This is a genomic window from Polaromonas sp. AER18D-145 (assembly GCF_002379095.1).
Lineage (GTDB): Bacteria > Pseudomonadota > Gammaproteobacteria > Burkholderiales > Burkholderiaceae_C > Polaromonas.
Genome location: NZ_NBZV01000007.1, coordinates 1 through 57,671 on the forward strand (window position 1 = coordinate 1; position 57,671 = coordinate 57,671).

At 63.9% G+C, this 57,671-nt stretch carries 47 protein-coding genes (1 of these 47 running past the window's edge); 16 read left to right on the plus strand and 31 right to left on the minus strand.

The annotated features are described in order from the left end of the window. Positions 1-67: 67 nt before the first annotated feature. A complete protein-coding gene (locus tag B7G52_RS05670; protein ID WP_371328996.1) occupies positions 68-8,854 on the plus strand; it encodes a tandem-95 repeat protein in 8,787 nt (2,928 codons plus the stop codon). An 81-nt stretch (positions 8,855-8,935) separates the two neighbouring features. On the opposite strand, the gene B7G52_RS05675 is transcribed toward B7G52_RS05670, so the two are convergent. Together B7G52_RS05675 and B7G52_RS05680 are read right to left on the minus strand one after the other, a co-directional pair. Beyond that, positions 8,936-10,843: a LapD/MoxY N-terminal periplasmic domain-containing protein gene (locus B7G52_RS05675; RefSeq protein ID WP_096696675.1), complete on the minus strand. Its 1,908-nt coding sequence runs from the start codon at positions 10,841-10,843 to the stop codon at positions 8,936-8,938. 47 nt (positions 10,844-10,890) lie between these two features. After that, on the minus strand, positions 10,891-11,553 hold the full coding sequence (locus B7G52_RS05680; protein ID WP_240523335.1) for a transglutaminase-like cysteine peptidase: 663 nt from the start codon (positions 11,551-11,553) through the stop codon (positions 10,891-10,893). A 308-nt stretch (positions 11,554-11,861) separates the two neighbouring features. On the opposite strand from B7G52_RS05680, the gene B7G52_RS23765 reads away from it, so the two are divergent. Further along, on the plus strand, positions 11,862-14,105 hold the full coding sequence (locus B7G52_RS23765; protein WP_096696676.1) for a TolC family outer membrane protein: 2,244 nt from the start codon (positions 11,862-11,864) through the stop codon (positions 14,103-14,105). A 134-nt stretch (positions 14,106-14,239) separates the two neighbouring features. Here the strand turns inward: B7G52_RS23765 and B7G52_RS05690 are convergent, their stop codons facing one another. The 9 genes from B7G52_RS05690 to B7G52_RS05730 all read right to left on the minus strand — a co-directional run bounded on the left by B7G52_RS05690 (position 14,240) and on the right by B7G52_RS05730 (position 23,794). Next, positions 14,240-15,211: a response regulator gene (locus B7G52_RS05690; RefSeq protein WP_141397393.1), complete on the minus strand. Its 972-nt coding sequence runs from the start codon at positions 15,209-15,211 to the stop codon at positions 14,240-14,242. A 169-nt stretch (positions 15,212-15,380) separates the two neighbouring features. Beyond that, on the minus strand, positions 15,381-15,776 hold the full coding sequence (locus tag B7G52_RS05695) for a RidA family protein (protein ID WP_096696678.1): 396 nt from the start codon (positions 15,774-15,776) through the stop codon (positions 15,381-15,383). Beyond that, positions 15,773-16,216 carry a thioesterase family protein gene (locus B7G52_RS05700; RefSeq protein WP_096696679.1) on the minus strand — a complete coding sequence of 148 codons (444 nt, stop codon included), beginning with the start codon at positions 16,214-16,216 and terminating at the stop codon, positions 15,773-15,775. Before B7G52_RS05700 ends, B7G52_RS05695 begins: the two co-directional genes overlap by 4 nt. 7 nt (positions 16,217-16,223) lie before the next feature. Next, positions 16,224-17,849, minus strand: coding sequence for an AMP-binding protein (locus B7G52_RS05705; protein ID WP_096696680.1), 1,626 nt, complete (start codon positions 17,847-17,849; stop codon positions 16,224-16,226). Then, entirely contained in the window at positions 17,846-19,045 is a 1,200-nt protein-coding gene (locus B7G52_RS05710) for an acyl-CoA dehydrogenase family protein (protein WP_096696681.1), read from the minus strand. The genes B7G52_RS05705 and B7G52_RS05710 overlap by 4 nt, the downstream gene beginning before the upstream one ends. Position 19,046: 1 nt before the next feature. Beyond that, positions 19,047-19,901, minus strand: coding sequence for an enoyl-CoA hydratase family protein (locus B7G52_RS05715; protein WP_096696682.1), 855 nt, complete (start codon positions 19,899-19,901; stop codon positions 19,047-19,049). Then, on the minus strand, positions 19,898-20,380 hold the full coding sequence (locus B7G52_RS05720; protein ID WP_096668966.1) for a MarR family winged helix-turn-helix transcriptional regulator: 483 nt from the start codon (positions 20,378-20,380) through the stop codon (positions 19,898-19,900). The genes B7G52_RS05715 and B7G52_RS05720 overlap by 4 nt, the downstream gene beginning before the upstream one ends. Positions 20,381-20,438: 58 nt before the next feature. After that, positions 20,439-22,739 carry a bifunctional salicylyl-CoA 5-hydroxylase/oxidoreductase gene (locus B7G52_RS05725; protein WP_096696683.1) on the minus strand — a complete coding sequence of 767 codons (2,301 nt, stop codon included), beginning with the start codon at positions 22,737-22,739 and terminating at the stop codon, positions 20,439-20,441. Between the two features lie 305 nt (positions 22,740-23,044). Further along, a complete protein-coding gene (locus B7G52_RS05730) occupies positions 23,045-23,794 on the minus strand; it encodes a 2OG-Fe dioxygenase family protein (RefSeq protein WP_096696684.1) in 750 nt (249 codons plus the stop codon). Between the two features lie 112 nt (positions 23,795-23,906). Here B7G52_RS05730 and B7G52_RS05735 point away from each other — a divergent pair, with 112 nt between their 5' ends. Next, positions 23,907-24,206 (plus strand): DUF1840 domain-containing protein, encoded by a 300-nt coding sequence (locus B7G52_RS05735; protein WP_096696685.1) that lies wholly within the window; start codon positions 23,907-23,909, stop codon positions 24,204-24,206. 145 nt (positions 24,207-24,351) lie between these two features. On the opposite strand, the gene B7G52_RS05740 is transcribed toward B7G52_RS05735, so the two are convergent. The 11 genes from B7G52_RS05740 to B7G52_RS05790 form a co-directional block, all read right to left on the minus strand. After that, a complete protein-coding gene (locus tag B7G52_RS05740; RefSeq protein ID WP_096696686.1) occupies positions 24,352-25,362 on the minus strand; it encodes a tripartite tricarboxylate transporter substrate binding protein in 1,011 nt (336 codons plus the stop codon). Next, positions 25,359-25,739 carry a hypothetical protein gene (locus tag B7G52_RS05745; RefSeq protein WP_096696687.1) on the minus strand — a complete coding sequence of 127 codons (381 nt, stop codon included), beginning with the start codon at positions 25,737-25,739 and terminating at the stop codon, positions 25,359-25,361. Before B7G52_RS05745 ends, B7G52_RS05740 begins: the two co-directional genes overlap by 4 nt. A 122-nt stretch (positions 25,740-25,861) precedes the next feature. Then, entirely contained in the window at positions 25,862-26,845 is a 984-nt protein-coding gene (locus tag B7G52_RS05750) for a tripartite tricarboxylate transporter substrate-binding protein (RefSeq protein ID WP_096696688.1), read from the minus strand. A gap of 323 nt (positions 26,846-27,168) precedes the next feature. Further along, entirely contained in the window at positions 27,169-28,416 is a 1,248-nt protein-coding gene (locus tag B7G52_RS05755; protein ID WP_096696689.1) for a phenylacetate--CoA ligase family protein, read from the minus strand. Positions 28,417-28,426: 10 nt separating this feature from the next. Then, the gene (locus B7G52_RS05760; protein WP_096696690.1) at positions 28,427-29,248 is read right to left on the minus strand and encodes an ABC transporter ATP-binding protein; all 822 of its coding nucleotides are present in this window, start codon (positions 29,246-29,248) and stop codon (positions 28,427-28,429) included. 126 nt (positions 29,249-29,374) lie between these two features. Then, a complete protein-coding gene (locus tag B7G52_RS05765) occupies positions 29,375-30,703 on the minus strand; it encodes an ABC transporter substrate-binding protein (RefSeq protein ID WP_096696691.1) in 1,329 nt (442 codons plus the stop codon). 112 nt (positions 30,704-30,815) lie between these two features. Beyond that, positions 30,816-31,892 (minus strand): branched-chain amino acid ABC transporter permease, encoded by a 1,077-nt coding sequence (locus tag B7G52_RS05770; RefSeq protein ID WP_096668946.1) that lies wholly within the window; start codon positions 31,890-31,892, stop codon positions 30,816-30,818. A 182-nt stretch (positions 31,893-32,074) separates the two neighbouring features. After that, the gene (locus B7G52_RS05775) at positions 32,075-33,004 is read right to left on the minus strand and encodes a branched-chain amino acid ABC transporter permease (protein WP_096696692.1); all 930 of its coding nucleotides are present in this window, start codon (positions 33,002-33,004) and stop codon (positions 32,075-32,077) included. Between the two features lie 126 nt (positions 33,005-33,130). Beyond that, a complete protein-coding gene (locus B7G52_RS05780) occupies positions 33,131-33,910 on the minus strand; it encodes an ABC transporter ATP-binding protein (protein WP_096696693.1) in 780 nt (259 codons plus the stop codon). Beyond that, on the minus strand, positions 33,907-35,853 hold the full coding sequence (locus tag B7G52_RS05785; protein ID WP_096696694.1) for a long-chain fatty acid--CoA ligase: 1,947 nt from the start codon (positions 35,851-35,853) through the stop codon (positions 33,907-33,909). The genes B7G52_RS05780 and B7G52_RS05785 overlap by 4 nt, the downstream gene beginning before the upstream one ends. Positions 35,854-36,005: 152 nt before the next feature. Further along, a complete protein-coding gene (locus B7G52_RS05790; protein ID WP_096696695.1) occupies positions 36,006-37,205 on the minus strand; it encodes an ABC transporter substrate-binding protein in 1,200 nt (399 codons plus the stop codon). Between the two features lie 143 nt (positions 37,206-37,348). On the opposite strand from B7G52_RS05790, the gene B7G52_RS05795 reads away from it, so the two are divergent. From B7G52_RS05795 to B7G52_RS05850, 12 genes are all read left to right on the plus strand, one after another. Next, positions 37,349-38,089: a Crp/Fnr family transcriptional regulator gene (locus tag B7G52_RS05795; RefSeq protein ID WP_096696696.1), complete on the plus strand. Its 741-nt coding sequence runs from the start codon at positions 37,349-37,351 to the stop codon at positions 38,087-38,089. A 180-nt stretch (positions 38,090-38,269) separates the two neighbouring features. Further along, positions 38,270-39,502, plus strand: a complete 1,233-nt coding sequence (locus B7G52_RS05800; protein ID WP_170954687.1) for a sorbosone dehydrogenase family protein — start codon at positions 38,270-38,272, stop codon at positions 39,500-39,502. Positions 39,503-39,560: 58 nt separating this feature from the next. Further along, entirely contained in the window at positions 39,561-40,085 is a 525-nt protein-coding gene (locus tag B7G52_RS05805) for a c-type cytochrome (RefSeq protein ID WP_240523336.1), read from the plus strand. 56 nt (positions 40,086-40,141) lie between these two features. Then, on the plus strand, positions 40,142-40,975 hold the full coding sequence (locus B7G52_RS05810) for a pseudouridine synthase (RefSeq protein WP_240523337.1): 834 nt from the start codon (positions 40,142-40,144) through the stop codon (positions 40,973-40,975). A 128-nt stretch (positions 40,976-41,103) separates the two neighbouring features. After that, a complete protein-coding gene (locus tag B7G52_RS05815) occupies positions 41,104-42,432 on the plus strand; it encodes a permease (RefSeq protein WP_096696774.1) in 1,329 nt (442 codons plus the stop codon). Positions 42,433-42,543: 111 nt separating this feature from the next. Then, positions 42,544-42,933 (plus strand): hypothetical protein, encoded by a 390-nt coding sequence (locus tag B7G52_RS05820; protein ID WP_096696697.1) that lies wholly within the window; start codon positions 42,544-42,546, stop codon positions 42,931-42,933. After that, positions 42,933-43,646, plus strand: coding sequence for a response regulator transcription factor (locus B7G52_RS05825; protein ID WP_096696775.1), 714 nt, complete (start codon positions 42,933-42,935; stop codon positions 43,644-43,646). The genes B7G52_RS05820 and B7G52_RS05825 overlap by 1 nt, the downstream gene beginning before the upstream one ends. Beyond that, positions 43,643-45,001: an ATP-binding protein gene (locus B7G52_RS05830; protein WP_096696698.1), complete on the plus strand. Its 1,359-nt coding sequence runs from the start codon at positions 43,643-43,645 to the stop codon at positions 44,999-45,001. Before B7G52_RS05825 ends, B7G52_RS05830 begins: the two co-directional genes overlap by 4 nt. Before the next feature lie 146 nt (positions 45,002-45,147). Beyond that, complete coding sequence (locus B7G52_RS05835) at positions 45,148-45,453, plus strand: DUF4148 domain-containing protein (protein WP_096696699.1); 306 nt, start codon at positions 45,148-45,150, stop codon at positions 45,451-45,453. 127 nt (positions 45,454-45,580) lie between these two features. Further along, the gene (gene htpG / locus B7G52_RS05840) at positions 45,581-47,461 is read left to right on the plus strand and encodes a molecular chaperone HtpG (protein WP_096696700.1); all 1,881 of its coding nucleotides are present in this window, start codon (positions 45,581-45,583) and stop codon (positions 47,459-47,461) included. 431 nt (positions 47,462-47,892) lie between these two features. Beyond that, complete coding sequence (locus B7G52_RS05845) at positions 47,893-48,165, plus strand: helix-turn-helix domain-containing protein (RefSeq protein WP_096696701.1); 273 nt, start codon at positions 47,893-47,895, stop codon at positions 48,163-48,165. Beyond that, a complete protein-coding gene (locus B7G52_RS05850) occupies positions 48,162-49,412 on the plus strand; it encodes a HipA domain-containing protein (protein ID WP_096696702.1) in 1,251 nt (416 codons plus the stop codon). The genes B7G52_RS05845 and B7G52_RS05850 overlap by 4 nt, the downstream gene beginning before the upstream one ends. 32 nt (positions 49,413-49,444) lie before the next feature. On the opposite strand, the gene B7G52_RS05855 is transcribed toward B7G52_RS05850, so the two are convergent. From B7G52_RS05855 to B7G52_RS05865, 3 genes are read right to left on the minus strand one after another with little or no spacing between them, the layout of a single operon-like run. Then, complete coding sequence (locus B7G52_RS05855; RefSeq protein WP_096696703.1) at positions 49,445-50,152, minus strand: substrate-binding domain-containing protein; 708 nt, start codon at positions 50,150-50,152, stop codon at positions 49,445-49,447. 21 nt (positions 50,153-50,173) lie between these two features. Next, the gene (locus B7G52_RS05860) at positions 50,174-51,145 is read right to left on the minus strand and encodes a tripartite tricarboxylate transporter substrate binding protein (RefSeq protein WP_096696704.1); all 972 of its coding nucleotides are present in this window, start codon (positions 51,143-51,145) and stop codon (positions 50,174-50,176) included. Positions 51,146-51,183: 38 nt separating this feature from the next. Then, complete coding sequence (locus B7G52_RS05865; protein ID WP_096696776.1) at positions 51,184-52,152, minus strand: tripartite tricarboxylate transporter substrate binding protein; 969 nt, start codon at positions 52,150-52,152, stop codon at positions 51,184-51,186. A gap of 182 nt (positions 52,153-52,334) precedes the next feature. Between B7G52_RS05865 and B7G52_RS05870 the strand changes: the two genes are divergently transcribed. Next, positions 52,335-53,207, plus strand: coding sequence for a fumarylacetoacetate hydrolase family protein (locus B7G52_RS05870; protein ID WP_096696705.1), 873 nt, complete (start codon positions 52,335-52,337; stop codon positions 53,205-53,207). Between the two features lie 21 nt (positions 53,208-53,228). On the opposite strand, the gene B7G52_RS05875 is transcribed toward B7G52_RS05870, so the two are convergent. The 6 genes from B7G52_RS05875 to B7G52_RS05900 form a co-directional block, all read right to left on the minus strand. Next, on the minus strand, positions 53,229-53,858 hold the full coding sequence (locus tag B7G52_RS05875) for an alternative oxidase (protein ID WP_096696706.1): 630 nt from the start codon (positions 53,856-53,858) through the stop codon (positions 53,229-53,231). 91 nt (positions 53,859-53,949) lie between these two features. Then, the gene (locus B7G52_RS05880) at positions 53,950-54,795 is read right to left on the minus strand and encodes a PA4780 family RIO1-like protein kinase (RefSeq protein ID WP_096696707.1); all 846 of its coding nucleotides are present in this window, start codon (positions 54,793-54,795) and stop codon (positions 53,950-53,952) included. A gap of 37 nt (positions 54,796-54,832) precedes the next feature. Then, positions 54,833-56,023, minus strand: coding sequence for an NnrS family protein (locus tag B7G52_RS05885; protein ID WP_096696708.1), 1,191 nt, complete (start codon positions 56,021-56,023; stop codon positions 54,833-54,835). Continuing rightward, positions 56,020-57,144, minus strand: coding sequence for a hypothetical protein (locus B7G52_RS05890; protein ID WP_240523338.1), 1,125 nt, complete (start codon positions 57,142-57,144; stop codon positions 56,020-56,022). The genes B7G52_RS05885 and B7G52_RS05890 overlap by 4 nt, the downstream gene beginning before the upstream one ends. Before the next feature lie 38 nt (positions 57,145-57,182). Further along, complete coding sequence (locus B7G52_RS05895; protein ID WP_096696709.1) at positions 57,183-57,521, minus strand: metal-sulfur cluster assembly factor; 339 nt, start codon at positions 57,519-57,521, stop codon at positions 57,183-57,185. Between the two features lie 20 nt (positions 57,522-57,541). Further along, on the minus strand, positions 57,542-57,671 hold the final stretch of the coding sequence (locus B7G52_RS05900) for an Rrf2 family transcriptional regulator (protein ID WP_096696710.1). The gene runs 341 nt beyond the window's last position; only the last 130 of its 471 coding nucleotides appear in the window; its start codon lies off the right edge, out of view; the stop codon is at positions 57,542-57,544.

Consider the following 57,671-nt stretch of genomic DNA (forward strand, 5'->3'; position numbering starts at 1 on the left):
GAGCTACACCACCGCCAGCGCGCTGAACAACCTCAACGCCGGGCAGGCGGTCAGCGAGACCTTCACGGTGGCGACCAGCGACGGCGGCAGCGCCACGGTGACGGTCAACCTGACCGGCAGCAACGACGGCCCGGTGGCTGTGGCTGACACGGGCACGGCAGTCGAAGCGGGCACGGCGGCGGGCAGCAACGCCACGGGCAACGTGCTCACCAACGATACGGATGTGGACAGCGGCGACACCAAGACGGTGTCGGCGATCACGGGCGGCACGGTGGGCAGCGTGCTGGCGGGAACCTACGGCAGCGTCACGCTCAACGCCGACGGCAGCTACAGCTACGCCGTGAACAACGCCAACGCCGCGGTCAACGCACTGAGGACCAGCGCCAACACCCTGACGGACACCTTCACCTACACGATGAGGGATACGGTCGGGGCGACAAGCACGGCCAACCTGGTGATCACCATCCAGGGCGCCAACGATGCGCCGGTGGCCTCGGGCGCGATCGCCGCTGCGGTGACGGACACGGCGGCAGCCGACACTTTCACCAGCCTGACGGGCAGCTTCACGGCGACCGATGTGGACACGGGTGATGGCAAGACCTGGAGCGTTGCAGGCGGCACTGTGCAGGTGGGCAGCTACGGCACGCTGACGCTCAACGCATCAACGGGCGCTTACACCTACGTGGTCAACGCAGCGGCGGTCAACGCCCTGCCGGCGGGCAGCACGCCGACGGACGTGTTCACGGCGACGGTGACGGATACGGCCGGGGCGACCTCGACACAGACCCTGACGGTGACGATGACAGGGGTTAACGACCGGCCCATCGGTACGGTAAGTGGTGGTGCGACGGCCTTTACTGAAGGCAATAACGCCGTTTCCACCCCTGTCGTGATCGACAGTGGCATCACGGTCAGCGATGTGGATAACACCAACCTGACGGGTGCAACGGTTTCCATTGGAAGTGGTTTTTCCACCGGTCAGGATGTGTTGGGTTTTACGACGATGGGCGGCATCACCGGCAGCTACAACGCGACAACCGGCGTGTTGACTCTTAGCGGCACGGCAACGGTTGCGCAATACCAGTCGGCCCTGCGCAGTGTGACCTATACCAATACCAGCGAAACCCCTTCCACGGCAGCCAGGACGATCAACTACGTTGTCAACGACGGGCAGGCGCTGAACAACCTGAGCACGGTAGCCAGCAAAACGGTCAATGTGGTTTCGGTTGACGACGCACCGCTTAACACGGTCCCCGCAGGGCAGACCATGGCCGAGGACGCCAGCAAGGTGTTCAGCACGGCCAACGGCAATGCGATCACGGTGTCTGACGTGGATAGCGGTACCCTGACGACGACAGTCAGCGTGACCAACGGGACGTTGACGGCGCTTGCCTTTGCAGGGGCCATCATCACCAACAACGGCAGCGGCAGCGTGACCATCAGCGGAACAGCCGCGGCGATCAACGGGGCCCTGAATGGGCTGAGTTATACCAGCACAGCCGACTACCAGGGTGCCGCCACCTTGACGGTGCTAACCAGCGACGGAACATCGACGGACAGCGACAGCGTCACCGTCACGGTGACGCCGGTGATCGATATCGTGGTCGACACGGTGACCACGCTGGAAGACGCAGCAGTAGCCATCAACGTGCTGGGCAACGATACGTTCGAGAATGCCGGAAAAATCATCACGGCAATCAATGGAAGCGCGATCACGGACGGCGGTCCTTCGGTTGCGGTGAGCAATGGCAGCGTTGCCCTGGTAGGAGGCCAGTTGGTGTTTACACCGGCGTCCAACTTCAACGGTGCGGTCCCGACCTTCACGTACACCGTCACCTCCGGCGGGGTGACAGAGACGGCCAACGTGAATGTCACGGTTACGCCAGTCAATGACGCGCCCACCCTGACCGTTTCCGCGGCCAGCCCGAACTTCACAGAAGGCTCTGGCCTGGCTCAGGCTGCGCCTGTCTCAGTGTTCAGTGGCGCGACGGTGAGTGCGATAGAAGCGGGCCAGAACATCACCGGATTGAGATTCACGGTCAGCGGCTTGCTCGATGGCGCCAATGAATCGATTGTTGTAGACGGCAGGACCATCACTCTGGCAGCCAGCAGCTCCGGAACTACGGTGACCAACGGGCTGGGCTATATCGTTACTGTCAGTGGAGGCATGGCGACGGTGGTGCTGCTCGGCGGCTCGATGTCAGCCGCGGCCGCGCAGACCCTGGTCAACGGCATTTCCTACCAGAACACCAATGTGAACGAGCCCACTGCCGGCAGCCGCACGTTCACCCTGACCCAGATCAAGGACAGCGGTGGCACCACCGACGGGGGCGTGGACACCACGGCGCTGTCGGCTTCTTCTACCGTCAATGTGGTGCCGCTCAACGATGCCCCCACCCTGACGGCGACGGCACGCAATCCGGCGGTGACTGAGACGGCTACGGCGGGTGACCAGGCGCCGGCGGACCTGGTGTTCAGTGGCGCGGCGGTGAACACCGTTGAAAGCGGGCAAACCATCACGAGCCTGACTTTCACGGTCAGCGGCTTGCAGGACGGGGCCAATGAAACCATTCTGGTTGATGGGCGTACTATCAATTTGGGAGCTAGTGTTGCAGGGTGGACAACGACCAACGGCCTGGTTTTTACCTCAACGGTGAGTGGTGGTACCGCGACCGTGACCTTGAGCGGCGCTTCACTGAACGCGGCACAGGCGCAGACACTGGTCAATGCCATCAGTTACAACAATACGGCGGTTGATAACCCGACCGCCGGCGTGCGGACCTTCACCCTGACCCAGATTCAGGACAGTGGCGGCACCTTGAATGGCGGCGTGGATACCTCTGCAACGTCTGTGGCATCGACCGTCACCGTTGTGGCAACCAACGACGCCCCCGTTCTGGATCTGGATGCCAGCGCCACAGGGACAGGTTACTCAACCACTTTCATTTATGCCGGAGGTGAAGCTGCAGTGAAAATTGTTGACTCAGATGTGCTCATCACTGACGTTGACAGCCAGAATATTGCGAGCGTAACGATCGATATCAGCACCAACTTCAATGACAGGGGAACAGATTCCCTCGCATTCAACAACATCAATCCAGCCAAATTCACCAGCACCTACAACGCGACGACAGGGACGCTGGTCATCAGCACCATTGGTGGTCAGACGGCCACCTTGGCGGAATACCAGGCCGCACTGAGAGAGGTGACCTTCGACAACATCAATGCAAACCGTGCACGTACACGCAGCGTGGACATCACCGTGACGGATGCGCAAGGTGCTACAAGCAATACCGCAACGACATCCATCGTATTTGCAACTTCTACGACCCCGGTGGCGTTCGGCGCAACCGGGTCGGGAAATGAAGATGCCGCCTCCACTCCCATAGAACTTGGCGGGCGTGACGATACCTCGGTGATCCGATTTCAGTTGAGCAGCCTACCTGCGAATGGCACGCTGTATACCAGCGCTGCCCTGACGACACTGGCCGCCATCAATACCGATTACGCCGCCACGGGAAACAGTGTCACCTTGTACTTTGTGCCAAACGCCAATTACAACGGTACGGCGAGTTTCACCTACAGAGCCGATGACGCAGCCACGGGAACCATGAGCAGCGCCATCGCCACGGCAACCATCACGGTCAATCCAGTAAACGATGCACCAGTGTTGGCCGACACCGTCCTCACCCTGGGTGCAGTCAATCAGAATGCGGCGATTCCGACCGGCGCCGTCGGCAGCCTGGTCTCGACGCTGGTGGGTGGCGTGACCGATGTGGATGCGGGCGCTATCCAAGGCGTCGCCATCACCGGCAGCAACGCCACCAACGGCACCTGGTACTTCACGACCGACGGTGGCACGACCTGGCGAGCCATGGGCTCCGTGAGTGACACGGGTGCGCTGTTGCTGGCTGCCGACGGAAACACGCGGGTGTATTTCCAGCCTGCGACGGGTTTTTCGGGCACGGTTGCCGATGGCCTCACCATCCGGGCCTGGGACACCACCTCCGGCGAAGCCGCCACCAAGGTGAATACCAGCAGCAACGGTGGAACCACCGCTTTTTCGAGCGCGACGGATACGGTGTCCATCAGCGTGATCGATATCAACGATGCACCAACCCTGACTGCGACGGCGTTGAGCCCGACGTTCACCGAAGGGGTCGGCGCTGTTCAATCCGCGGCAGTGGCTGTGTTCAGCAGTGCGGCCGCCAGCACGATTGAAGCGGGGCAAAACATCACGGGCCTGACATTCCAGATAACCGGCCTGGTTGATGGCGCCAGTGAATCGATTGTTGTCGACGGCAGAACCATCACGCTGGGTGCCAACAGCTCGGGTACCACCGTCACCAATGGCCTGGGTTATGCGGTGACGGTGACAGGCGGCATCGCCACCGTGGTGCTGACGGGCGGTACGCTGTCCACTGCTGTCACGCAGGCGCTGGTCAATGGCATCACTTACCAGAACACCAATGTCAACGACCCGGGTGCCGGTGACCGGACGTTCACGCTCACCCAGGTCACGGACAGCGGTGGAACGGTCAGCGGCGGCGTGGACACCTCGACGCTCTCGATTTCATCAACGGTCACCGTGGTATCGGTCAACGACGTTGCTCCTACCCTGGATCTTGATGGCGGCACGGGAGGGACCGGCTACGTCACTTCCTACACCGAAAACGGTGCGGGCGTGCCGATCACGGCGGCCGGCCAGGTTCTGGCTGACGACAATACGAGCCTTTCGGGCGCTGTCATCACGCTGACCAACTGGCAGGCCGGTGACAGCCTCTCGATTGGTTCCATTGCGGCCGGAATCACCTATACGTTCTCCGGGCCCAATAACAACATCCTGACCCTGTCCGGCTCGGCGCCCGTCGCCAGTTATGCCGCGGCCTTGCGGGCGATCACTTACGTCAATACATCGGAAAACCCGAACACCACCCCGCGCAGCATCACGGTGACCGTGAGTGACGGAACCTTCAGCAGCGCGGTCGCGACGACAACGGTGAATGTGGTGTCCGTCAACGATGCGCCGGTCCTTGACCTGGACGCCAGTGCCGCTGGCACCGGCTTTTCGACCTACTTCATACGGAGCACCGGTCCTGCGCCCACACCGGTCAAGATCACCGACACCGATGTCCTGATCAGCGACGTGGACAATGCCAACCTGACAGGCGCGACCCTCACGTTGACCAACTGGCAGATTGGTGATGTGCTGTCAACGGCCGGCATTCCAGGCGGTCTTGGCATCACTGCCGTCATCAGCGGCGCGAACAGCAATATCGTGACCTTGTCAGGGGCGTCGAGTCCGGCGAACTACCAGACGGCGCTCAATGCCATCACCTTCACCAACGCCAGCACCACGGCCAGCCTGACGGCACGCAACTTCACGGTCAGTGTGACCGACGGGGCGTTGACCAGCAACGTGGCCAACACGACCATCAACATGGCGACCTCGGGCAATCCGATTGCGACCGCCGCCAGCGCGACGGGCAATGAGGACGCGGCCGGCGGGATCGCGGTGGCTCTGACTGCAGTGGACCCCAACGGCACGGTGGCCAGTTTCACGCTGAGCAGCACGCCTTCCAACGGCGTGTTGTATACCGATCCGGCCATGACAATGGCGGTATCGACGGGCGTGGCTTACGCCGCCAGCGCGGGCGGTTTGACACTTTATTTCAAGCCGGCTGCCAACTGGGCGGGAACCACCAATTTCAACTTCTTTGCGACCGACAATTCGAGCGCCACCAGCGCCAGCACGGTAGCCACCATCAATGTCACGGCGGTTGCCGATGCGCCCAACCTCAGCGTGGTCAATTCGTTCACGGAGGTGTTCAGCACCAACTGGGAGTCCGTCGGGCCGCTGGCGGGTTCCGCCGACGATACGAACAATGCCACCCATGCCCTGGGGACAGCGGCCATCGAAGGCTGGTCGCTGGTCACGACGCTGACTGGGGATACGGCCGGCGCTTCTGCCGGGCGCCAGGTGAACCAGTTCTACTTCAATGCCGATGGTGATGCGATCACGACATCGGGTGGTACGCCCTACATCGCGAGCGGGATGACGGGAAGCGCCACCGGTGGCGACTCGCAAAAAGTGTTTCTGCATCTGGACAACGCCGCCAATGGCGTTTCTGCCCTTAACCCGAACTACCAGACACTGGGCATCACACGAACCATCAATGTCAGTAACACCGCGGACGTCTACCAGCTGAGCATGAACTATGCGCCGGATGCGGCGCCTGTTGCGGGGACCGGCTTCCAGGTGGTGCTGGATGCGGGGACGGCCGGTGAAGTGGTGTACACCTACGCATCCGGCGCAGTCAACTCCTCGCTGGTGTGGGAGGCCGTGCGCGCGGGCTTCAACTTCTCGACAACCGGCAACCACACGATCACCATCCGCACGACTTCGGCCGAAAGCGGGGAGGGCGTGGGAGCCTACTTTGACGATATCCGCCTGGTGCAGGCGCAGGGCGCGATGCAGGACAACGCGACCAACCTCAACTCGGTGACAGGGACAACCACGCAGATATCGCTGGCCGGAAAAATCACGACCAGCCTGGTGGATGCCGATGGCTCGGAAACTCTGTCCCTGCGCATTTTCAATATGCCGGGGGGTTCGCGCATCGTCTCAGGCGGTGTCACCTACAACCCGGTCAATGGTTCGGTCACCATTCCGACGGCAGCACTTGCGGCCGCTTATCTGGTGTTCCCGGAAGACTACTCAGGCCGGCTCGATCTGGGTGTCACGGCGACAGGCACGGAAGGCTCCAACGGTGCCACGGCGAGTTCGTCGCAAACCCTGACGTTCAATATCTTCACCAACGGCATTTCCGCGAGCCCGCCGCCTTCCCTGGCCGTCGTCAGCAACACAACGATTGTCGAGGGCGATTACGCGGTGTTTGACATCCGGCTCGGCGCCCAGACTGGCAATGATGTGACGGTGACGCTTTCCACGGGCAACGGTACCGCCAGTACCGCAGACTATGGCCCGGGTCTGGAATATTCCGTCAATGGTGGCACCACCTGGACCGCCTATTCAGGTGGCCTGGTGATTTCCGCCGGCAAAACCAGTGTGCTGGTGCGAACGCCCACCACGGTCGATGGAAGCATTGAGAGTTCGGAAACCTTCACGCTGACAGCCAACCTGTCCACCGGTCCAATCTCCAACTCCATTGCAGTGGGCACGGCGACCATTCTGGACCTGGACAGCGCGCCTATTCTGTCGGTCCGCCCTGTCGGACAGTGGACGTTTGACGAAGCTTTTGGTGTGCCGGCGGTCAACGAGCTCAGGAACATCAAGGGCACGCTGTCGGATGCCAACACCACGAACGGCAGCGCGCTGCCGACCTGGGTGACCGGACACGCAGGAACGTCGGGTACCGCGCTGCAGTTTGACGGCAAAGGGTCGTCCCTGGCGGTCGATCCGGTTGAGCTCAATCCGATCACGAATTCGGCCACGGTGTCGTTCTGGATCAAGACCACGCAAAACGCGACGACTGATGCGGCGCAGTTTGGCGGAACGGATGTCGGGTGGAACCGGCCCAGCGTGATTGGTTCGGAGCAGAACGGCGCAGTCAACGACGCGCAGTGGGGTTGGATAGACAACAATGGCCGCATCGGACTGAACGTCGGGGATACTGCGGGCGCCAAAAGTACCACGGTCATCGCCAATGATGTCTGGCATTTTGTCGCCATGACGCGAAACTCTGCCACCGGGGCGACCCAGATATGGGTGGATGGCGTGTTGGAGAGTACCGTGACGGCCGCGGGTCTGGCGGGGACGATTACCAATGTCTTCGGGATCGGCTTTACCAACGGCGTGAATGGAGACTTTTCACGCAACATCAGCAACGACAAGTACCTCAACGCCGCCATTGATGATCTGCGCATTTACGGCAGCGTGTTGAGCAACGAGCAGGTGCGTTCGATCTGGCAGGTCGAGACGGGCCATCACGATGTGGCGATTGCCAATGACGGCACCAGCTTCCAGCTTGACGTGACCGCGCGGGCGTTCGACACGTTGACGGTCAATGGCCTGCTCACGGGCTGGACCATCAGTGATGGTGCCGGCCACACTGCAACGGTCACGACCGGTACGACGCAGTCGATTGACATATCGACCTGGGATTTGTCCACCCGCTTGACGGTCAGTGGCGTGGGCACCACCCAGTCGGCACTGATTGGCGTCAGCGCCACCGCCGGTGTGCATACGGTGGACCAGATGATCAGTCTTGTGTCCGCCACCAATGCCTATGAGGGGACGGCTGCGAACAACACGCCGACGCTGACGGCTTCTTCGGACTTTGTCTACGGCGGTGATGGCAATGACACGCTCAGCGGCGCCGCGGGCGACGACCGGCTCGAGGGAGGGACCGGTACCGACATCATCAACGGCGGTGACGGACGCGATCTGATCATCGGTGGCCAGGGTGCCGATAACCTGACTGGTGGCCTGGGGGCAGATATCTTCCGCTGGGAGCTGAATGACGGTGGAGCGGCAGGAGCGCCCGTGACCGATACGATCACCGACTTCAATCTCGGCGCGCGCTCGACAGGAGGGGATGTCCTGGATCTGCGTGATCTTCTGGTCGGCGAAACTGCAGGCACCCTGCTCGGTCAGGACAATCTGGCGAACTTCCTGCACTTCGAAAAATCGGGTGCCGACACGATTGTCCACATCAGTAGCACAGGCGGCTTTTCCAGCGATCCGCACACCGTGGGCGCGCCCTCGGCTGCCGTGCTGGGCGCCGTCGATCAGCGGATTGTGCTGTCCGGTGTCGACATGATTGGCGTGTACACCACCGATCAGCAGGTGATTCAGGACCTGCTGACCAGAGGAAAACTCAACACGGACTGACGCGCCCGGTCGCTGGCAAAAAGAAGCCGCCGGATCAAAAAGATCCGGCGGCTTCTTTTAAGGGCGATGGTTCGGTGGTTGTCAGATGGGCTCTTTGATAGCAGGCCCCGACGCTCCGTCGAAGCCCGCCCCTTCAAGGGCCGCCAGTTCCGCGCGGTCGATCACGCCGTCGGCATAAACCTGCATGCCCATTTTGTGGGCCACGCTTGCCAGGCTCTTGAGGAAAAGCTGGTTGTCCGTGCTGTATTGCAGGCCCCGGATGAAGCTTGCATCGACCTTCAGGAAATCGAGCCCGAGATCGTGCAACGCATCGACCTCGCTGAAATGCCGGCCAAACTGGCCCAGTCCCACACGGCTGCCGGCTTTTCTGATGTCGGCGACGAATTCGCGAAAACTGTCGAGGTGCTGGACGGCCGCAGCTTCCGGCACCTCCAGCCACAGGCGGTGGGCCGCTTCCTGGTTTCCCCTGAGCATGTCCAGCAAGTGCGAGCGAAAGTCTTTTTCGCTGACAGAAAGTGCCGATAGGCTGACCGCCAAGCCGGCCAGGCCCGGCTCGCTGCCCAGTTTTCCAAGCGCCAGCCGGATGGTCGACAGATCGATCAGCGGCATCAGTTGAAAAGCCTCGCCTATTTGCCGGAAGTGCCGGGTGGGCTGCCAGGCCTGTGTGCCATCAAGCATCAGTTCCGTGGCGCAGTCCCGATGGACGAGATGTCCTTTCAGATCAAGGACCGGGAAAGTGAGCTGGCGAACCTGGCCATTGACGACGGCCTGCCTGATAAGGTCTGCTGTTTGATGGTCATTTTCGGTGGTGGTTTCGCTGCGAGCCTCGCGGATGGTGTTGTCGCCTGTCGCCTCGGCCGCCACGAGTGCGCCCGAGACCTGGGCCATCAAACCCGCCATGTCCTGTCCGTGCTGCAACTTGCCCATGCCTATGTAGGCAGCGGGTCCGCTTCCGGTCAGGGGGGCACTCGCCTCCACCAGCGCCGCCAGCAGCTTGCGGGCCACATCGTGCGCACCGGTCGGGCCTGGCACCAGCAGCGCAAAATCGGATTCACCGATGCGTGCTGCCACAGCGTGGGCCTGCGCGGCGTGCTGGTCCAGCACCGCAGCGAAGGCTTTCAGGAGCTCATTGACAGCCGGCGCCCCCAGGCGCTGGTGATGCCGGGAAAAATTGGCCAGACGCACCAGCAGCAGCGTGCCGCCCGTGGCATCTTCGGTGTCGAGCGAGTCCAGCAACTGGGTCAGAAAGAAGGTCCGGTTGGCCAAGCCCGTGAGCGGGTCGTAGTTGGCGCTGATACGAAGAACCTCCAGGCGTTGCGCTTCTTCGGCAAACATGGTCTTGAGGCGGGTGACCGTGCTGTTCATGGCCAGGGCAAGTTGTTTGAGTTCTGGCACTTGCGGCACATCAATCAGCACAAAGCGGCGTTCGCTGATGTCGCTGGCTTGCTTGATGACCCGCTGCAGCGGTTCTCGAAGGCGTCGCAGGATCATGGCCCCGAGGAAGCCGCCGAGCAGTCCCGACAGGCCCAGGGCGACCACCAGTTGCACGACGCTTTTCCACAGCGCCAGGTAGGCGAAATGGCTGTCGCTGACAAGGGTCAGGGTGCCGAGCTGGGTCCAGCCGCTGCTGATCTGCGCTTGTCCGGGTGTCGCGTTCAGCGGCAGCGCCTGGACAAACCAGGCCGGTACGGTGCGTGCCGTGGCCGGTGCGATCCGCTCGACAATGGTTTTCCCAAGCGGGTCCACAACGCGTATCAGGGCATAGTGGCCGCTGTCGAACAGGGCCGAAACTGTCAGCTCCACCATGACCGCATCGGCACGCTGCTGGCTCAGCGCCAGTGCCAGCGCGGTGGCGTTGTCGGTGTTTTTGGCGCTGAGCTGCTCGGTCAGGTAGCTTCGGGCGTTCAGCGTGGACGCCAGCAGGCCACCCAGCAGCGCCAGCAGCGTGCTGAGAATGATTGCGAGCCACATTTGGCGGTACATCGACATGGAAGATTCCCCTCGGAACAGTTTTTTATAGCGGTTTCTAAATGGGTTCAATCAAAACCTTCGGCGCGCGCACGCCTGAGCAACTCCTGCCACCGGGTCAGATTGGCGGGGCCTCCGGCGCCTCGCGCGCCGGAGGCGCCTTGCCAGAGCCCCTGGCTGTTGAAGCTGAACACCGGTTGCAGGTCCGGGCGGCGCGATGCAGGCAGCAAGTCGTCAATCAGGTTGTCGAGAATCAGGGGTTCGGCCTCTGGGGACGGGTAATAGGCCAGCACCATGTGGGCCTGGGTGATGCTGCTGTTGACGCCACCTAACCGGGCCTGTACATAGATCAGGCGCAATTTCTCGTCAGGAATGTTGAGCAGCAGCAGCGTGAAATACTTGGCGATGGCAAAGTCTTCGCAGTCGCCCGCGCCTTTGCCCAGGGTTTCCATCGGGGTGGCCCAATAGTCGCTTTGTCCCCAGATGGGCTGGTCTTCCCCGAACCTGATCCGGCGGTTGTAAAAGTCATTGACCCGCCTGAGCTGGACAGATGCCGTCTGGTCCGCGCTGCTCTGCAGGAGTTTTTGCCAGTCGCGGAATGATTCGCGGGCGGTGGGGCCAAAGCGCTGGGTCAGGACGCTTTGCATGCGGTCAAAATCAACCGCGGCAACCTTCAGCGCCCCGAGAACGAGCAGCACGACAATCAGGGCGGCTTTGGGGAGGTGCTTCAAGTGTTTCGTTTTCGCCGCAGTGGTGAAATTCGCCCGGATATTAATTGCTCTTCGGAAAATCCTGCGTTAACATGAAAATATCTATATAAAACAGTAACTAACGGTGATTTGTTAACCTGATTTCGAATGATTTTCTAATCACTCAAGTTGATAGCTCGATCATTCCGCAGCCTGCACAGTGCGCGCCCATTTGTAGCAAAGAGTAAGAAGATGCCAGAAAAGCAACCCAAACGCTTTGCCATGCTGACCCCGGCTGCCATTGCCTGCACGTCGGGTTCTGTCAGTGTAACGGCGAAGCTGTGGATAGCATGAACTTGAGAGAGTCCCTGCTGGCCCCTCTTGCAGCTGGTACTTTTTCGCATGGCCAGCGCGTTGCCGTGCGCTACTGCCTGAAAAACACCCTGGCCGCGCTGATGCTTGCCGGTGTTGCGTTCAGCGCCCTGGCGCTGGTGTTTCCGGCGCCGGTTTTGGCCCAGGCAACAGGCAAGCCGCTGACGCTCAAGGAAGCCGCACAGAATGCGGTGCTGAACAACCCCGAAGTTCTCGCGCGCTGGCACACCATCAAGGCCGCCGACGGTGAGCGTGATGTTGGGGCCGGCGCTTTGTTGCCCAAGGTCGATCTTGCAGCCGGCAGCGGCGCGGAGCGGCGCAACGCTGCTGCCACGATTGGCACCCGCTTCGACCGCAATTCGGCGTCCCTGACCATCACCCAGCTGCTTTACGACGGCTTTGCCACGCGCAACGACGTCAAGCGGCTTGACCATGCGCGGCTGGTGCGTCTGTTCGAGTTTTTTGACACCTCGGAGAGTGTGGCACTTGAAGCAGTGCGCGCCTATTACGATGTCTTGCGTTATCGGGAGCTTTTGCGCTTGGCTGAGGACAATTTTGTCCAGCACCGCTCGGTTTTTGACCAGACAGAGCGACGCGTCAAGGCGAAGGTGGCGCGGGCCGTCGATCTCGAGCAGATCTCCGCACGTCTGGCCATGGCCGAGGCCAACCTGCTGACCGAGACCTCCAATTTGCACGACACCACGGCGCGTTTCCAGCGCATTGTGGGCCTGATGCCAACCCGGGACATGCCGGTGCCTGCGCCGTTGATGCGGGATATTCCGGAGAACGCGTCCGGTGCCATACGCAGCGCGCAGCAGCGCAATGGGGCCTTGCGCGCGTCGATTGAAAACGTGCGTGCTTCCAATGCTGCATTGGCCTCCCGCAGCGGTGCGTACCAGCCGCGTTTCGACCTGCGTTTGCGCCGCGAGCAGGGCGCCAACCTGAACGGCGTCACGGGCAGTACCGACTCTACCGTCGCGGAAGTGGTCATGAGCTGGAACCTGTTCAACGGCTTCAGCGACCGGGCGCGGGAGCGCCAGTTTGCCGAGCAACTCAATGTGGCCAAGGACTTGCGCGACAAGACCTGCCGCGACATCCGGCAGACGCTGCTGATCGCCTACAACGATGCACGCAAGCTCAAGGAGCAGCTGGGCTACCTTGATCAGAACAAGGTGTCTCTCGAGAAAGCGCGCAATGCCTACCGCCAGCAATTCGACATCGGCCAGCGCACGCTGCTGGATCTGCTGGACACGGAGAACGAACTGTTCCAGGCCAAGCGTGCCGTGGCCAATGCCGAGCAGGACCTCAACATCGCGTACGCCAGGACGCAGGCGGGTCTGGGCACGCTGTTGGCCGCCCTTGAACTTTCCAGAATCGAGACCGGCGGCTTCCCCGGGCTGGATCAGTGGAACGACGGTGAAGACGCTTCGCAGCACTGCCCGGCCGAGCCTGTTAGCGTGTATGTGGTGGACAAGGACGCCCTGATCCAGCGGGCCGCCGATCAGGTGAAGGAGACGGCACTGTTCAATGCGCGTGAGCGCGCCGTGCAGGAAGTTTTTGCACCCACCGCGACGCCCTTGCCCCCAGCGGGTGGCCGTCTGGCGCCGGTCCCCGCACCTGGCGCGCCGCTCAAGCCGCCTGCACCGGCGACACCAGCGACAACGCCCGCTGGTTCCGGGAGCAGCGAACTCCGGCGGACGCTGGAACAGCAGACGGCCCTGGCCAATGCACGCGAGCGTGCCGCGCAGCAGGCCCTGGCGTCTGCGCCGGCCGCCAGGCCCGCCCTGCAGCCGACACCCTCCGCAGCGCCCAAACCGGCGCCTGTTGTGGCGCCAGTGCCGGCCGGGGTGCCAGAGGCCGGCAGCAGCAGCGAGATCAGCAATGCCCTGGAAGGTTGGCGCGCCGCCTGGTCAAAGCGGGATGTGGAGTTATACCTTGGCTTTTATGCGCCCGGCTTCGTGCCGTCCAACGAGGGTGACCGGGACGCCTGGAAAGAAAAGCGCAGGGCGGTTCTGGGGCGCGCCGTTGATATTTCTGTGGAAGTGAGCGAGTTGTCGGTCGCCGCGCCCGACGCCACCCATGCAACGGCGACTTTCCGGCAGACCTACCGCTCGGCCAACTATCGGGACGTGGTGACCAAAACCCTGCAATGGGAGCGGGTGGGCGACCGCTGGCTGATCGTGCGCGAGAGCTCTGTGACGCCGGTGCAGGGCATCCAGTAATTGCCGGAGCCGCCCGGCGACCGGTGGCTTGTCAGCTGGAATGGATGCGCAGCAGGCCCCAATGCGGGCCACCTGCGCCTGCGAAGGCGGCGCCTGGGGCCTGGTCACCCGGTTTGTGCACTCGCAAAAAGGTCTTAGCCCAACTCGGTATCGGCTGCCACCCGGTCGAGCTCGTCGAACACCTTGTCAAAGTCCACCGGCTTGGTCCAGTAGCCGGCAAATCCTGCCTGCTCGGCAAGCACTTTGTGCTCCGGCTGGGTGTCGGCCGAACACATGAAGGCCGGCGTTGCCCGCAGGCCCGGGATCTCCCGCATGCGCTTGAGCAGGTCAATCCCATGGGTGTCCGGCAGCCGGCCATCGAGCACCAGCACGTCGGGCAACCAGTTGCCGGCCACCTCAAAGCCCTGGGCACCGTTTTGTGCCATGCGGACCTCGACATCGTCGCGCGTTCGCATGACGTCATCAAACAGCATGAGGTTGTACATGTTGTCCTCTACATACAGCACCCGCATTTTTCGCTGCAGGCCCTGGCTGGCGGCCTTGGGACTCTGCAGGGGTGCCGACAGCGTGTCTGCCGGGTTGGCGCCTTGCGCAGCGGCGGTCTGTTCCCAATAACCATCGGTGGAAACCTGGTCCAGCGCCCGGCACAAGCGCGCAGACTGAAGCAGGGCGTTTTCCACCCGTTTGCGCTCGGTGACGTCCAGGCTCATTTCGATATAGGCCAGCGGCCGGCCTTGCGCATCGGACTCCAGATAGAGCAGGGCATGCACGTCCACCAAGCCGCCATCGGGGCGGATGACGCGGTAGTCCAGCTCGATGGCCCCCGGGGTCTTGCGCAACTGGTCGCGCGCCCGGACCAGCAAGTCCAGGTCGTCCGGATAAACCAGGCCCATGGCTGCTTCCAGCGTCATGGGGGTGCCCGCGGGCATGCCAAACAGCTGATAGGCGCGCGGGTTCCAGCTGAGCTGCTGGGTTTCCAGGTGGAAGACGGACTGGGCCACCCCGGTCATTTCCATCAGCTGCTGCTGCATTCTTCGCTGGGCCTCGGCCAGGCCGAATTCGGGCTCGGGCGTGATCTGCTTGAAACCGGATGTCTGATCAGCCATGAAATGCAAGCCTGGTGGGTGTGGATGGGAGGGGGGTCAGGTAGATCTCCAGATGCATCGACGTGAACCTCAACGTTATCAATTCTGACTCATCTTAAGCCAGAAAAGCCCCCGGAACGCCGTCGCCCGGCCTGCGGTCTGGCCTGCTTCGGAAGGCAGGGTCACCGGCTCAATCTGGCAGGACAGCCGTCACTTCAATTTCGATGCGGGCCCGCTCCTCCACCAGGGCGGACACTTCCACGCAGGTCATGGCCGGAAAGTTTTTGCCCATCACCTCGCGGTACACCGCACCCAGCTCCTTGAGCCGTGCGGTGTATTCCACGCGGTCTACCACGTACCAGGTCATGCGTGCCATGTGCTCTGGCCCCGCGCCGCCGGCCTGCAGCACGGCCAGGATGTTTTGCAGGGCCTGGCGGGTCTGGGCGATGAAGTCGTCGCTTTCAAATTGCTGCTGGGCATTCCAGCCGATCTGCCCGCCTACAAAAATCAGCGCGCCTCGGGCCATCACGCCATTGGCGTAACCCCTGGGCGCTGCCCAGCCGTCCGGCTGCAATAGTTTCATCATGACTTGTCTTCCAGTGGGGTTTGCAGATAAGGCAGCATCGCTTCGCGCCATTCGTCAGGAATGCGCAAAGCCTTGCCATTGGGAATTTCGGCGCAGACGACCACCGAGTTTGCACGTAATTTAAGGGTCTGGCCCACGTCCTTGTTGTGCGAGGCGCTATGAATTTCATAGTGCATGCCGATGCTGGTGTGGCCCAACCGGGTCAGGCTGAGCTCGATGCTGACCTCGTCGCCATAGCGGCACATGCCGAGAAACTCGGTTTTCATGTCCACGATGGGCACGCCCAGGCCGCCGGCAATCATCTCGTGCTCGGGAAAACCGATATGTGCCAGAAAATCTTCCTGTGCCTCATGCAGCAGGTAGTAATACTGCGGGTAGAAAACAATGCCGGCCGGGTCGCAGTGGTGAAAGCGGATCAGCTTTTGTGTGGTGAATTTCATGCGTCTCTCATGGCTGGCGCAGCTTGAAGCGCTGGAGTTTGCCGGTCTCCGTGCGCGGCAGGCTGCTCACGAATTCAATCCGGCGCGGGTACTTGAACGGCGCCAGCGCGGCTTTCACATGGTCCTGCAGCAGCCGGGTCATGGCTTCGCCGGCTTCCTGGCCGGGCTTGAGTACAACAAAGGCCTTGACGATCATGCCGCGCTCCTCGTCGGGCTCGCCGATCACGCCGCATTCGGCCACCGCCGGGTGTTTGAGCAGGGCGTCTTCCACTTCGGGGCCCCCCACGTTGTAGCCCGAGGTGATGATCATGTCGTCGGCCCGGGACTGGAAGAAGAAGTAGCCGTCGGCGTCCTGCAGGAAGGCGTCGCCCGGGTAGTTCCAGCCGTTTTTCACATAGTTCGCCTGGCGCGCGTCGTCCAGGTAGCGGCAGCCGGTGGGCCCGATGACCGCCAGCTTGCCGATGGTGCCGCGCGGGACTTCCCGGCCTTCGTCATTCACCACCTTCGCGGTGTAACCGGGTACCACCTTGCCGATGGCGCCGCGGCGCACGTCTGCCGGCGCGGCGGAAATGAAGATGTGGAACATCTCGGTGGCGCCGATGCCGTCGGTCATCTCGATGCCGGTCGCCTCCTTCCAGAGCTGGCGCGTGGCGTCGGGCAGGCCCTCGCCCGCGCTGACGCAGATGTGCAGCGTCGGCACGCCATGCTGCTTGGCAAAGGCGGCCATCTGGCGGTAGAAGGTGGGTGCGGTGTAGCAGATGGTGGCGCCCACCTCGTTGATGAGCTTGACCATGGCTTCCGGCGTATAGGGGATGCCGGGGTAATACACCGAGGCACCCGCCCACATCGGGAAGACCAGCATGCCGCCCAAGCCGAAGGTGAATGCCAGTGGCGGCGAGCCCATCACGATGTCGTCCGGCGTGGCCTGGAGCACATGGCGCGGCCAGGCCTCGCAGGCCGCGAGCACGTCGCGGTGCGTGTGCACGGCCGCTTTCGGCGTACCGGTGGTGCCGGAGGTGAAGGCCATCATCGCGATGTCGTCGGCCGAGGTCCGGCAGGGCGCGAACTGGCCATCCTTGCCGGCGGCACGCACGGCGAGCGAGCCGGGCTCGTTCAGGTTGAAGGGGACGATGGTCCTGAGCGTCGGGTTCAGGTCGCGCGCGGCCTGCAGCTCGGCCAGCAGGCCGGCATCACACAGCGCCACCGTGGCCTGGGACTTGGCGATGATTTCACCGAGCTCTTTGGCGCGCAGCAGCGGCATGGTGGCCACGGCCACCAGCCCGGCCTTGACCACACCCAGCCAGGCCAGCGCCATACCGATGGTGTTGCCGCCGCGCAGCAGCACGCGGTTGCCGGGTACCAGCTGCAGGTCTTCCGTCAGCACCTGGGCGATGTGCTTGACACGTTCATGGGCGTCTGCATAACTGAGGACAATCTTGTCGGAGCGCAGGAAGGGCCGGTCCGACAGGCCGCGCTTGTTGGCACGCTCGAACAGCACGTCCACCAGGTTGGCCTGTGCGGGAATCTGCAGCTCGGGCAAGTCGTAACGCATCTGCGGCCACTGGTCCGGCGGCGGCAGGCGATCGTGCACGAAGCGGTCGGTCTGGACGGAGGGGTGAGAGGGGGTGCTCATGATTGCAATACCGCCTTGCCAATGATCAGTTGCTGGACTTCGGTCGCACCTTCGTAGATGCGCAGCGAGCGGATGTCGCGGTACAGGCTTTCGACCTTGGTGCCGACCTTCACGCCCAGGCCGCCGTGCATCTGCAGGGCCATGTCGATCACCCGCTGGGCGTTTTCCGTCGCCGTCATCTTGGCCATCGCAGCGGCCACGGTGCGATCTCTCCGGCCTTCGGCTTCGGCGGTGATGCGTTTGCCGGCACCGCTGGCTTCGCTGTCATCGCGCAGCCAGGCGGCGCGGTAGGTCAGCAGGGCGGCGGCATCGATCAGCGCCGCCATCTCGCCGATCTTGGCCTGCGTGAGCTGGAAGTCGGCCAGGGTCTGGCCGAACATCTTGCGTTCGCGGGAAAAACGCACGGCTTCAGTCAGCGCGCGGCGCGCCATGCCCAGCGCCGCGGCGGCGACCGAGGCGCGGAAGATGTCCAGCGTCTGCATGGCCAGCTTGAAGCCGCCGTTCAACGCGCCCAGCTGCGCCTCGCCGGGGAGCTTGCAATGTGCAAATTTCAGCGTGGCCAGCGGATGCGGTGCCATCACCGCGATGTGTTCGCTGCTGTCCAGGCCGGGCTTGCCGGCGTCCACGATGAAGGCGGTGATGCCGCGTGTGCCGGCCGCCATGTCGGTCTTGGCGAAGGTCACGTAAAAGTCGGCGATGTCGCCGTTGCTGATCCAGGTCTTGCAGCCGTTGAGGGCCCAGCCGCCCTGGCAAGCGTCGGCGCTGGTGGTCATCGCGCCGGCGTCCGAGCCCGCGTCGGGTTCGCTCAGCGCAAAGGCGGCAATCTTGTCGCCGCGCGCCACTGCGGGCAGGTAGGCCGCCTGCTGCGCCGGCGTGCCGGCCAGGGTGATGGCGCCGCTGCCCAGGCCCTGCATCGCAAACGCAAAGTCGGCCAGCGGGGAATGAAAAGCCAGGGTTTCGCGCAGGATCACCAGCGCGCGCGAGTCGAGCTTGTCCATCGCCCCGCCGGCACTGGCGGGCACGCAGTAGCGCAGCCAGCCGGCGTCGCCGAGCAGGCGCACCCACTCCTTGCAGGCGCGTCTATCGTCGCTTTCGTCAACCTGCTGGGCGGGCACCCAGGCCGCGAGCTGCTCGCCCAGTGTGCGGTGCGCATCGTCAAAAAATGGCAGTGCCAGGTGTCGGGTGTCGGCTTTCACATCAGTCTCCCTGGAACACGGGTTTCTGTTTGCTGGCAAAAGCTTCGTAGGCGCGCGTGAAGTCTTTCGTCTGCATGCAGATCGCCTGCGCCTGGGCTTCGGCTTCAATCGCCTGGTCCAGCGTCATGGCCCACTCCTGGTGCAGCATGGTTTTGGTCATGCCGTGCGCAAAGGTCGGGCCGGCGGCCAGCTCCGCAGCCAGCGCCTGCGCTTTGACCAGCAGCTCGGCCGGCTCGTGCAGGGCGTTGAAAAAGCCCCATTGCAGGCCTTCGGTCGCGGTCATCGCGCGGCCGGTGAACAGCAGCTCGGACGCACGGCCCTGGCCGATCAGGCGCGGCAGCAGCGCGCAGGCGCCCATGTCGGCGCCGGCCAGGCCCACCCGCGTGAACAGGAAAGCGGTTTTGGCTTGCGCCGTGCCCAGCCGCATGTCCGCAGCGAGCGCCATCATCGCGCCGGCACCGGCGCAGATGCCGTCGATCGCGGCCACGATGGGTTGCGGGCACAGGCGCATGGCCTTGACCAGGTCACCGGTCATGCGTGTGAATTCCAGCAGCTCGGGCATGGCCATCTTGGTCAGCGGGCCGATGATTTCATGCACATCGCCGCCCGAGCAGAAGTTGCCGCCGGCGCCGGTCAGCACAATCACCTTGACATCGGTGGCGCTGTTCAGCGCGCGAAACAGGTTGCGCAGCTCGGCGTAGGAGTCGAAGGTCAGCGGGTTCTTGCGCTCCGGCCGGTTCAGGCTCAGGGTGGCCACACCGGCATCAAAAGCATAGGCAAAGTGGCGTGCCTGGTAACCGGCCAGCGCATTGAACTGCGCGTGCATGGGGTTGCTGGGGCCAATGTAGTGTTTCATGCGTTTTCCATTTCCTGGTTCAGATCGGTCTGGTGCTGTTTGACTTTGCCCAGCAGCTTGTGCAGGGTGTCGATTTCGCGCGGCGACAGGCCGCCGAAGGCCTGGACAATCCAGCCTTCATGCTGGCGCGCCATCTCGTCAAAGGTCTTGCGGCCGCGTGGGGTCAGGCGAACGCGGTAGGCGCGGCGGTCGCCTTCGACGTCCAGGCGTTCGACCAGGCCTTCGGCCACCAGCTGGTCGGTGATGCCGGTGACGTTGCCGCCGGTGACCATCATGCGGCGCGACAGCTCATTCATCTTCAGCCCGTCGGGGTTGCGCTCGAGCTGCGCCATCAAATCGAACCGGGGCAGGGTGGTGTCGAACTGTTCGCGCAATTGCCCGCGCACCTGTTTTTCAATCAGCTGTGTGCAGGTCAGCAGGCGCAGCCACAGGCGCAGCGCTTCCGGGTGTTCGCGGTGTCCTCGTGCTTCCATGTCCATGGCATCTCTCCTGATTTACTATTGATTTAGTAGCTGCTGGCGCTTGCCAGATAAGGGCTCAGGCCTGTTTTTGCTTTGAAAGTTCGCGGTACATCTGGTCCCGGCCGCTGAGGTAGGGTTTCGGCCAGCTCACCGCCCGGCTTTGCAGCTTGGCCGCCTCGTGCAGCGTCCAGGCCGGGTCGGCCAGGTGCGGGCGTGCAATCGCGCACAGGTCGGCGCGCCCGGCGGCAATGATGCTGTTGACGTGGTCCACTTCCGAAATCGCACCGACAGCAATCGTCTGGATGCCGACCTCATTGCGGATGCGGTCGGCAAACGGTGTCTGGTACATCCGGCCATACACCGGTTTGGCGGCGCGTGTGGTCTGGCCCGAGGAGACGTCAATCAAGTCGCAGCCGGCGGCCTTGAACAGGCGCGCGATGGCCACCGCATCGTCGGCGGTGTTGCCGCCCGGCGCCCAGTCGTGCGCCGAGATGCGCACGCTCATGGGCAGGTGCGCCGGCCAGACCGCGCGCATGGCCGCAAAAACTTCCAGTGGGTAGCGGCAGCGGTTCTCCAGACTGCCGCCGTAGTCGTCGGTACGCAGATTGGTCAGCGGCGTGATGAAACTCGACAACAGGTAGCCGTGGGCGCAATGCAGTTCCAGCCAGTCGAAACTGGCCTGAGCGGCATACCGCGTCGAAGCCACAAACTGCGCCTTGATGCGGTCCATGTCGTCCCGGGTCATGGCAGCCGGCACAGCGTTGGTCGGGCCATACGCGACGGCGCTGGCGGCCAGCAGCGGCCAGTTGCCCGCGGGCAGCGGCTCGTCGGGCGCCTCCCAACCCAGCTGCGTCGAGCCTTTGGGGCCGCTATGGCCCAGCTGCATGCCCATGGCCACGCCTTCGCCCGAGCGGTGCGCGAAATCGACAATGCGTTTCCAGGCCAGCATCTGCGCTTCGTTCCACAACCCTGGGCAGCCCGGTGTGATGCGGCCCTCGGGGCAGGGTGCGGTCATTTCGGCAAACACCATGGCTGCGCCGCCCAGCGCGCGCGCGCCCAGGTGCACCAGGTGAAAGTCCTGGGGCAGGCCATCGACGGCGCTGTAGGTCGCCATGGGCGAAACCACGATCCTGTTTTTCAGCGTCAGTCCCCTGACTTTCAGCGGCAGCAGCATGGGCGGCGGCGCCGGCTTGTCACCACTTCTGGCCAGCCACTGCTCGTAGCCCTGCAGCCAGGAGGCGTCGCGCACGCGCAGATTTTCGTGGCTGATCCGCTGCGAACGCGTGAGCAGCGAGTAAAAGAACTGTTCGGCGTCCAGGCCGCTGTAACGATCCACGTTTTCAAACCACTCGGTCGAGTTGCGCGCCGCATTCTGGATCTTCAGGACTTCAACCGAGCGAACGGCTTCATAAGCCTGCAGCGCGTCGTCCGCAGCCGGGTGTTGCGCAACGCAGCGGCTTAGCTCGATCGCGTCTTCGAGCGCCAGCTTGGTGCCGCTGCCTATCGAAAAGTGCGCGGTGTGTGCGGCGTCGCCCATCAGCACGATGGGTACCGGTTTGCCATTGATGGTTTCGTGGTGCACCCAGCGTTCGCAGACCACGCGCGGGAAGCGGATCCAGATCGCCGAGCCGCGCACGTGCGTGGCGTTGTTCATCAGGGCGTTGCCGTCCAGGTATTTCGCGAACAGCTGTTCGCAGAAGGCGATGCCTTCTTCCTGGCTCATCTGGTCCAGGCCATGGGCTTTCCAGACGGCCTCGGGCGTCTCGACGATGAAGGTGGAGGTGTTGTCGTCGAACTTGTAGGCGTGCGCCGCGAACCAGCCGTGTTCGGTCTGCTCGAACGCGAAGGTGAAGGCGTCGAAGGTCTTGTGCGTGCCCAGCCAGACGAAACGGCAGGCGCGCAGGTCGATGTCGGGCTTGAAGGTGTCGGCGTAGCGGTTGCGGATGCGGCTGTTCAGGCCGTCGCTGGCAATCACCAGGTCGGCCTGGTACTTGGCGGCAATCGCCTGGTCATCCTGCACATCGGTTTCAAACACCAGATCGACGCCAAGCTCAATGCAGCGGTCCTGCAGGATGTTGAGCAGGCGCTTGCGGCCGATGCCGCAAAAGCCGTGGCCGCCCGAGCGCACCGAGCGGCCCTTGAAAAACACCTCGATGTCGTCCCAGTGGTTGAAGGCGTCCCCAATCAACTGCGCACTGACGGGGTCGGCCACCTGCAGGTTGCCCAAGGTCTGGTCCGACAGCACCACGCCCCAGCCGAAAGTGTCAAACGGGCGGTTGCGTTCCACCACCGTGATCTGGTTGGCCGGATTCTGCAGCTTCATCAGCACCGCAAAGTACAAACCGGCGGGCCCGCCGCCCAGGCAAAGAATGCGCATGGAAAGACCGTTCAAGTTGATTGATCGAGTCTTAATTGTTTAGGTTTAAACTATTTTCGTCAAGCGGTTTTCGGGATCAGGGCCTCATGGTTAACGCTGCCCCCCGATGGGTCGCGTACTGCCGCAGGCGCAACGCCCCTTTGGAGAGGACATCCTTCGACAAGCTCAGGACGAACGGATAAAAAGGAAGCGCCCGAGGAGGCATCTCTTTTCAAGCAGGGGCCGCGGGTCCGGCTCCGCCGGCCCGCAGGCGCAGCGCCCCCTCGGGGGGCAGCGCAGTACGCGCAGCGACAAGCGTGGGGGCTCTATTCCTTCGCCTGGAATCCGTTCGCCCGGTAAGTCAGCACCAGGGTGTCGCGGTGGCCGTCCCGCGCAGCATCATCGAGCGGCAGGATGGGCGTGGTCTCATGGATCACCCGGGCGTCGTCCAGCAGCAGTGTGGTCAGCGGCTCCTGCATGACAAAACGCAGGCCGTGCGGGCCGTTGGCGTCGAACACCCGCGTTTCGCCGCCCTTGACGCCGCGGCGCGCCACCAGCATGACCACCACGAAGTCCACGCCGTCGCGGTGCGCACCCTCCGGCGTGGGTCGGCCCACGCCACCGGCGGTGTCGATGCGGAACTGGTGCGCCTCGATGTACCAGCGCGCCACCGGCCGGACCTGGGCAAACAGCTGGCCCAAGGTGCACAGCAGGGCGGTCCAGGCCGGCGCGGCGGCGACGGCTGGTTCGACCGGTTCGAACCAGCGCTCAAAGCCGCCGTGCAGGGCGTTGTAGTCGGTGGGCTGCCAGTGGGCGCGGTGCGGCGTCTGTTGCAGCTGCCCGCCGGGCAGTTCCTGGACAAAGCAGCTGTGCCGGCGCCGGCGGTAGTGGCCGCCATCCTTGAGGTGGGCATCGGGCGGCAGGTTTTCCCAGGAGGCGGCCAGGCCGGACCATTGCCCGGCCCACTCGGGCGGCAGGCACAGGGTGGCCGGCAGCTCGGCGGGTGACAGCAGGCTCAGGCCGTCCTGGCTCAGTCCCTGGGCGGCGGGCTTTTGAACGGTGGGGATATTGAACATAGCCGCCTATTTTGCGTCACCGGCGCCGCGCATGATCGGGCAAGCTGCCTACAGCCGCCAGCCGAAGACGCGCTCATAATTGCTTTTATTCATGCAAAAAAAAGGAGCTGCCATGCTTTACAAGTTCAAGTCCAAAGCTTCCGGCGACCTGATCATGCTGGAGGCCAATGGCCGACGCGTGCTGGAGATCATCGGCAAGGAGGCTGGCCCCAAAGGCATCATCCTGCCCGAGCAGATGCCGGCAGCCATCGCGGCGCTGGAAGCCGCGATTGTCCTGGAGGAGACCCACGACGAAGAGGCGCCGGCCCCCGTGCCCGGCGAAGGCTTGGGATTGCGCCAGCGCGCCTTGCCCTTCATCGAGATGCTGCAGCGCAACCACAAGGCGGGTCACGAGGTGGTCTGGGGCGTCTAGATAGAGCCCCCACGCTTGTCGCTTCGCGTACTGCGCTGCCCCCCGAGGGGGCGCTGCGCCTGCGGGCCGGCAAAGCCGGACCCGCGGCCCCTGCTTGAATGAGAGCACATGCCCGGCCATTCGCGCCGCACGTGGCCCCCGCCCGTTAATCGACCTTCGCGCCGGACGCCTTCACCACCAGGGCCCACTTGGTGATTTCGGCGTCAATTAGTTTGGCGAATTCCTGCGGGGTGTTGCCGCTCGGAATGGCACCCTGGGCCAGCATTTTTTCCTTGATGGCCGGTGTGGCCAGGGCCTTGGCCACTTCCTGCTGGATGCGGCTGACCACGTCGGGCGGTGTGCCGGCCGGCGCCAGCAGGCCAAACCAGCTGCTGGCCTCAAAACCCTTGAGCTTGCCGGCTTCCTCCACCGTGGGCAACTCGGGCATGGCCGTCGAGCGCTGGGCGCTGGTGACCGCAAAGGCCTTGAGCTTGCCGCCCTTGATCTGCGGCATGGCCGACGGCAGGTTGTCAAACATGACGTCCACATTTCCGCCTATCAGGTCCAGCAGGGCCGGGCCGGAACCGCGGTAGGGAATGTGTGTCATGAAAATCCCGGTCTGCGACTTGAACAGTTCGCCGGCCAGGTGAATCGAGGTGCCGTTGCCGCTGGACGCCATGCTGAACTGGCCGGGATGGGCCTTGGCGTATTTGACAAAATCAGCCACGGTGTTGATACCCAGTTTGGCGGCTTTCTCGGCGTTCATGACCATCACGTTGGGCACACCGGCCACCAGCGTGACCGGCGCAAAGTCCTTTTGCGGGTCAAAAGGCATCTTGCTGTACAGCGACTTGTTGATGCCGTGGGTGCCCACCGTGCCCATCAGCAGGGTGTAGCCATCCCCGGGGGATTTGGCCACGAGGTCGGCGCCGACATTGCCGCCGGCACCGGCCCGGTTGTCCACGATGAAGGGTTGGCCGAAAGCCTTGGTCAGCTCGGGCGCCACGGCGCGGGCCAGGATGTCGGTGGTGCCGCCCGGCGCAAATGGCACGACGATGCGCACCGGCTTGGTCGGCCAGGTGCCTTGGGCGACGGCCGGCATGCTCATGGCGCCCAGGAGGGCGGCCAGGCAAGCGCCATACATCAGGCGGCGCCTGTTTGTGGTGTGGATGTTCATGGGGTCTTCCTTTGGAGTGATTGCAGGGTGTCAATGGCCTGGTGGCATCTCTCGTTCACGCGGACGCCCTGGGCCAAGGCCAGGGCGTTGAGGTGACTGACGATGCCATCGTCCAGGGTGCTTTGTGCCTCGCCTATGCGTGCGCTGAGGTGTGAAACGGTACAGGCGGCAAGGTCGCGTGCCTGCAGAAAATCCAGCGCGGCAATGCCGGCCTGCTCTTTCCCGACCCCGGCATCGTTGAAGACGCTCAGCAGGGGCCTCGCCGCGAGGGCGTAACGGGCTGAGCTCAAGCCGCCATGGGAGCCGCTCACAGCCAAGCAGCCTTCGTCTCCCGCACCGAGTTCGGTGATGGAGTCGACGACGCGTAGCTTGGGCATGGCTCGTTTGTACCGCTGGTCGGGGTCATCGTGCTAGTGGGATAACCCGGGGCACCGGGCGTTGGACGGGCAAAAAAAAGCCGCCGGGCTGTTCGCCATGCGGCTTTCAGTGGAGAGGGCTTTTAGTCGGCGAACTTGCCGGCTGCTTCGATCACCGGCTTGAGCTTGGCGATTTCCGAGGCCACAAAGGCCTTGTGTGCCGCGGGTTCCACGCGTTTGTCGTTCACGACGATCGCGCCCAGGCCTTCCTGCTTCTTGATGAAGTCGGGGTCTTTCAGCGCGAGTTTGAGCGCCGTGTTCAGCTGGGCCTGGATGGCCGCTGGCGTGCCCTTGGGTGCGTACAGGCCATGCCAGATGGTCAGGTTGAAACCTTTCAGGCCCATGTCCTGCAGGGACGGATAGTCCTTGAGCAGCTTGTGCGTGGACAAAGGCTTGGCCGTGGTCACGGCGAAGGCCTTGACCCGACCGGCCTCGATTTGGCCGGTGGTGTTGGTGGTCTGGTCGCACATCAAATCAACCTGGCCGCCGACCAGCGCATTCATCGCCGGGCCGGTGCCACCGAACGGAATGGTGGTCATGGCTTCCTTGGCGTTGATCGCCGCTTGCCACATCAGGCCGCACAGGTGCGAGGCTGAACCCAGGCCGGCATGGGCAATGTTGAGCTTGCCGGCATTGGCCTTGATGTAGTTCTCGAAGTCACGGTAGGTGTTGGCTGGCAGCTGGGGCTTGCCAATCAGCGTCATCGGCACTTCATTGATCATGCCCAGGTACTCGAAGTCTTCCAGCGGCTTGTATTGCAGCTTGCGGTACAGCGCGGGGGCGGATGCCATGCCGATGTGGTGCAGCAGCAGGGTGTGTCCGTCCGGGGTGGCCTTGGCGACCTTGGTGGCGGCAATCGTGCCGCCGGCGCCGTTGACGTTTTCCACGACAAAGTTGGCGCCTGGCATGTTTTTGCGCATGGCCTCGGCCAGGTCGCGTGCCACGCGGTCGGTCGGGCCGCCCGCTGCAAAAGGAACCACGATGGCAACCGGTTTGGAGCCGGGGTAGGTCTGGGCGTTGGCGAATAGCGCCGTCGCGGCAGCGGCGAGGACTAGCAGGCGTTTCATCAAGTATCTCCGTTGATTTGAATGGCACCAGTGTAGAGGTCACAGGCGCCACAGCCATCGCGGAAACTACGTAAGGACAAGCACTCAGCCCTCCGGGAGCCGCGCAGTGTGCGTAGCCCCCTCGCAACCAGCCAGGGCCGCGGAACCGGCTTGGCCGGCCCGCAGGCGCAGCGCCCTCTCGGGGGCAGACAGCGGCACGCAGTGCGCGAGCGTGGGTGGTTTTTCTTTACCAGCAGGGGCCGCGTGTCCGGCTCTGCCGGCCCGCAGGCGCAGCGCCCCCTCGGGGGGCAGAGAGCGACACGCAGTGCGCGAACGTGGGGGCTCTACCTGTAACTTCGGGCGTCCTCGATGACCTTGCCGTCGTTGGGCAGGCTGCCCGGCGCCATCAGCTCGACATCACCGCGCAGCTTGGTCACATCGCGGATCGCCTCGCTGATCCGGCTTTCCAGTCCCTGCGGCGGGGAGGCTGCTTCCACCTTGAGCGTCATGCTGTCGCTGGCCATCTCGCCGGTGACGACCAGGCGCGCCTTGAGCACCTCCGGAAAACGCCGGGTGATGTCGGCCACCTGGCCGGGGTGCACAAACATGCCCCGGATTTTCGTGGTCTGGTCGGCCCGGCCCATCCAGCCCTTGATCCGGGTGTTGGTTCGCCCGGTTGGACAGGCGCCCGGCAGTATCGCCGACAGGTCGCCCGTGCCAAAGCGGATCAGCGGGTAGTCTGGGTTCAGGGTGGTGACCACCAGTTCGCCGACCTCGCCCTCTGGCACCGGGTCGCCGGTGCCGGGGCGGACAATTTCCACAATCACGCCTTCGTCCAGCACCAGGCCTTCGCGCGCGGACGTTTCGTAGGCGATCAGCCCCAGGTCGGCGGTGGCGTAGCTCTGGTAAACCACCAGGCCGTGCCCGGCAAACCAGTCGCGCAGGCTGGGCGGAAGCGCCTCGCCGCCCGTCAGGCCCTTGCGCAGGCTGGAAATGTCGCTGCCGGTCTCAAGCGCTTTCTCGACCAGGATGCGCAGGAAACTGGGCGTTCCCATGTAGGCCTCGGGCCGGAGTTCGGCAATCGCATGGAGCTGCTGCTCGGTCTGTCCCACCCCGGCCGGAAAGACGCTGCAGCCGATCGCATGCGCACCCGATTCCATGATGAAGGCACCGGGCGTCATGTGGTAGCTGAACGCGTTGTGGGCCAGGTCGCCGGCGCGAAAGCCTGCGGCGAACAGGGCGCGGGCGGCCCGCCAGTAGTCCGGGGCGGTACCCTCGGGCTCATAAATCGGGCCGGGGGATGAAAAAACACGCGGCATCTTCGGGCCGCGCAGCAGCGTGGAAAAGCCGCCAAACACGTCGGTGCCACGGGCTGCCTGCTGCCGCGCCTGCAGCTCGTGCTTGCGTGTGACGGGCAGCCGTGCCAGCGCCTGGCGCGACATGACGTCCCTGGCTGCCAGCCCCGCCAGAATGGCGCTGAATGCCGGCGCCGCCTTTTGCGCGTGCGCCACCTGCGCCGGCAATGCCGCCATCAGCTGGATCTCTCGGGCGGCCGGGTCCCGTGTCTCCAGCGCATCGAAAAACTCGTTCATGTCGGCCCCTTCAAGCCAGCCAGCGCTTGCGGCGCTTGTAGCTCTTGACGTCCTTGAAGCTCTTGCGTTCGCCGCCGCCAACGCCCAGGTAAAACTCCTTGACGTCTTCGTTGTTCGCCAGGTCACTGGCCTGGCCGTCCATCACGATACGGCCGCTTTCCATGATGTAACCGTAGTCGGCGTACTTCAGGGCCATGTTGGTGTTCTGCTCGGCCAGCAGGAAGGTCACTTTTTCCTTCTGGTTGAGGTCTTTCACGATGTTGAAGACCTCCTCGACGATCTGCGGCGCCAGGCCCATCGAGGGCTCGTCGAGCAGCACCATGGTGGGGCTGGCCATCAGCGCGCGGCCAATGGCGCACATCTGCTGCTCGCCGCCCGAGGTGTAGGCCGCCTGTGAGGTGCGCCGTGTTTTCAGGCGCGGGAAATAGTTGTAGACCTTTTCGAGGTTGGCCGCCACTTCGGCCTTGCTTTTGCGTGTGTAGGCGCCGGTCAGCAGGTTTTCCTCGATCGTCAGGTGGGCAAAGCAGTGCCGGCCCTCCATGACCTGCACCACGCCGCGTTGCACCAGATCAGCCGGCGACAGGTTTTCGATGCGTTCACCGCGCAGCTCGATCGAGCCCTTGGTGACCGCGCCGCGTTCACCCTGCAGCAGGTTGGAGATGGCCCGCAGGGTCGTGGTCTTGCCGGCGCCATTGCCGCCCAGGATGGCCACGATGCGGCCCTGCGGCACTTGCAGGGACACGCCCTTGAGCACAAGGATCACGTGGTTGTAAATGACCTCGATGCCATTGACATTCAGGACGATATTGCTGGCGATGTCAGGTTTTTCCATAAGAATGTTTCTGCTTGTTGCTGTCCAAACGGCAGCGCTGCAACAGGGGCTTGAAGCGCTGGCGTTTGGCGGCTCTCTGGAGCCGCGCCCCCTCCCGACGGGCGGGAGGGGTATTGGCCTGGAAGATCAGGACTGGCAGTCTGCCGGGGTGCGTGCCGTGAGTTTTTTCTCGGCGGCGTACTTGGCAGCGGTGGCCTTGACCAGCGGCTTGATGATCTGCTCATCCGCCTGCAGCCAGTCGGAAGTGAACTTCCAGCCTTTGCCGTCCCAGGTGTGGATACGGGCCCAGGAGGCGCCCATGTGGTCCGTGCACGAGGTGCTGATTGGGCGCATCACGCCGGCGAAACCCAGCGCGTCGAGCTTGGCCTGTGTCAGGTTCAGGTTTTCCAGGCCCCAGCGGACCTGCTCACCGGTCATGACCTTGCCTTTGCCGAAACGGTCCTGGGCGGAGCGAATGCCTTCGAGGCCCAGCATGGCGCTCATGGCGCCGCGCATGTAAAGCACCTGGCCGACTTCGTCCTTGGGGCCCGTGCCCTGGCCCTTGGCATGCACCATGGACAGGATGTCCTTGACGACCTTGGAGTTGGGTTCGGCGCCGTGCTGCATGGTCACCGCGTTGTAGCCCTTGGCGCCATCGGCCACGTCTTTCACATCAGGCTCCGCGCCTGCCCACCACACGCCGTACATCTTCTCGCGCGGGTAGCCGGTGGCCTGGGCTTCCTTGATGGCGGTGGAGTTCATCACGCCCCAGCCCCACAGTGCCACGTAGTCGGGGCGGGACTGGCGGATCTGCAGCCAGGTGGCTTTTTGCTCCACGCCCGGTGCGGTGACCGGCAGCAGCTGCAAATTGAAGCCGTGCATGGCCGCGCGTTCCTGCATCAGGGGAATGGGCTCCTTGCCGTAAGGACTGTCGTGATAGACCAGCGCGATGCGCTTGCCCTTGAGCTTGTCAAAGCCGCCTTCTTTCTTGGCAATGGCTTGCAGGATGGCGTCAGCGGCCACCCAGTAGGTACCGGCGATGGGGAAATTCCACTTGAACACCGTGCCGTCCGCGCTTTCGCTGCGGCCGTAGCCGATGGTGACCACGGGGATCTTGTCGATCGGGGCCTTCTCGGTCAGCGCAAAGGTGGCGCCGGTGGACAGTGGTTGCACCAGTGCGGCGCCCTTGCCCTTGAGCCGTTCATAACATTCCACGCTGCGCGCGGTGTCGTAGCCGGTCTCGCATTCCTCGAAGGAAATCTTCACGCCGTTGATGCCGCCGCGCGCATTGGTCAGCTTGAGGTAGTCCACATAGCCGTTGGCCCAGGGCGCGCCGTTCGGTCCATAGGGGCCGGTGCGGTAGGACAGCACCGGAATGAACTGCTCCTTGGCCTGAGCGAATGCGCTGGTCGTCACGACGGACGATGCGCCAGTGGCAAGGACTGCCGCTGCCAATATCAAGTTGCGAACTTTCATTGTTGTCTCCTAGAAATTAAAAATACACCCAAAAAAACTGACACCCCAGTAAACGGTCAAATCATGCGGAACACATCGGTGGTTCCCGGTCATCCTTAACCCTGATGCTGCTTCAGTGCGGGAACGGCCAGAGCCGCATCTTCTGCTTGCCGACCGACCAGAGTTTGGCCAGGCCGTGCGGCTCCACGATCAGGAACCAGACGATCAGGCCGCCGAAAATCATCAGTTCCGCATGCGACACGCCGGCGGTGGAAATCTCGATGCCAAACAGGCCGGCAAACACCGGCAGGAACTGGTTCAGCGCGATCGGCAGCACCACGATGAAGGCCGCGCCGAAGAAGCTGCCCATGATGGAGCCGAGGCCGCCGATGATGACCATGAACAGCAGGCGGAACGACTGGTCGACAGAGAAGGCCGCTGGTTCCCAGGCGCCGAGATAGACAAAGGCCCACAGCGCGCCAGCCACGCCGATGATGAAGGAGCTGACGGCGAAGGCGCTGAGCTTGGCGTACATGGGCCGGATGCCGATGACGGCGGCCGCGACATCCATGTCGCGGATGGCCATCCATTCGCGACCGATCGCGCTGCGCACCAGGTTCTTGGCCAGCAGGGCCATGATGGCCAGCACGCTCAGGCAGAGCAGGTAGCGGCTCACCGAACTCTCGATGGGAAAGCCGAACACCTGCAGGTTGGACACCGACACCGAACCCGACGGGGTGTCCAGCGTGAACCACTTGATGCGCAAAAACATCCAGTCGGCAAAAAACTGCGCGGCCAGCGTGGCCACCGCAAGGTACAGGCCCTTGACGCGCAGGCTGGGCAGGCCGAACAGGATGCCGAAGAAGGTCGCGCACAGGCCACCCAGGATCAGTGCCGGAATCAGCGGCATCCCGGGGATGCGCACAAAGAAGTTGTAGGCACCGTAGGCGCCGACCGCCATGAAGGCGCCGGATCCCAGCGAAATCTGGCCGCAGTAGCCGACCAGGATGTTCACGCCGAGCGCGGCCAGCGACATGATCACGAACGGAATCAGGATGGCGCGAAACAGGTAGTCGCTGGCCAGCATGGGGACGGCCACGAAAGCAATGGCCAGCAACAGCGCGATGGCAACGCGGTCCTGCAGGATGGGGAAGATCTGCTGGTCTGCCCGGTAGCTGGTTTTGAATTGGCCGTTTTCTCTGTAAAACATAGGTGGGTGCCGCCGTTAGATCGCGATGGAGGAATATCTGCGCGGAACTGCGCCCCGTCCAGCAGGGGCCGCGGAACCGGCCTTGGCCTGTCCTGAGCCTGTCGAAGGGTCGGGCCGCAGGCGCAGTGGCCCCCTCGGGGGGCAGTGCAGTACACGAAGTGACAAGCGTGGGGGCTTCATGTCTATACCCGGTCAATGATCTTTTCACCGAACAGGCCTTGCGGCCGGAACAGCAGGAAGCCGAGGGCCAGCACGTAGGCAAACCAGATCTCGATGCCACCGCCCACAAACGGGCCGAGATAGACCTCGGAGAGTTTTTCTCCGACACCGATGATCAGGCCGCCAATGATGGCGCCGGGCACGGAGGTCAGGCCACCCAGGATCACCACGGGCAGGGCGCGCAAGGCCACGGTGGCCAGTGAAAACTGCACGCCGAGCTTGCTGCCCCAGATCATGCCGGCCACCAGGGCCACCACGCCGGCCACGCACCAGACGATGACCCAGATGCGGTTCAGCGGAATGCCGATGGACTGCGCCGCCTGGTGGTCGTCGGCCACGGCGCGCAGGGCCCGGCCGGTGGCGGTTTTCTGGAAAAAGATGCTCAGCGCAGCGACCAGCACGGCGGCGATCAGCGCGGCGTACAGGTCTTCCTTGTTGATCAGGATGCCACCCGGGAATACCGAGTCGAGCACGAAGACCGGGTCTTTCGGCATGCCGATGTCGATCTTGTAGATGTTGCTGCCGAAAATCGTCTGGCCCAGGCCTTCCATGAAATAGGCAATGCCGAGGGTGGCCATCAGCAAGGTGGCGCCTTCCTGGTTGACCAGGTGCCGCAGCACCAGGCGCTCGATGAACCATGCCACGACAAACATAATCACAGCGGCAATCGCGAAAGCGGCGATGTTGGCCACGATGGGGCTTTCAATGCCGGTCCACTCGGGGATCCATTGCGAGAAGCGGGCCATCGCCAATGCGGCGAACAGCACCATCGCGCCCTGCGCGAAATTGAACACGCCGGAGGCCTTGAAGATCAGCACAAAACCCAGCGCGACCAGTGAATACAACATGCCGGCCATCAGGCCGCCTAACAGTGTTTCCAGAAAGAAAGCCATCAGATGCTCCAATTTCCAGCAGCGGCCGCAGAACCGACTTCGCCGGGCTGCAGGCGGCGTCCCCTGCAAGGGGAGAGGCGGCTACGCGAAGCGAGTCCGCAACAGGGGTGTGCCAAGTTATTCATTTCAGTGACTCGTTCCTAGATAAGCCTTGATCACGTCCGGGTTGTTGCGGACTTCGTCGGGGGTGCCGTCGCCGATCTTCTTGCCGTAGTCAAGTACCACGACGCGGTCCGAGATGTCCATCACTACGCCCATGTCGTGTTCGATCAGGACCACGGTGGTGCCGAACTCGTCGTTGACGTCGAGCACAAAGCGGCACATGTCCTGTTTTTCTTCCACGTTCATGCCGGCCATCGGTTCGTCGAGCAGCAGCACCTGCGGCTCCATGGCCAGCGCGCGGCCCAGGTCCACGCGTTTTTGCAGGCCGTAGGGCAGCTGACCCACCGGTGTCTTGCGGTAGGCCTGGATTTCCAGGAAGTCGATGATTTTTTCCACCGCTTCCCGGTGCCTGAACTCCTCCCGTTCCGCCGGCCCGATGCGCAGGGCCTGCATCAGCAGGTTGCTTTTGATCTTCAGGTTGCGCCCGGCCATGATGTTGTCGAGCACACTCATGCCCTTGAACAGCGCCAGGTTCTGGAAGGTGCGCGCCACACCCATGACCGCCACCTGGTGGCTGTTCATGTGTTTGAAGGTCTGGCCGCGAAAGGTGATCGAGCCCTGCTGCGGCGTGTAGACGCCGTTGATGCAGTTGAGCATGGAGCTTTTACCAGCACCGTTGGGGCCGATGATGGCGCGGATCTCGTGCTCCTTCACATTGAAGGAGATGTCCGCCAGCGCCTTCACGCCGCCGAAGCTCAGGGAGATGTTGTGGACGTCGAGGATGACGTCGCCTATCTTTTTCATGCTGCAGCCTTCACTGGTGCAAAGGTCTGGGTGTCACTGATCTTGAGCGTGGCGCTGACGCTGCCGCTGCGGCCGTCTTCAAACTTGACCACGGTTTCAATGAACTGCTCGGTTTTTCCGCTGTACAGCGCGTCGACCAGCGGCTGGTACTTGTCGGCGATGAAGCCGCGGCGCACCTTGTTGGTCCGGGTCAGCTCGCCGTCGTCGGCGTCGAGTTCCTTGTGCAGCACCAGGAAGCGGCTGATCTGCGAGCCCGCCAGCAGGGCATCGGCGCTGAGGTCGGCATTGACCTTCTCGACACACTCCTTGATCAGCTGGTAGACCTCGGGCTTTTGCGCCAGGTCGGTGTAGCCGGCATAGGGCAGGTTGCGCCGCTCGGCCCAGTTGCCGACCGCGTCGAAGTCGATGTTGATCATGACGCAGACCTTGTCGCGGCCGTCGCCATAGGCCACGACTTCCTTGATGTGCGGAAAGAATTTCAGCTTGTTCTCGACGTACTTGGGCGCAAACATGGCGCCGTCGTTGGCGCCGCCCTGGATGCGGCCCACGTCTTTGACGCGGTCGATGATCTTGAGGTGGCCGCTGGCATCGAGAAAGCCGGCATCGCTGGTGTGGTACCAGCCGTCGGCCGTCAGCACTTCCGCCGTGGCGGCCGGGTTTTTGTAATAGCCCTTGAGCAGACCGGCGGACTTGACGAGGATTTCGCCGTTGTCGGCGACCCTGATTTCCACACCCTTGATTGGCACGCCCACCGTGTCCGCGCGCGCCTGGTTGTCTGGCTGCAGGCAGACAAAAACGGCCGTTTCGGTCGAACCGTAAAGCTGCTTGAGATTGATGCCTATGGATCGGTAAAAGGTGAACAGGTCGGGACCAATCGCTTCACCGGCCGTGTAGGCGACCCGAACGCGACTGAAGCCCAGGTTGTTGCGCAGCGGCCCGTAAGCCATGACCTGGCCCAGCGCATAGAGCAGCCGGTCGCCGGCACCCACCGGCAGGCCATCCATCAGGGCCGGGCCAACGCGTTTGGCCACATCCATGAAGAAGTGAAACATCTTGCGCTTGAGCAGGCCCGCGTCTTCCATGCGGATCATCACGCTGGTCAGCAGGCCTTCAAACACCCGCGGCGGCGCAAAGTAATAAGTCGGGCCGACTTCCTTCAGGTCGATGGTGACGGTGCTCGCGTTTTCGGGGCAGTTCACCACATAACCGCAGCACAGCCATTGGGCGTAGCTGAAAATATTCTGGCCGATCCAGGCCGGCGGCAGGTAGGCCAGCACTTCCTCGTGGCTGGTCAGCTTGTCGAACTCGGCGCCGGCTTCGGCGCGGTCGAGCAGGGTGCTGTGTGTATGCACCACGCCCTTGGGGTTGCCGGTGGTGCCCGAGGTGAAGAACATGGCGGCCACCTCGTCGGGATGCGCCCGCTCGACCTGATTCCTGAAAAACGCCGGCTGGCTGGCGGCCAGCGTCTGGCCCGATGCGATCAGCGCGTCGAGGGCGACCAGGCCCGGCTCGTTGTAGTTGCGCAGCCCGCGCGGGTCGTCGTAGATGATGTGGGCCAGCTGCGGACACTGCTCGCGGATGTCCATGAGTTTGTCGACCTGCTCCTGGTCTTCGACCATCGCAAAGCGGACTTCCGCATTGTTGATGGGGAACACACATTCGGCGCCGACGGCGTCCTGGTAGAGGGGCACGGCAATGGCACCCAGCGACTGCGCCGCCAGCATGGTGGCGTACAGCCGCGGGCGATTCGCGCCAACCACGATCATGTGTTCGCCGCGCTGCAGGCCGGCCTGGTGCAGGCCGCAGGCGATGTGTTCAACCAACGCGGCCATGTCGGCCCAGCTGTGCGCCTGCCAGATGCCGTATTCCTTCTCGCGCATGGCGGGCGCCGTGGGGCGCTCTGCGGCGTGTTTCAGCAGCAATCGGGGGAAGGTGGTCTGCATTCGGTACCTTGTCTCCAGTGTTCAGTGCGGCTTCCCGTTCAGGAGAAGCGCTTGCGTGGAATGAATAGTAGGACTGCCTTTGACGTTACGGTGTCATTGCGACGACAATTTCCGGGTAAGTCCTAGTGGGGTGTCCCCGGGGCTCGGCCCTGTTATCGGATAAAGCGGCCATCGCGCGCAACCATGGTGAGTTCGACGAAGCGCGACGCGTTCGTCGCCGAATCGCTGAAGCTCACTTCGAAACCGCCAAGGTCGTAGCGTTTGAGGTTCCAGGTGCTGTCTACAAAGCCGCTGCGTGTCGGGTTGCGTCCCGCAAGCCGGAGCGCTTCGGCGAAGACCCGGGCATTGATATAACCCTCCAGCGCCAGATGCGACGGCGCCAGTGTCACGCCGGCTGCCTTCCAGGCCTGCTGGAATTCGCGAACGATGGGCACCACGGTGGCGTTCGGCAAGGGCACGACCTGGGAAATGGCGATGCCGGTCGCATCGTCGCCCATGGCCTTGATGGTGGCGGCCGCTCCCATGATGGAGAGGGCATACAGCGGCAGCCCCTTGCGGTGCATGCGCATCGCCTTGACAAAGTCGATGGTGGGTTTGCCCGCCAGGCCGACCAGCACCGCCTCCGGGTTCGAGGTCGCGACCTTGGCCGCGGCTGCGCCGGCATCCGAGGAATTGTTCTCCACGGTCACGATGGCCGTGGCATCAAGCTTGTGCCGGGTCATGGAACGCTGGGTGGCGTCGAACACTTCCTTGCCGAAGGAGTTGTTCTGATAGACGATCGCGATACGCTTGACGCCGATGGTCGCGAGGTGCTGCACCAGCTGCTCCGCCTCGTCCGCATAACTGGCGCGGATGTTGAACACGTTGCGGGCATTTTTGGGTCGCGCGGACAGGGCGCCGGAAAAGGGTGCAAAAAACGGGATGCCCGATTCAATCACCTGCGGCAGCATGGCCTCGATCATGGGTGTGCCCATGCAATTGAAGAGCGCGAAGTTGCTGCGGTCTTCAATGAACCCCTTCACATTGGAGAGCGCACGCTTGACGTCGTAGCCGTCATCGACCGCAGCAAGTTCGATGGGCCGGCCGTTCACCCCGCCTTTGGCATTGATGGCCGCAAAACACGCCCTGGCACCCTGGTGCATGGCCTGGCCCAGTTCGCCCAGCGGGCCGCTGAGTGCCGTGGACTGTGCGATTTTCAGGGGGGCGGTGTTGTCGGCGCGGAGCGGTGCATGAAAGGCCGCGGGCAGCGCGGCGAGCGCGCCCAGCACGCTGCGGCGTGTCAGTTGGTCGGCCCGTCGGTCGCATGGTGCCGCATGCCCTTGAGGGGGCGAGAAGGGGGGCGTGGTGGTCATGGGGTCCTGGCTGGAGGTTGTCATTTGAGTGGCCAGATGCTATGTGGAAGATTGACAATGAAATGTCTATCCAGCGACAATTCAAGGGTGTGCCCTCTCCGGAGTTTCCCGAGGGGGATTCCTTCACCTGACCCTTGTGACCCGTGTCTACTGACCTGACCCTCCACCAGCGCCGCAGGACGCCCACCCCTGAAGAGCAGCAAGGCATTCCCTGGCTGTGGCAGTTGCTGCCGGAGGAGCGCGCGCGCGCGGTGGCGCAGCTGCAGGTCGGCAACGCCGCAGCCGGCGACTATGTTTGCCGTGTCGGCAGGCCGGTGACCTACTGGTTCGGGGTGGTTGAGGGCCTGCTCAAGATGAGCGCCGACAACGCCCAGGGGCTGACCATGACCTTCACCGGCGTTCCGCCCGGGGGCTGGTTCGGCGAAGGCACAGCGCTCAAGCGCGAGCCTTACCGCTACAACATCCAGGCGCTGCGCAAAAGCGTGGTGGCCGGCTTGCCGGTTGACACCTTTCACTGGCTGCTGGACCACTCGATCGGTTTCAACCGCTTCGTGATGAACCAGCTCAACGAACGCCTGGGCCAGTTCATTGCCGCGCGCGAGATTGACCGCATGTCCAATCCGGACCTGCGCGTGGCGCGCAGCCTGGCGGCCCTGTTCAATCCGGTGCTCTACCCCGGTGTCGGCGAGATCCTGCGCATCACCCAGCAGGAACTGGCTTACCTGGTCGGGCTGTCGCGCCAACGCGTGAACGAGGCGCTGTCCAACCTTCAGGCGCAGGGCACGATCCGCATTGAATACGGCGGCTTGCGTGTGCTGGACCTGGAGGCGCTTCGGTCCAGCGTATTCAGCACGCCTGCTTCACCGCGGCACGACCTGGCCTGAGCCCGTCCGGCCGTTTCTGCCCGGTACCGGTTCATTGCGCGATGAAGATGTCTGACTGACCATGACACAAGCTGCTGCATGGCGTGCGTGCCGCTAAGTGGAAACCCTCTGCAGGCCCACGATGAGCGACGTTAGCATGCGTACGGTCCGGCGTGACAATTCATTCAATGGAGACTTCCCATGACTAAAAACCTGGCCTTGCTGATCGCGATCAGTGTTCTGTCAGGCTGCGCCCAAATGGCCCGGCCTTCGCCTCCTGTCGCGGCCGTACCCGCGCCTGCGTCCGCTCCCGCCTGGCAACAGGGGCGGCAAGCCGACATGGCCGACTCCAGGCTTGCGCCTCACGCGGGCAAGCTGACGGCGACACCCCCCTCCGACATTCCAGTCCGGAACCTGAAATTGCCCGCCGGTTTCAAAGCCGAGATCTGGTCTCATGGGAGCCCCGGTGTACGGGCCATGGCCCGTGGTGAAAGCGGGAAAATCTATGTCGGCACACGTGGCCTTGGTCGTGTTTATGAGATCACCGACAACGGCAATGAGCGCACCAGCCGCGTTGTGGTGGACAAGCTGAACCAGCCCGCCGTGGCCATGCACAATGGATCGCTCTACGTCATGGCCATCGACAAAGTGCTGCGCTTTGACGGCATCGAGAAAAACCCCAATGTGCAACCCGTTGACCTGACGGCCGCCTTCAAATTGCCGAAGGAGCAGCACCACAACTGGAAGTACATCCGCTTTGGTCCGGACGGCAAGCTTTATGTGCCGTTTGGCGCACCCTGCAACATCTGTGTGCCGCCGACCACCGAGTATGCCCAGATCCGCCGCTACAACGCCGACGGCTCCGGCATGGAGGTCATTGCCACCGGCGTGCGCAACACCCAGGGCTTTGACTGGCACCCGGTCACCAAGGAGTTGTGGTTCACCGACCATGGGCGTGACTGGATGGGCGACGACAGCCCGGAAGACGAACTCAACCGCATGACCACAGTGGGGCAGAACTTCGGCTTCCCCTACTGCCATGCCAATGGTGTGGCCGATCGGGACATCAGGAAGAACAGGCCCTGCGATGGTGTCACCCTTCCGGTGCAGACCATGGGTGGCCACGCAGCCGTCATGGGCCTGCATTTCTACACTGGCAACATGTTTCCGGTCGAGTACAAAAACGCGATGTTCGTCGCGCGCAAGGGGTCGTGGAACCGCACGAAGAAAAATGGCTATGACGTGGTCGTGGTCCGCACCGATGCCAATGGCCAGAACCCCAAGGTCACCCCGTTTGTCACCGGCTTCAAGGATGACGCGACCGACGCCTTCTGGGGCCGTCCTGCCTACCTGCTACAAATGCCGGATGGTTCCTTGCTGCTCTCCGACGAGCAACTGGGCGCGATCTACCGCATCTCGTATGCCAAGCCTTAAACAAGCCAACTTCACGCACACAGGCAGGGCACTGGCAGCAGTGGCCCTGCTTTTTTTCATGGCCCCGGTTCAGGCGCAGCAGCCTCAGCAACTGCCACTGTGCATCGCCTGCCACGGCCCGCAGGGCAACTCGCAAAACCCCCAGATTCCCTCGCTGGCCGGCCAACCCAAGGTTTTCCTTGAAAACCAGCTGGTCCTGATTCGGGAAGGCCTGCGCGACATCCCGCAGATGAAGGGACTGCTCGATGGCGTCAAGGATGCCGATCTCACCATTCTGGCCAGCTATTTTTCAGCGCAGACGCCGCTTCGCGCGGCGGCCGGCCCCGTGAACAGCGAAACCTACCAGCGCGGCAAGGACACCGCCCGCAAGATGCTTTGTGGAACCTGCCATTTGCCGGATTACGCCGGACGCGAGCAAATTCCGAGACTGGCTGGCCAGCAGGAAGACTTTCTGTTGTACGCCATGAAGCAGTTTCGCGACCACGCTGGGCCCGGACGTGACACCATCATGTCGGCCTCCCTGTATGGGCTCAAGGACAGCGACCTGGCCGACCTGGCGCATTTTCTGACCCACTTCAAATAGGCGCCGGCATACGCGGCAAGCGGGCCGGCCTGCGTTTGTAGCAAAATCAGTCCGTCATGACTGTTCCTACTCCCCCTTCCGGCGCTCGCCGTATTCCCAAGCCCGCGCTGAACAGCACTTCTGCGGACGGCGGCCCGGCCACCATCCGGCTGAACAAACGCATGGCCGAACTCGGCCTGTGTTCGCGCCGCGAGGCCGACGACTGGATTTCGCGCGGCTGGGTCCGCGTGGACGGCCAGCCGGCGGTCATGGGCCAGCCCGTGGCCGCCAATGCGCGCATCGACGTGGCGCGCGAGGCCGAGCAGTACCAGCGCCAGCAGGTCACCATCCTGATCAACAAGCCGGTCGGTTATGTCAGCGGCCAGGCCGAGGACGGGCACGAACCCGCCGTGGTGCTGGTGCAGCCGCAAAATCGCTGGCGCGAGTGCAACAGCCGCATGCGCTGGGGCCACGAGCAGCTGCGCGGCCTGGCGCCGGCGGGCCGGCTCGACATCGATTCGATCGGGCTGCTGGTGCTCACGCAGGACGGCCGCGTCGCGCGGCAACTGATCGGCGAGGACTCGGAGATTGAAAAAGAGTACCTCGTGCGCGTCAGTTATGGCGACGAGACCGTCAATGTGCAAGCCGTGTTTCCACCGGAAAAACTCGCCTTGTTGCGCCACGGCCTGAGCCTGGACGGCGAGCCTTTGAAGCCGGCGCGCGTCGAATGGCAAAACCCGGAGCAGCTGCGCTTCGTGCTCAAGGAAGGCAAAAAGCGCCAGATCCGCCGCATGTGCGAGCAGGTCGGGCTGTTTGTGACCGGTCTCAAGCGCGTGCGCATTGGCATGGTCAACCTCGGCCATCTGCCGGTCGGCCAGTGGCGCTACCTGGCGCCGCACGAACGGTTTTAGTCCCGGAGTGCTCCTGTTTCAGGAGCTGCTGGCGCCCGTATCCATTGGGCTAAAGCCTGTTTTGTTCATAAAATCACCCGGAAGCGATGCGGGTGGACGCCGCCACCGGCGACCGCGACAATGGCCGCATGATCACCCCATCGTCGCGCCGCCCTGCGCGGGCCCCCCTGGCTGACTGGCGCCGCCACCTGCACCTGTCCGACCTCCGGGGCCTCGCCCAACTCGCCACCCAGGGCACGCTGGGCATCACCGAGCTGGTCGAGAAGGTGCAGGGCAATGTCTACAAGGCGGTTGCCGCACCGTTTGGCGCGGCCGGGCAGAAGTTTGTGGACCGCACGGCGGGCGCCTCGGGTGTCCGCAAAAGAGGCATCACCGGCCTGGTTTACGGCAGCGTCAAGGGTGTGACGCGCCTGGCCGGCGGCAGCGTCGATGCCCTGTTGTCGCGCGTGGCGCCCAGGGCTGAGCCGCAAGCCTCGTCGCCGCAGCGCGAAGCCCTGCTGGCGGCGCTTAACGGCGTGCTCGGCGACCAGCTGCTGGATACTGCCAACCCGCTGGCCATCCGCATGAGCCTGCGCCATGACGGCCAGTCCCTGACCATGGACAAAGCCGCGCTGGCGCAGCACCTGCCGCGCGCGACGGGCAAGCTCCTGCTGCTGGTGCATGGCCTGTGCATGAACGATCTGCAGTGGCGCGCCGACAGCCCGGCGGATGCGCTGCCGGGCCACGGCCGGGACTACGGGGAGGGGCTCGCGCACGAGCTCGGCTACACCCCGGTTTACCTGCACTACAACACCGGCCTGCACACCTCGGTCAATGGTGGGCAGTTCGCCGCGTTGCTCGAGCAGCTGCTGCAGGCCTGGCCGCGGGAGGTCGAGGCCTTGACCCTGCTGACCCACAGCATGGGCGGCTTGGTGGCACGCAGTGCCTGGCACAGCGCGGCGGCCCAGGGCATGCACTGGCCAGGCCGGCTCCGGCACCTGGTTTTTCTGGGCACGCCGCACCATGGCGCGCCGCTGGAAAAAGTCGGGAGCTGGGTGGACACCGTGCTCGGCAGCAACCCGCTGACCCGGCCGTTTGCCAAAATCGGCCAGATCCGCAGCGCAGGCATCACCGACCTGCGGCATGGCAATGTGCTGCCGGCCGACTGGCAGGGCGCCGACCGGTTTGCCGGCGGTCCGGACACGCGGCAGGCTTTGCCGCTGCCGGCCGGCGTCGCCTGTTTTGCGGTGGCCGCCACGCTGGGCGTGGTCCCGGCGGCGGCAACGGCCGGGCGCCAGCTCGACGATGCCCTCGGCGATGGCCTGGTGCCCCTGTCCAGCGCGCTGGGCCGGCATGCCGAAGCGGCGCGCTGCCTGGCTTTCCCGGCGGACCGGCAGTGGGTGGCCACCGGGACCGGCCACATTGCCCTGCTGCACAGCCTGCCGGTCTACCACCAGCTCAGGCGCTGGCTGGCGTGAGCGTTCAGGTCCGTTCAGGTCGCCACCCGCAGCCGCACCCGCATCAGCCCCTAATTCAAGGCTAATTCAGTCCGGCGAAGATACAGCCTCCACCACCACACCCTGCCCGCCATGGACACCCTTGCCGAACGTGTTGCCCGCGCCATCCTGCTCGCCGCCGGTGTGAGCGCCGTGTTTGTCCTGCTGGCCCTGCCGCCAGCCGACGGCGCGGCGCTGCCGCTGCTCTTGCACCACCAGTTCCTGATCGGCTTGCTGGCGGCCGCGCTGTTGGGCGCCGTGCTGGTGCGGACCCTCCGGCCGGCCGTCGTGGCGGCGGGCCTGCTCAGCCAGGCCGGTTTTGTCGGCATTGCGCTGGCCACGCCCGGCTTCAGCGCGACCACCGCTTTCTACCTGAACCTGGCGGGCATGGCCGCCCTGCTGTGCGCCGGTGCCCTGTTGCTGCAGGCTGCCAGGCAGCAAGCTCGCTGGGAAGGCCTGTCGCCGCGGCACGGGGAGGCATGATGCGGGTCCTGCTGGTGGAAGACGACGACATGATTGGCCGCAGCCTGCAGCAGGCGCTGGAAACCAACGGCTGGTCGGTGGACTGGGTGCGCGACGGCCTGCTGGCGCAAAGCGCGCTGGCCGATGGCGCTTACGCCTGTGTGCTGCTGGACCTGGGCCTGCCCAAGCGCGACGGTGTCGAGGTGTTGCGCCAGGCCCGTGTCCGCGGGGATGCCACGCCGGTGCTGGTGCTCACCGCGCGCGATGGCCTGGACGACCGCATTGCCGGGCTGGACCTGGGGGCCGACGACTACCTCATCAAGCCCTACGAGTTTCGCGAGCTGCTGGCCCGCATGCGTGCGGTCATCCGGCGGCGCGACGGCAGCGCGCATTCGGTGATCGGCAACGCTGCGGTGCAGCTGGACCTGACCACGCGCGAGGTGCTGGTCAACGGTGAGCCCTCGGCGCTGTCCGCGCGCGAGTACGCGTTGCTTCACGCCTTGCTGGAAAGGCCGGGCGCCATCCTGTCGCGCGACCAGCTTGAAAACCGGATTTACGGCTGGGGCGAAGAAGTCATGAGCAATGCGGTGGACGTGCTGATCCACGGCATGCGCAAGAAACTGGGTGCGGACACCATTCGCAACGTGCGCGGTCTGGGGTGGCGCATCACCGCCACGGCGCCGGCCGTCATTTCCAACCCTAGCCCCTCCCCCGCCGCAGGAGACAGCGCATGATGTTCCACGTTTTTCCGGCCGGCCGGATGTGCTCGTTGCGCCGCGCGCTGCTGCTCTGGCTGGTGCCGGTGTTCTTGCTGGTGGGCGCGGCTTCGGCGGGTTTTGCGTACTGGAGCTACCTGCGCATGGCCAGCACCTTCATGGACAACCAGATGGAGTTGCTGGCCGAATCCATGGCGGCGCAGGAGCAGGACATCGCGCTGCCCTCGCTCACGCGCGAGCGGGTGCACAAGCTGGGAACCTACGTGGTGCAGGTGTTTGATGCCGACGGCAAACCGCGCTTCAGCTCGTGGCCGGAATCGGCCATGGCGCTGCGGGAAACACCGGGCTTTCAGGACGTCAGGATGGGTGGCGAGCGCTGGCGCGTCTACACCACGGGGCCGGGCAAGGCCGATGCATCGCGCCGCATCCAGGTGCTGCAAAGCGGCGAGTTTCGCCGTCACGTGGCGGTCGGGCAGGCGGGTGCCGCCATCGCGCCCGTGATCCTGCTGCTGCCGCTGTCGATGCTGATCCTGTGGTGCGTGGTGGCCATGGTCTCGCGCGAGGTGGGCACGATCGCCCGCCAGGCTTCGGCGCAGGACGAGCACAGCATTGCCGAGCTGCCGCTGGACCGGGTGCCGCGTGAAATTGCGCCGCTGGTCATTTCCTTCAACAGCCTGCTGACGCGGCTGCGGGATGCGTTTGCGACGCAACGCCGGTTTGTGCAGGATGCGGCCCATGAATTGCGCACGCCGATCACCGCTGTCGGCCTGCAGCTCGAAAACCTGCGCGGCGACCTGTGCAGCGGCGCGCCGGCGCAGCGCTTTGCCCAGCTCGAGGCGGGCATACTGCGGGCGCAGCGGCTGGTGGACCAGTTGCTCAAGCTCTCGCGCCAGGAGTCGGCAGGCGCCGAGCCGGCCTCGGGGCCGGTCAATGTGCACGAGGTGCTGCACGAAAGCATCAACCAGTTGATCACGCTGGCCGACCAGCGCAACATTGACCTGGGTCTGGACGCCTCCCGCCTGCCTGCCGAGGCCGCCATGCTGCACTGCCCCGGCAGTGATCTGCGCAGCGTCGTGGACAACCTGATCGAAAACGCCTTGCGCTACGCCCCGGAAGGCAGCGTGGTGGATGTGCGCATCGGCAGTGCACAGGGTCGCCTGCTCATCGAGGTGGAAGATGCCGGCCCCGGCATTCCCCCCGAGCTGCACGGCCGCGTGTTTGACCGTTTCTTCCGGGTGCCGGGCAGCGATGCGGGTGGCAGCGGTCTGGGGCTGGCCATTGCGCAGGCGGCGGCGAAACGTTGCGGCCTGCGCATCACGTTGCGCAACCGCGAAGGCCGCAGCGGCCTGGTGGCGCGTGTCGAGACGCTCTGAGACGGCGCGCTCATTGCCAGCTAAGACTTCGCTCATGGCCACCTAATTGGCGCCACCTACAGTGAGATCACGGTTGAAGTTGGAGTCCGAAAGGGCCGGCACAACCGACAACCCGGTTCTCAACCATTCACTGAAAGGTCTTCATCATGAACAAGTCTTCCCTCCTTATCGCCCTTGCCGCTTTCGCTGCCATCGCTTCCACCGGTGTGCGCGCAGAAACGCCCGATCCGGCCTCGCAGTTTGCGCTGCAGTCCGAAGGCAGCCGCACCCGCGCCGAAGTCATGGCCGAGGCCGTGACCGCGGTCAAGACCTACAGCCACATTCCTTCCGGTTCACGTGTGGCCGCGCCGGTGACGTCTGCCGTGCCCACCGCCATCGTGCGTGGTGAGGCCGCGCAGGCCCTGCGTCTGGGCAAGATCCGCAGCGGCGAGCTGACCGGCCTGGAAGGCTGAGTCGGCCATCGGTCGCGGGCCCGGGGCGCATCCCGGACCCGCGATAATCAGGTCTTGAAATATGCGACGACGCCCCTACCTCCAGGGGCGTTTGTTTTATTCCCCCTGATTTTCAAGAACCCACAACATGAGCAAGCAAACCCTTTCCTTCCAGGCCGAAGTGGCCCAGCTGCTGAAGCTGGTCACCCATTCGCTGTACTCCAACCCCGATATTTTTCTTCGCGAGCTGGTCTCCAATGCCTCGGATGCCTGCGACAAGCTGCGTTTTGAAGGCCTGAACAACGCCGAGCTGTATGAGGACGCGCCTAATCTCGAAGTGCGTGTCAGCTTCGACAAGGCGGCGAAAACCCTGACCATCACCGACAACGGCATCGGCCTGTCGCAGATCGAAGCCGTGGAGCACCTGGGCACCATCGCCAAAAGCGGCACGCGCGACTTCATGGCCAAACTCTCGGGCGACCAAAAAAACGACGCGCAGCTGATTGGCCAGTTCGGCGTCGGTTTTTATTCAGGCTTCATCGTCGCCGACAAGATCACCGTCGAGAGCCGCCGTGCCGGGCTGCCGGCGGCCGAAGGCGTGCGCTGGAGCAGCGCCGGCACCGGCGACTTCGAGGTCGAGATGATTGAGCGCAAGGAGCGCGGCACCAGCGTCATCCTGCACCTGAAAGACGACGCCACCGAGTACCTCAACACCTGGAAGCTCAAAAGCATCATCAGCAAGTACTCCGACCACATCTCGCTGCCCATCCTGATGAAGAAGGAAGCGTGGAAAGAGGGTGAGAACGGCCAGCCCGGCGAAATGGTGACCAGCGACGAGTGGGAAACCGTGAACCAGGCCGCCGCCCTGTGGACGCGCGCCAGGAAGGACATCACGCCCGAGCAGTACGACGAGTTCTACAAACAGATCAGCTACGACAACCAGGCGCCGCTGGCGACCACGCACAACCGCGTCGAAGGCGCGACCGAATACACCCAGCTGCTCTACATCCCGGCCAAGGCGCCGATGGACTTGTTCAACCGCGACAAGGCCGCCGGCGTCAAGCTGTACGTCAAGCGCGTCTTCATCATGGACGACGCGCAGGCGCTGCTGCCGGTCTACCTGCGTTTCGTCAAGGGCGTGGTCGATTCGTCCGACCTGCCGCTCAACGTCTCGCGCGAGCTGCTGCAGGAAAGCCGCGCCGTCAAGGCCATCCGTGAGGGCTGCACCAAACGCGTGTTGTCCATGATCGAGGACCTGGCTGCCAACGAGCCGGAAAAGTTCGCGAGCTTTTACGCCGAGTTCGGCGCCGTGCTCAAGGAAGGACTGGGCGAGGACTTCGCCAACCGCGAGCGCCTGGCCAAGCTGCTGCGGTTTGCGAGTTCGACGACTGACACCACCAGCGTGGGTTTCGCCGACTACAAGGCGCGCATGAAGGAAGGCCAGGACGCGATCTACTACATCACGGCCGACACCCAGGCCGCCGGCAAGAACAGCCCGCAACTCGAGATCTTCCGCAAGAAGGGCATCGAGGTGCTGCTCATGACCGACCGTGTCGACGAGTGGGCGCTGAACTACCTGCACGAGTTCGACGGGACGCCGCTGCAGTCGGTCGCCAAGGGTGCGGTGGACTTGGGCAAGCTGCAGGACGAGGACGAGAAAAAGGCCGCCGAGGAAGCGCAGACCCAGTTCAAGCCCGTGCTCGACAAGCTCAAGGAAGCCTTGAAGGACAAGGCCTCCGACGTGCGCGCCACGACGCGGCTGGTCGATTCACCGGCCTGCCTGGTGGTGCAAGACGGCGACATGTCCACCCAGCTCGCGCGCATGCTCAAGCAGGCCGGTCAGGCCGCGCCCGAGGTCAAGCCGATTCTGGAGATCAATGCCCAGCACCCGCTGGTCAAAAAACTCGAAGGCAGCGAACACTTCGACGACCTCGCCCACATCCTGTTTGACCAGGCCTTGCTGGCTGAAGGCGGGCTGCCCGATGATCCGGCGGCCTATGTGAAGCGGGTCAATGCCTTGCTGCTCTAGGGTTTGAGGGCCTGAGCCTGTTCACTCCGGAAGCGGCTCGAAGCCGCCGGCGCTGCGAAGCCCGGCGGCTTCTTCGCTGGTGGGCGGTGATCACCGTGCCTTCAATGTTGTGTTGACCTGGCTGAAGCCCCGCCCGGCACCTGTGGCCGTGAATCCACTGAGGAGGGGGCAACAAGGCAAGAGGCAGCACATTCCACAGCCACCGTGGAATGTGCATTCATAGCAAACGGTCAAAAAATTGTTCTCAAGAGAGCAAAATCATGCTTTAATCATGTTTTTCACCTGATTTGTTCTGTTGGGGACAAAATGCACTTCTATATTTAATTTTTAGCAGCAGAATGCCTGCTTGAAGTGAATAATTTGATCTTCCAAGAGCAAATTATTCAAATTAAGAGGTTGTTTTGAATAAATTGATCCCATAAGATCAAAAAATGCAAATTCACACAAAAACATTGAACGCCTTGGCTCAGCGTCTGACCCATGAGCGCCAGCTTCAGGGGCTATCGCGCGAGCAACTAGCGGCAGTTTGCAACGTCAGTTCGTCCTTTATTCGCGACGCCGAGAGCAATCCCGGCCGCTGCTCGCTGGAGCTCATGCTGCAACTCACCGAAGGGCTGGGCCTGAAAGCGACACTGAGCGGCTGGCAGAACGACGGCAGAAGCAATCCACCGACCGATGGGCCTTCTGAGGCACCTCCCGCATGATCCGCCTGCGCGTCTGGGCCAATGTCCGACCCATGGGCTGGTTTGGCCATGCGGTGGGGGAATACTTTTTTGAGTACGACGCGCAGTGGCTGGCGCAGCCGGGCGGCTATGTGCTGGCGCCACAGTTTCCTTTGTCCGGCGACCGTTTCACCGGCGCGCTGGTGCGCAGCTTCTTCGAGAACCTGCTGCCCGAAGGCACGGCGCTGGATGACGTGGTCGCGGCCCTGGCGCTGCGCGACCCCTCCACGTTTGAATTGCTGGGCCAACTGGGCAGGGAACTGCCGGGCGTGTTGTCCCTGCTGCCCGAAGATACGCAGCCCGCGCCATTGCAGCAATACCGGCCTTTACCTTATGAGGTGCTGAGCGAGCGCCTGCACAGTCAGAAACCCCTGCTGCTGTCGAACGAGCAGACCACCATGTCGTTGGCCGGCGCGCAGGAAAAAATGGGGCTGCGTTTTGACAGCCGTTCCAAACAGCTGTCTGAAAGTGTAGGCACCTCGCTCACCACCCACATCCTGAAACCCGACACGCGTCAGCCGCGCTACCGTCCCAGCGCCATCAACGAATACGCATGCATGAAGCTGGCGCGCGCCTTGAAGCTGCCTGTGCCCGAGGTGTGGTTTCTGCGCGTGCCCGAGCCGGTGTACTTGGTGGCACGCTACGACCGAATGGACGTGGCCGGCAACATTATTGGTTTGCACCAGTTCGATGGCTGCCAGCTGCTGGGCCATGGCGCCGGCTGGAAGTACGAGCGCCAAGGCGGCCTTGTCAGTGTGCCCAAGCTGGTCGCGGCCCTGCGTAGTTTGCCCGTGCGCGGCAGCGACTTGCTGCAGTTGCAGCAATGGGTGATGTTTAACTACCTGATCGGCAATGCCGATGCCCATGCCAAAAATCTGTCAGTGCTGGTTGATGACACGGGCTTTCGTCTTGCGCCGTTTTACGACCTGCTGTGCGTGCGCGCCTATGGGGATACCGGTCTGGCGCTGTATATCGGCGATGAGGACACGTTTGACGCGGTAGGTGCGCATTCGTGGGAGGCGCTATGCGGGGACTGCGGATTTCGTCTGCCTGAAACGATGAAAGGGTTCCGCAAGATGATACAAGCATTGCTGCCCGCCTGGAAGAAGACGCATGAACGCATTGTCAAGGAAACCGCGCCCAGCGAGCCAGAGCTGGCGTTGCTGGAGCGGATGAGCAGGGTTTTTGAAGCTCATTGCTCCCATGCGCTGTCGATGACGGGCGGCTGAGGCGCAGCTGTCCATTTTTCTCCAGCTGCCGCTTATTCCGGCAACGGTTCGAAGCCGCCGGCGCTGCGAAGCCCGGCGGCTTCTTCACTGGTGAGCAGGTCGATCAGCGCGGCGGCGGCCTGCGGCAGCGCCGCACGGCTGCTGACGGCGGCGGTGTAGATCGTCGCCAGTTCGAACGCTTTCGGCAGGGCTGCCACCAGTTGCACGCCCGGGGCGAAGATGATTTCAGTCACCTGGGTGCAGCCGATGGCGCCGGGCTCGCCGGCCTGCGACAGGGCCTGCATGGCCGCTGCGCCATTGGGACAGGGGCGCAGGCGATCGCCCAGTTCGACATCAATGCCCAGCTGTTTGAGCACGTTCATGAAGTGAATGCCGGCCGTGGCCTTGACCGGGTCGGGAAAATAGACAGCGCTTGCCGACAGCAGGGCCTGCCTGAGCTGGGCCTCGTTGTCCAGCAGGGGGGTGGCGGCGCCGTCTTTCACGGCGATGCCGGTTTTCACGACGCCCAGCGGCCGGGCACTGCCGGCCACCACATGGCCGCTTTCGGTCAGCTGCGTGATCAGTGCATCGGTCAGGATGACGACATCGCAAGGTGCCCCGGCCAGCAGCTGATCCCGCATCATGCCGACGGCATTGAAGCTGCCTTCGATGGCCAGGCCAGTTTGTGCGAGAAAGCGGGCCTGCAGCGCGGAGACCAGGCCTTTGGCGGCACCGCCGCTGAGCAGATGAAGGGGGGTCATGGATGTTCCGGTCTGTCAGTCTCAGTCGACCTTGATGCCGGCGGTCTTGATCACGCGCGACCATTTGGCGATGTCGTCGCGCATGTATTTGTCGAATACCTCCGGTGTCATCAGCAGCGGCACGGCCCCCTGTTTGACCCAGAGTTGTTTGACTTCCGGCTGGCTGGCGATTTTCGAGACCGCCTCATTGAGCCGGTCGACGACGGCCTTGGGCGTGCCGCGCGGCGCCATCAGGCCCAGCCAGATCGTGGCTTCATAACCGGGCACGCCGGCTTCGTTCATGGTCGGCACATCCGGCAGCACGTCGGAACGGGTTCGGCCGGTGGTGGCGATGGCCTTGACCTTGCCGGCCTTGATCTGCTCGGCCATGGTGGTGACGGCATCAAACATCACATCGACCTGGCCGCCGATCACGTCGGTGCGCGCGCCGGAACTGCCGCGGTAAGGAATATGGACGAGGTAAACGTCGGCCATGCTTTTGAACAGTTCACCGGCCATGTGGTAGGGCGTGCCGGGACCGGAGGAGGCGTAATTGAGCTTGCCGGGCCGGGCCTTGGCCTGCTGGACCAGGTCCTTCAGGGTCGACGCCGGCAGCGCCGGGTTGGCGACCAACACCAGGTCCGAGTAGTTGACCGGCGCCACCGCCACAAAGTCGCGCATGAGCTGGAAGGGCTTGGCCGGAATCAGCGTTTCGTTGACTGTGTGGGTGTTGGACATCATCAGCAGCGTGTAGCCATCGGGTGCCGCCTTGGCCACCATGTCGGTGCCAATGATGGAGCCGGCGCCGGGCCGGTTGTCGACCACAAAGGACTGGCCCAGCGAATCCTGCAGGCGCTGCGCGATGAAGCGGGCGTAGTTGTCGGCCGGGCCGCCCGCAGCGAAGGGCACGATGATTTTCACCGGTTTGCCGGGGTAAGCCTGCGCGGCGGCATTGGTGGTCAGGGCTGTCGCGGCCAGGCCCAGTGCAAGAAGCAACGTTTTTCTGAAGCCCATGAGGTTCTCCGGTGAAGACCTGGTGTTGAGAGCAGACCCTAATCCAGCTTGCCGATGCGCTTGACGACATCGGCCATGCGTTTGGCGTCGGCCTGCACGTATTTCTCGAAGTCGGCAGCGTCCTGGTAGAGCACCGGGCTGCCAGCGTTGAGGATGACCTCCTTGACCTTGCTGTCCTGCGCGGCAGCGTTGGCGGCGGCGCGCAGGCGCTGGGCAATGGGTTCGGGAGTGTCTTTGGGGATGAACAGGCCGGACCACTGCGCGTATTCGGCGTTGTAACCCGCGTCTTTCAGGCTGGGCGCCTCCGGCAGGGCAGCGAGCTTGCCATTGCCCCAATGGGCCAGTACCCGCAGTTTGCCGGCCTTGACGTGCTGCAGCACGGTTGCGGGCCCGGAGGACACCGCGTCGATTTGCCCGCCCAGCAGGGCCACCACCGCGGGGCCTGCGCCGGTGAAGGGGATGTGCGTCATTTTCACGCCGGCGTTCTGTGAGAGAATTTCCATGGGCACATGCATGGTGCCGTAGTTGCCCGATGAGCCGTAGTTGATCGCGCCCGGGCGCTTCCTGGCATCCTCGACAAAATCCTTTACCGTTTTCCACGGCGATTCGGCGCGCACCGCCAGCACGGTCGGATCCGCAGTGAAGCGGGCGATCGGGCGCAGGTCGTTCAGCGCAAACATGGGCGGGCGCCCCCGCAGGGTGTCCGCCTCGGGAATGACAGTCAGCGAGGACAGGGCCAGGAGTACGGTGTAACCATCGGGCTTGGCTTTGGCGGCCATGCCCATGCCGATGCCGCCGCCAGCGCCGGCCTTGTTTTCAATCACCACCGGTTGACCCAGCTCGCGCGACATGGCTTCGGCCACAGGGCGCGCGACAAGGTCGGCAAGGCCGCCGGGCGGGAAAGGCACGATCATCGTGATGGGGCGCGCGGGCCACGCATTTTGTGCGCCCACCCAGGTGGTGGCCGAAATGAGCAAGGCACCCAGCAATACGGATCTGCGTTTCATGTTTGTCTCCTGAGGGTTGGTCGGCGGCCGGTCGACAACCAGCGCATTTTTTATGGTTTGCATGCTAACATCCGCCTGAAATTTTGGGGTTATCGCAATCCCTAGGAGTCTGCCCCCAGGCTCCTGCTTCCGCAACCGCCGCGGCGCTTTCCTGCCGGGCAAAAACAAAGAGAGACAGCGCCATGAAAATTGTTGCCTACCGCCTCAAGGGCCGGTCCGGTGTGGGTCTGGTGTCCGCCGACCTCCAGCACGTCCAGCCCTTTGATCTGCCCGAAGCGCAGAGCGACTTTGGGGCGCAGGCGCTGATCGAGATGCAGGCGCGTGGCGGCACCCTGCCGGCCCTGTTGCCCGCCCTCGCCCTCAATGAGGTGCAGATCATCGCCCCGCTGCCCAGGCCGCGCCGCAATATTTTCTGCGTCGGAAAAAACTACTTTGCGCACGCGAAAGAGTTTGCCGGCAGCGGCTTTGACAGCAGCGCCAAATCGGGCGGTGACATTCCTGCCGACCCCATCATCTTCACCAAGGTGCCGGAATCCGTGGTTGGTCCCGGCGCCGCCATCGAGATGCCGGCGGTTTCCACGGCGATCGATTACGAGGCCGAGCTGGCCGTCATCATCGGACGCGGCGGCAAGGGCATTGCCGCGAAAGACGCGATGGCCCATGTCTGGGGCTACACCATCGTCAACGACATCACTGCGCGCGACTGGCAAAGCCGTCACCAGCAATGGCACATGGGCAAATCGTTCGACACCTTCTGCCCCATGGGTCCGTGGCTGGTGAGTGCCGACGAACTGGACGGTACCAAAACCAGGGTGCGCTGCTATGTCAATGGCGAGGAGCGCCAGAACGCCTCGACCGTGGACCTGATTTTTGACATTCCCAAACTGATCGAAACCCTCTCGGCCGGCATCACGCTCTACCCCGGTGACGTGATCGCCACCGGCACGCCGGTCGGTGTCGGCATTGGCTTCAAGCCGCCGAAGTACCTCCAGGCCGGTGATGTGGTGCGGGTGGAGATCGACGGGATCGGCAGCCTGGAAAACCCGGTGCGCTGAAACACGCCCGGAGAACCGTTCTCAGCCGGCGGCGTGGCGCTGCGCGCCGCCGCCATGCAGCTCATTGGCAAAACCGTGGTTCACGTCGCGGTGGCCCGCCTCGTCTTCCCGCACGGCCAGCACCACGTCCCGCAAGGTTGCGTCGGCGGGCAGCTTCCAGTAGTCCTTCGCAATCTGCGGGGCGGCCACGTTGGCATGGGCGCCCGAGTCGATGAGCGCCAGGTAGTTGGTGTAGCTGGTACAGGCCTCTTCCTCAAAGTAACCGACGACGCGGTGCGCAACCCCTGGGGCGACCAGGTACAGCAGGAAGTAGGCGTTGTAGAAAAACCCCTGTACCAGGATGACCAGCCCGCGCTCGAACCAGTTGGGCTGCGCGATTTTGATGAACGTCATCAGGTGCATGCGCTCGTTCTCGGCCTCGTCCATCAGCGTGCGTATCCAGCCCTTGTCGTCCTCAATGCGGCGCAGGCAGCGCAGGTGTGTCAGTGTGGCCCCCACCATGCCGGGAACCGCGGCGACGGTTTCCAGCACGATGGCGCGGTGGCCGTAGCGCTTGGCAAAAAACAGGTCGGCAAAAAACCGCAGGAAGCGGACAAAGGCGTAGGCAAAGCGGTCGCCAAAGGTGTGGGGTGGGTAGTGAGGATTGTTCATGGGGGCCTTCGCATGCACGGGATGTGCAGCCTGCCGGACCACCGTACACGAAAGGGGTGCGCCTGTCTGTCGGGCACCAGGCCGCGTGTGCCTACAGGGCCTGCATGCGCAGGCGGCGTGCCGCCTCTTCGGCCCGCGCATCGTTGATCTCGCCCATCACGGCGCCCATGTCCACCGGTCCGAGCTTGTGTGCAAAACGACCGGTCAGCACCGTATCAGGCCGCAACACGCCGCGCTGGTACAGGTCCCAGATCTCATGGCCGTAGTCGGTGGTCAGCAGGTCAGGCGCGAAACGGCCGAAAAAGCCGCGCAGGTTGGCAACATCGCGCAGCAGCATGCGGCTGGCGTGGTTGTTGCCGGCGGCATCGACCGCCTGCGGCAGGTCGATGATGACCGGGCCGTCCGCGGCCAGCAGCACATTGAACTCGGACAGGTCGCCATGCACGACGCCGGCGCACAACATACGCACCACTTCCGTGAGCAGCGTGGCATGGTGCAGGCGCGCTTCTTCCGGCGTGAATTCCACATCGTTCAGGCGTGGGGCCGCGTCGCCATGTTCGTCGGTCACCAGCTCCATCAGCAGCACGCCGTCGCAGAAGTTGTGCGGCTTGGGCACGCGAACACCGGCGGCAGCCAGGCGGTAAAGTGCATCGACTTCGGCGCTTTGCCAGGCCGCCTCGGCTGCCTGCCGGCCAAAGCGGGTCCCCTTGGCCATCGCACGCGCCTGGCGCGTGTTCTTGACCTTGCGGTTTTCGGTGTAGTCCACCGCCTGCCGGAAGCTGCGCTGGTCGGCCTCTTTGTAAATCTTGGCGCAGCGTGTTTCGTCACCGCAGCGCACGACATAGACCATGGCTTCCTTGCCGCTCATCAACTGCCGCACCACGGTGTCGATCAGGCCTTCTTCGATCAATGACTGCAGTCGCTTGGGTGGTTTCATGGCCCCATTTTGCGCCCGGCGGGTAAAGTGCCTGCGGTCAGCCGGCCTGTCCGTCAATACGCGGCCGTGTCAGCACCGGCCAGTAGCGCACGGCATAGAGCGCGAAGCCGGCAGACCACAGTGCCGCCGACCCCAGCGTGGCATGGATGATCCAGGCCGGGGCGGCGAGCGGCACGAACACGCGGACCAGCGCCGCGAGCAGGACAAGGACATAACAGGCCACATCACTGCGGTCGGCCCGCAACGGCCGGCCAGTGTGGCCGCGCGCAGTGCGGGTCATCATGCCGATGATGAGGCCGCCGATGGCGCCCACCGTCAGCGCGTGTGTGGCCAGCGAAGGGGCCACCCATCCCGCGGCTGCCAGGGCGCGCAACGCGAGGTGCACCGGAATCCAGAAGTAGGCGACCTGCAACACCCAGACCAGCGGTGCACGCCCTGTCTTCCAGGGCCGCCACAGGCTCCAGCGGGCCAGGTGGGCAAGCGCGCAGGCACCAGCCACGGCGGCCAGCCACGCGCCCTGCAGTTGGACGACGTCGGCCAGCAGCAGCACCAGCACGCTGCCCAGTGCGGCTTTTTCCAGCAGGGGCTGACGCGTGGCATTGGCGCCCGGGACGCCGTTGTTGGTGAACATGGGGATCACACGGCCGCCCATCACGGCCATGATGAACAGCATGACATCGAGGGCGAGCTGGATGCCGACCCAGCCCGGAAGCCGCACCACGCCGAGTTGTGCCAGGTGGATGCCGAGCACGGCGGCCGACATCAGCAGCAGCAGGCCGACAAAAAAGTAGTTGCGGCGATTGCGCGCGGCGATGAAGGGAATCGCCAGTGCGATGGCGGCGGCAAGGGGAAACGCGACATTGACGACTGCCGCCGCCCAGCCGAAGGGTGTGAGCACCAGCACCCGGCCCGCCACCCACAGGGCCGCCAGCGCGGCCAGGGGCCAGCCGGTGGGCGTTGGCTGGTTCGACCAGTTGCGCCCGGCCGTGAACAGGAAACCAACGACCACGGCCAGCGCAAAGCCGAACAGCATCTCGTGGGCGTGCCACATCGGCCCCTGCAGGTAGGGCAGGCCCAGCCAGCCGGCAAATTGCAGCGCCCACAGGCCGATGGACAAGGCGGCGAAAGTGCTTGCCAGCAGATAAAACGGACGAAAGCCAAGGTCCCAGAGCGCCCAGCCGGCGGGTGCCGGCGAAGGGCGGGAAGGTTCTGCGATGAGGGATGTCATGGGTCGGTCTTTCGGTGGGGCAGGGCGTCGGGCCCGCCATGATGGATGCGCCAGGCGATCGCGGCGCCGGCGATGGTGGCCGCAAACAGCGCTATCGCGGCAGCATTGAGGAGGGCACCGGTGCTGCGCAGCGGGTCACCTGCCATTCCAGCGACCAGGCGCAGCAACAGGGAGAGATGCAACACGGCCAGCGGCACGTAGAAAAAGGCGCCGAACTGCAGCTTGACGCGTGCAATGGCCGGCAGGATGACCGGTGCATGGCCCATCATCATGCTGACGATGAAGCCCAGGCCGAGGGCGTGCAGTGCGGCGTCGCGCAGGGGCAGGCCCAGGGCGGTGGCAGCCCACGCAGCACCCGCCACGGCCAGCCAAGCGTAGCCGCCTAGCAGACAAACCGCCATGTAACGGCTGAGTCCGTGCGCCCGGACGGTGTGGCGGGCAATGTCGAAGACTGCCAGCCACAGCGCCAGCAGGGCCAGCGCTGCGCCATACAACAGACCGCCGGCGACGGGTGCCAGGGCCGAACAGGCCGCGCCGGCAAGCAGCGCTGCCAGCACGGCCTGCAGCGACAGCTCCGCGGCGGGTCGCCGGCGCATCAACCGCGTCATTTCCAGGCGCTCGGCGGCGATGGTCATCACGAGAAAGGCGAACCACCAGGGCAGCGGCGCAACGCTGCCAAGGGCCGTGGCGAACAGCAGGTTGCCTGTCAGCCACGCTCCCGCGGCGACCAGCAGAAGCCAGGTGTGGGCGGCGCGCTGGCGCCGCACGATCACGATGTTGACCGCGGTGAAGATGGCCGCAGCGGCCACGCCCAGCCACGCGCCCGGCCCGGGCTGACCCAGCAGCAGGAGCGCGCCCCCTGCACCCGAGGCCAGCGGCGCCAGGAAAGCGGTGCGCAGCTTGACGGCCACGGCCCGTTCAATGCCGATGACGGTGCCGAGAAAACCGCAGATCATCAGAGCCGCATGGGCCAGCGCGGCCTGGCCGGGCCAGGTGGCATCCGGCAGGACGGGAAGTGCCACGCCCGCGCGCAGCAGTCCGCCTGCGATGCCGGCCAGCAGCGACAGAGCGACCCCTGCCAGCAGCAGTGGCCGCACGGCCAGGGTGATCCACCGTGGCACCGTCTGGCGTTGCGCTTGGCGGGGGCGGCGCGACGTGTTCACCACTGCATGAAGCGCCTGGCGCGTTCGCTCATCCGGTCGGCGGACCAGGGCGGTTCCCACACCAGTTCAACTTCAATCAGCAATTCCGGCGGTGCCACGCGGTCCAGCTCGGTCTCAACCTCGTCGATGATGAGATCGGCGACCGGGCACGCGGCGGATGTCATGGTCAGCCGGACATGCAGTTTCTCGGCGCTCACGGTGACGCCATAGATGAGCCCGACATCGACGATGCTCATGGCAACCTCCGGGTCGACCACCCGCGTCAGTGCCGCCACCAGGGGCTGCCGCAGTGCCTCAGGGCCTTCGTAGGGAAATGGCGCTTTGGGCTCAGTCATGGCAGCTCCGGCATCAGCGCTCAGACGGCGTGTTTTGCCACCGGCGTGGGCGGAGTTCTGTCGATAAACAGCACCTTGGCCAGCGCCTGGCGGTTCTGGACCAGGTCGGCCAGGGTGTAGCGGTCCAGCACGGTGTAGAAGGCCTCGACC

What these genes read in the sequence shown, in the direction of transcription:
- B7G52_RS05675 (WP_096696675.1), bottom strand. Translation starts at nt 10,843, where the DNA reads ATGTCGATGTACCGCCAAATGTGGCTCGCAATCATTCTCAGCACGCTG.
- B7G52_RS23765 (WP_096696676.1), top strand. Translation starts at nt 11,862, where the DNA reads ATGAACTTGAGAGAGTCCCTGCTGGCCCCTCTTGCAGCTGGTACTTTT.
- B7G52_RS05690 (WP_141397393.1), bottom strand. Translation starts at nt 15,211, where the DNA reads ATGGCTGATCAGACATCCGGTTTCAAGCAGATCACGCCCGAGCCCGAA.
- B7G52_RS05695 (WP_096696678.1), bottom strand. Translation starts at nt 15,776, where the DNA reads ATGATGAAACTATTGCAGCCGGACGGCTGGGCAGCGCCCAGGGGTTAC.
- B7G52_RS05700 (WP_096696679.1), bottom strand. Translation starts at nt 16,216, where the DNA reads ATGAAATTCACCACACAAAAGCTGATCCGCTTTCACCACTGCGACCCG.
- B7G52_RS05705 (WP_096696680.1), bottom strand. Translation starts at nt 17,849, where the DNA reads ATGAGCACCCCCTCTCACCCCTCCGTCCAGACCGACCGCTTCGTGCAC.
- B7G52_RS05715 (WP_096696682.1), bottom strand. Translation starts at nt 19,901, where the DNA reads ATGAAACACTACATTGGCCCCAGCAACCCCATGCACGCGCAGTTCAAT.
- B7G52_RS05720 (WP_096668966.1), bottom strand. Translation starts at nt 20,380, where the DNA reads ATGGACATGGAAGCACGAGGACACCGCGAACACCCGGAAGCGCTGCGC.
- B7G52_RS05725 (WP_096696683.1), bottom strand. Translation starts at nt 22,739, where the DNA reads ATGCGCATTCTTTGCCTGGGCGGCGGGCCCGCCGGTTTGTACTTTGCG.
- B7G52_RS05730 (WP_096696684.1), bottom strand. Translation starts at nt 23,794, where the DNA reads ATGTTCAATATCCCCACCGTTCAAAAGCCCGCCGCCCAGGGACTGAGC.
- B7G52_RS05735 (WP_096696685.1), top strand. Translation starts at nt 23,907, where the DNA reads ATGCTTTACAAGTTCAAGTCCAAAGCTTCCGGCGACCTGATCATGCTG.
- B7G52_RS05740 (WP_096696686.1), bottom strand. Translation starts at nt 25,362, where the DNA reads ATGAACATCCACACCACAAACAGGCGCCGCCTGATGTATGGCGCTTGC.
- B7G52_RS05745 (WP_096696687.1), bottom strand. Translation starts at nt 25,739, where the DNA reads ATGCCCAAGCTACGCGTCGTCGACTCCATCACCGAACTCGGTGCGGGA.
- B7G52_RS05750 (WP_096696688.1), bottom strand. Translation starts at nt 26,845, where the DNA reads ATGAAACGCCTGCTAGTCCTCGCCGCTGCCGCGACGGCGCTATTCGCC.
- B7G52_RS05755 (WP_096696689.1), bottom strand. Translation starts at nt 28,416, where the DNA reads ATGAACGAGTTTTTCGATGCGCTGGAGACACGGGACCCGGCCGCCCGA.
- B7G52_RS05760 (WP_096696690.1), bottom strand. Translation starts at nt 29,248, where the DNA reads ATGGAAAAACCTGACATCGCCAGCAATATCGTCCTGAATGTCAATGGC.
- B7G52_RS05765 (WP_096696691.1), bottom strand. Translation starts at nt 30,703, where the DNA reads ATGAAAGTTCGCAACTTGATATTGGCAGCGGCAGTCCTTGCCACTGGC.
- B7G52_RS05770 (WP_096668946.1), bottom strand. Translation starts at nt 31,892, where the DNA reads ATGTTTTACAGAGAAAACGGCCAATTCAAAACCAGCTACCGGGCAGAC.
- B7G52_RS05775 (WP_096696692.1), bottom strand. Translation starts at nt 33,004, where the DNA reads ATGGCTTTCTTTCTGGAAACACTGTTAGGCGGCCTGATGGCCGGCATG.
- B7G52_RS05780 (WP_096696693.1), bottom strand. Translation starts at nt 33,910, where the DNA reads ATGAAAAAGATAGGCGACGTCATCCTCGACGTCCACAACATCTCCCTG.
- B7G52_RS05785 (WP_096696694.1), bottom strand. Translation starts at nt 35,853, where the DNA reads ATGCAGACCACCTTCCCCCGATTGCTGCTGAAACACGCCGCAGAGCGC.
- B7G52_RS05790 (WP_096696695.1), bottom strand. Translation starts at nt 37,205, where the DNA reads ATGACCACCACGCCCCCCTTCTCGCCCCCTCAAGGGCATGCGGCACCA.
- B7G52_RS05800 (WP_170954687.1), top strand. Translation starts at nt 38,270, where the DNA reads ATGACTAAAAACCTGGCCTTGCTGATCGCGATCAGTGTTCTGTCAGGC.
- B7G52_RS05805 (WP_240523336.1), top strand. Translation starts at nt 39,561, where the DNA reads ATGGCCCCGGTTCAGGCGCAGCAGCCTCAGCAACTGCCACTGTGCATC.
- B7G52_RS05810 (WP_240523337.1), top strand. Translation starts at nt 40,142, where the DNA reads ATGACTGTTCCTACTCCCCCTTCCGGCGCTCGCCGTATTCCCAAGCCC.
- B7G52_RS05815 (WP_096696774.1), top strand. Translation starts at nt 41,104, where the DNA reads ATGATCACCCCATCGTCGCGCCGCCCTGCGCGGGCCCCCCTGGCTGAC.
- B7G52_RS05820 (WP_096696697.1), top strand. Translation starts at nt 42,544, where the DNA reads ATGGACACCCTTGCCGAACGTGTTGCCCGCGCCATCCTGCTCGCCGCC.
- B7G52_RS05825 (WP_096696775.1), top strand. Translation starts at nt 42,933, where the DNA reads ATGCGGGTCCTGCTGGTGGAAGACGACGACATGATTGGCCGCAGCCTG.
- B7G52_RS05830 (WP_096696698.1), top strand. Translation starts at nt 43,643, where the DNA reads ATGATGTTCCACGTTTTTCCGGCCGGCCGGATGTGCTCGTTGCGCCGC.
- B7G52_RS05835 (WP_096696699.1), top strand. Translation starts at nt 45,148, where the DNA reads ATGAACAAGTCTTCCCTCCTTATCGCCCTTGCCGCTTTCGCTGCCATC.
- htpG (WP_096696700.1), top strand. Translation starts at nt 45,581, where the DNA reads ATGAGCAAGCAAACCCTTTCCTTCCAGGCCGAAGTGGCCCAGCTGCTG.
- B7G52_RS05845 (WP_096696701.1), top strand. Translation starts at nt 47,893, where the DNA reads ATGCAAATTCACACAAAAACATTGAACGCCTTGGCTCAGCGTCTGACC.
- B7G52_RS05850 (WP_096696702.1), top strand. Translation starts at nt 48,162, where the DNA reads ATGATCCGCCTGCGCGTCTGGGCCAATGTCCGACCCATGGGCTGGTTT.
- B7G52_RS05855 (WP_096696703.1), bottom strand. Translation starts at nt 50,152, where the DNA reads ATGACCCCCCTTCATCTGCTCAGCGGCGGTGCCGCCAAAGGCCTGGTC.
- B7G52_RS05860 (WP_096696704.1), bottom strand. Translation starts at nt 51,145, where the DNA reads ATGGGCTTCAGAAAAACGTTGCTTCTTGCACTGGGCCTGGCCGCGACA.
- B7G52_RS05865 (WP_096696776.1), bottom strand. Translation starts at nt 52,152, where the DNA reads ATGAAACGCAGATCCGTATTGCTGGGTGCCTTGCTCATTTCGGCCACC.
- B7G52_RS05870 (WP_096696705.1), top strand. Translation starts at nt 52,335, where the DNA reads ATGAAAATTGTTGCCTACCGCCTCAAGGGCCGGTCCGGTGTGGGTCTG.
- B7G52_RS05875 (WP_096696706.1), bottom strand. Translation starts at nt 53,858, where the DNA reads ATGAACAATCCTCACTACCCACCCCACACCTTTGGCGACCGCTTTGCC.
- B7G52_RS05880 (WP_096696707.1), bottom strand. Translation starts at nt 54,795, where the DNA reads ATGAAACCACCCAAGCGACTGCAGTCATTGATCGAAGAAGGCCTGATC.
- B7G52_RS05885 (WP_096696708.1), bottom strand. Translation starts at nt 56,023, where the DNA reads ATGACATCCCTCATCGCAGAACCTTCCCGCCCTTCGCCGGCACCCGCC.
- B7G52_RS05895 (WP_096696709.1), bottom strand. Translation starts at nt 57,521, where the DNA reads ATGACTGAGCCCAAAGCGCCATTTCCCTACGAAGGCCCTGAGGCACTG.